A 57671-nucleotide genomic window follows, 5' to 3' on the forward strand; every position below is an offset into this window, starting at 1 on the left:
GGGGCCTCCCCCCCTGGGGGCCACGCGCGCCGCGGGGTGCGGCCCCCTGCCCCGGGGGGGGTTGTTGTTTTACAAACGGGTTTACAACCTGTTTCCACCCCCACGACCGTTTGCGTTCAGTGGGCCAGGATGTGGTCGGCGGCCGCGGTGGTGCCGCCGCTCGCGTGCGTGTGTTCGCGCATGGCCCGCATGCGCGCGCCGATGCCTTCGTCCGCGGCGACCGCGAGGACCGCGTCGCGGATCGACTCCGGGGTCACCTCGGCGCGCGGGAGCCGGACCCCGAGGCCCAGCTCGACCACCCGTTCCGTGTTGACCTCCTGCTCGCCGTGCATCGGCACCAGGACGAGCGGGGTCCCGCAGTAGAACGCCTCCATCACGCTGCCCATGCCCGCCGACGTCACGAACGCCGACGCGTGCCGGAGCACCGCCGGGTGCGGAACCCATTGCCGCGCCTCGACGTTCGGCGGCAGTTCGCCCAGCGAAGCCGGGTCCACGCCGCCGCCCAGGGTCATCACGACGTTCCAGGGCAGGGAAGCGAACGCGCGGGCGCACTGGCGGAAGAAGTCCGGCTGGTCGTTGAACGCCGACGTGCCCAGGGACACCAGCAATACGGGGTTCCCGTTGGACGGCGGTTCCCAGCCCGTCAGCGGTCGCTGCGGGCCGAAGCACGGGCCCGTGAACGTGTGCCGGTCGTCGAACGTCTCGCCCGCGTACTGGAAGCCGCGGGGGATGAGGACCAGCTTGTGGTCGCGGCCGTCGTCGAGGAACTCCTCCGCGGTACGGCCGGGAGCTTCGGCCGCGAGCAGGCTCTGAAGGTCGGCGACGAAGTCGTAGGAGTCCTCGGTGGACTCCGGAGCCGGGTAACGCGCGACGTGCGCGGGCAGCGAGTAGTGCTCGTTCGAAGCGAAGCACGCCGAGAGCTGGACCGTCGGGCACGGGACGTCGTGGGCGAGCACGCGTCCCGCGATCCACATGGTCGAGTCGAAGGCCAGCACGTCGGGTGGGTCGTCCGCCAGGAGCTTCCGCACGGGCGCCAGCGGTTCGAGGCAGCTGGACGCACCGGTCAGCGCCGCCGCGAGCCGATGGGAACCCGGGTCGTCGGCCGGCTCGTCGTACCCGAGCGGCCGGGCGCCGGTCGCCGCGATCCGGCCGGCGAACGCGCTGCCGGTCGCCACCGTGACCCGGTGGCCGCGGCGGACCAGCTCGCCGAGGACGTCCAAGACGGGCGTCACGTGTCCGTAGCCGGGCAGGGTGCAGAGCACGACGTGTCGGGTCACACCGGCCATGCTCGCACCGCGCATTCAGGGATTTCGCCAGACATCCCGCCGTTAGCCTCGGGCGCGGACACTCGTGGAGGTGGCGGATGGACTTCGGCTGGACCGCGGACCAGCGGCAGCGCTACGACCGGACGGTGGCCGACACCCGGGCGGCCTTCCCGGCCGCACCCGGGTACGCGTTCAGCCGCGAAAACTGGGCGCTGCTCGGCAAGTTCGGCGTGCTCGGCGCCAGCGTGCCCACCGGACACGGCGGAGGCGGCCTGACCGCCCTGGACACCGCGCGGGTGTTCGAAGCCGCCGGACGGGGGTGCCCCGACACCGGCTTGGTTTTCGGCGCGGCCGCGCACCTGTTCGCCTGCACCATGCCGATCGTCGACTTCGCACCGGAAACCGTCCGCGAGCGGCTCCTGCCCGGTCTCGCGGCCGGGGACCTCATCGCGGGCAACGCGATGACCGAGCCCGAAGCGGGGTCCGACGTCGGCGCGCTGCGGACCACGGCGACCCCCGTCGACGGTGGCTACCGGCTCAACGGCGTCAAGAGCTTCGTCAGCAACGGTCCCGTCGCCGACGTCCTGGTCACCTACGCGGTCACCGACCCGGCCGCCGGCCACTGGGGCATCACGGCGTTCGCGCTCGACGCTCGTTCGCAAGGGATCAGCCGAGGCGAACCGTTCGGCAAGCTCGGCATGGAAGGCTGCCTGGCCTGCGAAATCACCTTCACCGACTGTTTCGTGCCCGCCGACGCCGTCCTCGGCGAACCCGGCCAGGGCTCGGCGATCTTCCAGCACTCGATGGGCTGGGAACGCGCCTGCCTGTTCGCGCTGTACCTCGGCGTCCAGGACCGGCTGATCGAGCGCTGCCTCGAGCACGTGCGCGGCCGCCGCCAGTTCGGCAAGCGGCTCGCGGAGTTCCAGTCGGTGTCCAACCGGGTCGTGGAGATGAAGCTGCGGGCCGAAAGCGCCCGCCTGCTGCTGTACCGGGCGTGCTGGGCGCTGGACCACGGCGAAGACGCGACGCTGTTCGCGGCGCTGTCGAAGCTCGCGGTGTCGGAAGGGACGGTGGCGAGCGCGACCGACGCCGTGCAGCTGTTCGGCAGCCGCGGCTACCTGCGCGAACAGGGGATCGAGGCCGCGTTGCGGGACGCGATCGGCGGGACGATCTTCTCCGGCGCGTCCGACGTCCAACGGCAGCTCGTCGCGATGGAACTGGGGTTGTGATGCTGCACGAACTGGTCCTCGCCGCGGCCGAGCGGACGCCGGACGCGCGGGCGGTGCACTGCGGCGACACGACCGTCACGTACCGGGACCTCGACGAGCTGGCCGGCCGGCAGGCCGCCGGGCTGCACGCCGCCGGGGTCCGCCGCGGCGACCGCGTGCTGATCTGGGCGGAGAAGAGCGTCGAGGTGGTGGCGCTGATGCAGGCGGCACTGCGGCTGGGCGCGGTCTACGTGCCGGTCGCGCCGTCGAACCCCGTCTCGCGGGTGCGGCTCATCGCCGACGGCTGCACGCCGGCACTGGTCGTCACCGACACGACGGCCGACTGGGGCCCGAACCCACCACCGCTCAGCTCGTTCGAGGAACTGTCCACAAGCGACATACCCCCGCCGCTCGAGCACGTCGGGCCGGACGAGCCCGCCTACATCCTCTACACCTCCGGCTCGACGGGCGCGCCGAAGGGCGTCCTGATCAGCCACCGCAACGCACTCGCGTTCGTCGAGTGGGCCGCTGCCGAGACCGGCCTGCACGCGGGCGACCGGCTGGCCAACCACGCGCCGTTCAACTTCGACCTGTCGGTGTTCGACCTCTACGGCGCGTTCCTCGCCGGCGCGTCGGTGGACCTGGCGGGCTCGGATCTGTCGTACTCGCCCGCCGAGCTGACGGAGTTCCTGCACGGGCGCGGGATCAGCGTCTGGTATTCGGTGCCGTCCGCGCTGCTGCTGATGATGCGCCACGGCGGCCTGCTCGACCGGCCGGCCCCGGCGTCGCTGCGGGTCTGCGTCTTCGCCGGGGAGCCGTTCCCGATCGCGGGGGTGCAGACGCTGCGCCGCGCGTGGCCGGACGTCCGGCTGTTCAACTGGTACGGCCCGACCGAGACCAACGTCGTCACCAGCTACGAGGTGACCGACGCGGACCTCGCGCGCACCGGTGGCCTGCCGATCGGGCGGGCGTGCTCGGGTGCCACGCTGACGCTGTCTTCCGAGGGCGAGATCGTCGTCGAGGGCCCGACGGTGATGCTGGGCTACTGGGGCGCGGCGCCGCAGCTGGGCGGCTACCGCACGGGCGACCTGGGCCGGTACGACGCGGCGGGCGAGCTGGAGTACGCGGGCCGCCGCGACGCGATGGTCAAGCTCCGCGGCCACCGCATCGAGCTGGGCGAGATCGAGACGGCCCTGGCCCGCCACCCGGCGGTGGCCGAGGTGGCGGTGGTCGTCGCGGGAGCGGGCATCGACGCGCGCCTGCGCGCGGTGGTCGTCCCGCGTCCCGGCGAGCGCGTGACGCTGCTGGGGATGAAGGCCCACTGCGCGGCGCACCTGCCGAAGTACATGATCGTCGACGAGGTGAGCCTGGCCGACGAACTGCCCCGCACGGCCAACGGCAAAACCGACCGGGCCAAGCTGGCCGCGGCGCACTGACCGGGAAACGGTGAAGGGCGGTCCCGAAGCCGGGACCGCCCTTACCTTTGTGTTCAGGAGTTCCGCGCGAGGACGTAGTGGGTCGGCAGGTTCAGGTTCGAACCGTCGGCCAGCGTCTCCGTCGTGCGCAGCAGCAGCTCGCCGCCGTCCACGATGGTGAAGCCGGCCACCTCGTACACCGTCTCCAGCTCCGCCTCGCCCGCCGCCGGCTGGAGGCCGATGCCGAAGTAGATCGACACGCGCTCCAGCTTCGGCAGGTCGTTGGCGGGATCGGCGATGAGCTGCTGCATGTACGTGTAGCTCGCCGGCGTCAGCTCCTGGTTGAACACGCACCCGCGCGCCCCGGCCAGCACGGCCAGGTTGCGCGCGCACGCCACCCGCCGGTCGACCGGCAGCTGGTGGATCACGCCCGACAGGTAGATGTTCACGTCGCCGTACCGCGACCGGAACGCCGCCACCGCCGAGGAGTCCAGCACGTCCAGCAGCTCGTAGGAGACGTTGTCCGCACCGTTCTCCGTCCGCGCCCGGTTCAGGGCGGCTTCGGCGATGTCGACGCCGACGACCCGGTCGTACAGCCCGGCCAGGTACCGGGTCTGCGTCCCGTTGCCGCACCCCAGGTCGACGAGCGGCAGCGCGGGGTCGAAGTGCGCCTTGAACAGCTCGGCGTGCGCGGCCGCGCCGTCGGCGGGCTCGCAGTCCCAGAACGCCGCACCCGCGCGGTCCGGGAGGTCCGTCCAGTAGGCCTCCCAGACCCGCCCGTCCTTGTTCGCCATGGTGGACCTCAGTTCTTCTGCCACGGGATCTCCGGTGCGGGGTAGAACTTCACGCCCATGGCCGTCCAGCGCGGACCCTGGGCCGCCAGCCGGGACGCGAACGACGTCCAGTCGTGGCTCGCCTGCGGGGACCAGCCGATCTCGGCGATCGCCGGCAGCCGCGGGAAGGCGAGGTAACGGGCGTCGTCGAGGCTGCGCACAGTATCCGTCCACAAAGGAGCTTCGACGCCGTCGATGTTCGTGGTCAGCGCGCCGGGCACGACCGCCGTCGGGTCCCAGCCGTAGGCGGCCTGGACGCTGATGTCGCCCGCCCACTCGAGGCCGAGGTCGCCGGCCGGGACGCCGGGCGCGTACTTCATGTCCAGGTAGGTGTAGACGCACGGCGCCATGATCAGCTTCGCGCCCTTCTGACTGGCTTCGCCGACCTCGTTCTGGGTGCCGTCGTAGATCCAGAACTCGCCGGTCGCGCCCTGCGGCGGCGTCGCGGTGAGCATCTCCGCCCAGCCCAGCAGCTTCTTGCCGAGCTTGGCCACCGTCGGGGCGACCTTCTTCATGAACGCCGTGTACTGCGCGTCGGTGAGGTTCTGGATCTCGTCGCCGCCGACGTCGAGGTAGCCGCCGGGGGTCAGCGCCGCGACCTGGGTCAGCACGTCGTCGATGAACTTGTACGTGACGGGCTTGTCGACGCACAGGTCCGACTTCGGCGCGGGGGTGAGTCCGGTGTAGACCGGGCCCGCGACGCCGTCGCAGTTGAGCTCCGCGTAGGAGGCCAGCGCCGCGCCGAAGTGCGACGGCATCTCGATCTCCGGCACGATCGTGACGTGCCGGCTCTGCGCGTACGCGACGATGTCGCGGTACTGGGCCTGGGTGTAGAAGCCGCCCGCGCCACCGCCGGAGCCGGTGCTCGCGCCCTTCGCGGTCAGGTTCGGCCAGCCGGCGATCTGGATCCGCCAGCCCTGGTCGTCGGTCAGGTGGAAGTGCAGGTTGTTGACCTTGTACAGCGCGATGTCGTCGATGTACTTCTTGACGTCGGCCACCGGCAGGAAGTGCCGGGCGACGTCGAGCATGGCGCCGCGGTAGGCGTAGCGCGGGTAGTCGAGGATGTGGCCGCCGGGCACCGTGAGCGTCCCGCTGAGCGAGGCGGGCAGGAGCTGGCGCAGCGTCTGGACGCCGTTGAAGAGGCCGGCGGGCCGCGCGGCCCGGATGGTCACGCCGGACGCCGTGCTGTCGAGCTGGTAGCCCTCGGCGCCGACGCGGGGGTCCGCGCCGCCGAGCACGAGCGAAATCCCGGGCAGCGCCATCGGCAGCGCGGGCGTGGTGATGACGGGGAGCCGGAACCGGGTCGCCGGGCGCAGCAGGCCGGCGAGGTAGTCGCCGACCTGGCGGGCGTCGGCGCCGCCGGAGGTGAACACGACCGCGTCCGGGCCGAGCCGGTAGCGGACGGCCGGGTCCGGCGTCACCGACACCGGGGCCGGCACGACCTGCTGGAGGGTGGACACGGCCGGAACCGCCTGCGGTGCGGCGCCGGCGGGCACGACGGGGGCGAGCAGGCCGAGGAGGGAGAGGAACAGCACCCCACGCCTGGCACTTCGAGCGGTCATGAGCCGTCCATTGCGGATAGTGGTGAGTGGTCCCTTTCTCTTAACGGCCCGGTCGGGCGCGAGTCCACCCGATCGGCGGACGTCTGGGGAGACTGCTAAGCCCGGTTACTCCGCCCGCCGGAACAACTAAGGTTGTGAACCGACAACCTTCCGGCACCGGCTGTCAACCTTTGGCCGTTTTCCGCACCGGTTCCGATCCGTCAAGATCGAGTGGTACGCAATGCCACAGAAACGGGTGACCGACATGACCGACACGCCGACCTCCGTTCACTACCGCGCCTACCTGCTCGCCTACGACGTCGAGAAGGAAGACCTCTACGACCGCACGCGCACGGCGTTCCTGACCCGGGCCGGCGTGCTCACCGAGCTGGCACTGCGCGGGAACATCGCCGACGAAGACGGCGACGCCGTCCTGGTGAAGTCCGACCCGACCGGCGACCCGGTGCTCGACCGGCTGCTGGCCCAGATCGGCAACGAGAAGCGCAGCTGGAAGTCGTGGATCCGGCACGACTACAAGGAGACCCTCGAAGAGATCGAGGAGCAGCTGGTGGAGCAGAAGCTGCTCGTGCTCGAAGAGAAGAAGGTCCTCGGCGTGGTGCCGAAGACCCACGTGACCCTGACGGACCCCGCGATCGCGAAGGCCCTGCAGGAGCACGCGGTCGAGGTGCTGCACGGCTCGACGCCGGCGGCCGAGATCGGCGCGGACGACGCCGCGCTGGTGGCCCTGGCGGCGGCGGGCACGGTGCCGAGCGTGGTGACGCGCAAGGAGAGCAAGGGCGAGTACAAGGACCGCATCGAAGAGCTGACCGACCGCGTGGGCGAGGTGGCGCCGGGTCTAGAGAAGGCGCTGCGCGGCATCCGGTTGACGATGATCGCCGCCCAGGGCGGCCTCGGCTTCAGCGGCTGAGCCCGTACCGCACAACGGAAGGCCCGGTGACTCGGTCACCGGGCCTTCCGTCTTCTCACCCTGGGAGCGGGGAAGTCACGCGAACGCGGGCATCACCTTGTCCGCGAACAGGTTCAACGTGCGGCTCATCGTCTCGGCCGACTGGCCGCCGAAGTCCAGGTTCCACAGGATGACGTCCGGGCCGAGCACGTCCCGGACCTCCTCGATCCTCCCGCGCACGGTGTCCGGCGAGCCGACGACCGCCTTGGCCTCCAGCCCGTCGGTCTCCAGGTCGAAACTGGCCATCTGGCGCGCCATCGCCGTGTAACCCTCGTACGCGGGCGATTCCACGTTGTGCCAGGACAGAATCGCTTCCTTGAACGCGTTGAACGACTTGACCATGTACGGCACCGCCAGATCACGGGCCTCTTCGTCGCTGTCGGCGATCAGCAGCGGGATGCTCACCGCGAACTTCGGCTTGCGCCCCGATTCGCCGTGCTGCTCGAGGAAAGCGCTGCGGTACAGCTCGACGTACTCCCGCTTGCGGGCCATCTCGTTCAGCTGCGTCGAGCTGATCAGCAGGTTGAAGCCCTTGCGGCCGGTCCAGTCGAAGCTCGCCGGGGTCGCCAGCGCGGCCACCCACACCGGCGGGCCGGGCTGCTGCACCGGGGCCGGCAGCGAGTTCGCGTTCTCGTACTCGAAGAACGGCGTCTTCTCGGTGACGTCCTTTTCGGACCACAGCCGGACGACTGCCTCGATCGTCGCCAGGAAGCGTTCGCGGCTGGTGTCCATGTCGACGCCGAACGCCTCGAACTCGTACGGCAGGAACGCCCGCGCGAAGCCGACGTCCAGGCGGCCGCCGCTCATCACGTCGACCTGGGCCGCGTGCGCGGCGATCTGGATCGGGTGGTGGAACGACGCCTGGATGCCGCCGGTCATCAGGCGGATCGACCGGGTGCGCGCGGCCACGGCCGACAGGAACGCCAGCGGGCTCGGCGAATACCCCCCGTACGAGCGCAGGTAGTGCTCGGTCATCTTGACGTAGTCGAGGCCGAGCCGGTCGGCGAGGACGCTGACCTCCAGCACGTCCTGGAAGTACTGCGAGGCGGACGTGGTCCGCGGATCGCAGTCCGGCAACAGCGAGACGCCATACTCCACGTTCTGATCCCTCCGACGGATGGGCTGTCGAGCCGCCAGCGTCGAGCCACCCGCCTCACCCGCGATACCCGCCCTAGCAAGCCAACCCTGGGATAACCCTTAAGAACTCCCGGGCCCGGAGCTGAGGTTTTGCCTAGAGCCCGGGTGCTAGCCCGGCGGCACCCACCACCCGGTCAGTAGCGTCGCGGCAACCGCGTCGGATCGTGCGTAAGGGGAATTCGGTGACTCTGGGGTATCTCTTCGGTGCGAACATCTCCGATCCCGACCCGGAGCACGGCGCGCACCTCTACGAGGCCTACCCGGCGATGCGCCGGACGTACGAGGAGGTCCGCGACTGGACCGGCCTCGAACCGCGCGTGCTGCTGCGCGGCGAGTTCGAACCGCGCAACGACCACGACCGCTTCAGCCTGGCCGGCATCCGGCTGGCCGCGCTGGCGTTCGGCATCCACGACGTCCTCGCCGAGTCCGGCATCCACCCGGCCGTCGCCGGCGGCATCAGCCTCGGCGGCCTGATCGCGAGTTCCGTGGCGGGGTCGGTGGACCGGCGGACCCTGTTCGACCTGCTCGTGCGCGAGGCGAAGACGCCGCTGCCGGACCCGGCGCCCCCGGCCCAGGGCGCGGCCATCGCCTTCCTCCCGGTCACCGAAGACCCCACGTACTACTACGGCGACCGGCGTCCGGGCGTCTACCTCGGCGGCGACTTCGGCGTGCTCGCCGACGGCACCGCGCGGCTGCTCATGCTCAGCGGCACGGCCGAGGCCCTCGGGAAGCTCGTCGCGCAGAGCCCACCCGGGATGGTCAGCGTCATCGACGGCCAGCCGTTCGCCGTCCACTCGCCGCTGCGCCAGTACGCGACCGACTTCATGGCCCCGACGGTGGCGGCGATGACCGTGGCCGACCCGCGGATCCCGGTCTGCTCGTTCCTCGAAGAACGCGCTCTCACGACGGCCGACGAAGTCCGGGATCTGTTCCAGCGCAACAAGACCACGACGATGAGCCTGCCGCACGTCTGCGCCGGCCTGCGGGCCCAGGGTGTCCGGCTCGCTTTCGTGCTCGGCCCGACGCTGCCCGCCGGCGTCCTCGACTTCCCGTTCCCCGTCGTGCGCATCACCGAGCCGCACCACGTCACCGAAGCCATGACCGCGATCTACGACTACGCCGTCGACCTCGTCGCCCCCGCCTGAACCCGCACCAAGGAGAGACCGTGAGCACCCGCACGCACGAACGTGCCAGCCTGACCGACCACTGGTTGTCCCTCGACCTCGACGCGTGGACGCGGCACGTGGTGCGGCGGCACTTCAACCCGGAGCTCGGCAGCCCGTACTGGCTCAAGCGCGCCACCGAGCTGTCCTTCGACCCGATGGACATCACGCGGTACGACCAGCTCGCCGAGTTCGGCCCGTTCCCGCCCGGCGACCTGCGCGGCCTGGACCCCGCCGACCTGGTCCCGCGGATCGTGCCGCGGCCGCTGATCGGGCGCGTCTGGGAGTCCGGCGGCACCACCGGCGACCCGGTGCGGGTGTTCTACACCGAGGACATGATGACCCACCGCGTCGAGTGGCGGCGCTGGTCGTACCTCTTCGACGGCTACCGGGCCGGGCGCACCTGGCTGCAGGCGACGCCGAGCGGGCCGCACCAGATCGGCAACGGCGCGATCGAGCTGTCCGAGCAGCTCGCCGGGCTCGTCTACGGCATCGACATGGACCCGCGGTGGATCAAGCAGCTCATCCGCGCCGGCAAGATGAAGGAGCTGGGGGAGTACACCGAGCACGTGCTCGCGCAGATCGTCGACATCCTGCGCTCGCAGCACGTCCACTACCTCAACACCACGCCCGCGCTGCTGCAGAAGCTGATCGCGCGCCAGCCCGAGCTGGTCGCGGCACTCGACGGCGTGCGCTTGGGCGGTACACACATGAGCCCGCGGATGTACCATGACTTCGTCAAGGCCCTCGACGGCGGGCTCGTGCGTTCGGGCTACGGAAACACCTTCGGCAACGCGGTGAGCCTGCACCCCGAGGACGGCGGCGCCATCCTGCCGTACGCCCCGACCTACCCGCAGGTGACGATGTCCGTTGTGGACCCCGCGGATTTCCGCAAGAGCGTCGACAAAGGACAGTTGAAGCTGACCGTGCTGCACGAGGACCTGTTCCTGCCCAACCTGCTGGAGCGCGACGAGGCCACCCGCTACGACACGAAGGGCGAGTGGCCGGTCGACGGCGTCCACAACGTCCGCCCGTTGCAGGTCAGCCAGGCCGCGCCGGAAGGGCTCTACTGATGGCGCCGAAGGTGGTCGTCATCGGCGCCGGGGTCATCGGTGCCGCGGTGACCTACCACCTCGCCCGGCGCGGGGCGCGCGTGCACTGCGTCGACCGCGCGGACCGGCCCGCCGCGGGCACCACGGAAGTCGGCTTCGCCACCGCGACGGCCTACCGGCGCTTCCCGAAGGCGTACTTCGAGCTGAACCAGGCGGGTATCGCCGAGCACGCGGCCCTGGCCGGGGACTCCGCGCCCTGGTGGCACCGCACCGGCACGGTCGCGTGGACCGACGACGAGTCGTTCACCGGCTACGTCGCCCAGCTCGAGGAGTGGGGCTGCCCGGTCGAGCGGTACACCGCGGACGGCACGTCGGTGGTCTTCCCGGCGTCGGGACCGGTCGCCTACCTGCCCTCTGAAGGCTGGATCGACGCCGTCGCCTTCACCCGGCACCTGCTCGACCAGGCCGTTTCCCTCGGGGCCACGCTGGAACTGGACGCCGAGGTTACGTCGGTGTCCGGCGGTGCCGGGCTCGCGGACGGCCGGCGGATCGAAGCCGACGTCGTGGTCAACGCCACCGGCTCGGCCGCGGACGAGATCGGCGCGCTGGCCGGCGCCCGCCCGTTCCTCGGGCCGCCGCGACGCAGCCTGATCGCGCACCTGCTGGTCGACGGCGACCCGCTGCCGTACATCCTGCGCGCCCCCGAGGTCAGCATCCGCCCGGACGGGCCGGGGCGCGTGGTCCTGCGCTCGGACCGCGTCGACCGCGGGTTGCCCCCGCGTTCGGGGACGCCCGACCCGGAGTTCGTGAAGGACCTCCTGGACCGGGCGGCGAAGGTGGTGCCGTTGCTGGGGACCGCGACCGTCCGCAGGGCCGAGGTGGTCGACGCGCGGTGCGCGCGTGACGAGCTGCCGAGCGTCGGGCCGCTGTCAGCCGTGCCCGGATACTACGAGGCCGTCGCGAGCGCGGGTGTCACGCTGGCGCCGCTGTTCGGCAAGGCCCTCGCGGCCCGGATCGTCGACGGCGAGCCCGACGCCCTGGTGGACGTCTTCACGCCGGACCGGTTCGGCGCGGCGGCAAGCTAGGAACTTCCCCAAAAGTTCCGTCGCACAATGATCTCGCACCGGGAAACCGGTCGCGAAGGGGTGTAGCTCTCAACTGGCCAGAGCAGCGGTTTCCAACACCGACGGTTGCAGGTTCGAGTCCTGCCGCCCCTGCCGCGAACACCCGCGCCACCGGTCCCGGCCGGGCCCGCCGACCGTTGGGAGTGACCGAGGTGACCATCTGGACCGACCTGCTGGGCAGCCGGACCCATTACCTCGGCGAGAAGCACCGGACCCGCGTCGTCGAGGCCGGTGACGGCGAGGCCCTGGTCCTGCTGCACGGGGTCGGCGGGCACGCCGAGGCGTACGCGCGCAACGTGACCCGGCTCGGCGAGCACTACCGCGCGATGGCGATCGACCTGCTCTGGCACGGCTTCTCCGCCAAGCCGGAGTTCACCCACGACGCCGTCGGCAGCTACGTCGGCCAGGTGCTCGACCTGCTCGACTCCCAGGGCATCGAACGCGCGCACCTCGAAGGCGAGTCGCTCGGCGGCTGGGTCGCGCTGACGCTGGCGCTGGAGCACCCCGACCGCGTCGGGAAGCTGGTGCTCAACACCACGGCCGGCATCAAGTGGGACCCGGGCTCGGTGAACGAGCGGCCGGCCGAGGGGCGCGAGGCCCTGCGCGCCCGGTCGCTGGCCGCGATCGGGAACCCGACGCCGGAGACCATCCGCACCCGGCTGGAGTGGCTGATGGCCACCCCCGACCGCGTCACCGACGAGCTGGTCGAGGTCCGCCGCCGGATCTACGCCGAGCCGGCCACGAACGCCGCGCTGCGCACGGTGTTCGAGAACTCCTTCGGGTTCGGCTCCGGGCCGAACCGGCGGATCTCCGAAGACCGGCTCGCCACGGTGAGCGTGCCGACGCTCGTGCTGTGGTCGGACCACAACCCCGGCAGCGGGCCCGACGTGGGCCGCCGGATCGCGAAACTCATTCCCGGCGCGGCCTTCCACTGCGTCGCCGACGCCGCGCACTGGCCGCAGTGGGAGCAGCCGGACGACCACGACCGCGCCGTGCTCGGGTTCCTGGGCGGCGCGGAGTGACCAGCAGGAGGACGGACCCCATGCGCATCCGCAGTCTCGCCTACGCCGGACTGTCCACTCAGGACCTGCCGGCCTGGGAGACGTTCGCCGCGGACGTCCTCGGCCTGCCCGGCCGGTGGGTCGACGACGAGCGCCTGCTGCTGCGCATGGACGAACGGGCCTACCGCTTCGACGTCCGCCACGGCGGCACCGAGGGGCTGTCGTGGCTGGGCTGGGAGGTGGCGAGCGCCGCCGACCTGGCCGCTCTCGAACGCGAGCTGGTCGCGGCCGGCGTCGCGGTGACCCGGGCGACCGCGGCGCAGTGCGCCGACCGGCGCGTCGCGGGCATGCTGTGGCTCGAGGATCCGTCCGGTCTGCGGCACGAGCTGTTCTACGGGCAGGAAGCCGACTTCCGGCCGCTGCGCCTGACGCGCGCCCTCGCCGGCTACCGGACCGGCGAGCACGGCATGGGCCACGCCGTCGTCGGCGTCACGAACTACGCCGAGACGCTCGCGTTCCTGGTGGACACGCTCGGCTTCGGCGTCAGCGACACCTTCAAGGGGTTCATCGCGTTCCTGCACTGCAACCCGCGCCACCACTCGATCGCGCTGGTGGAGACCGACGAGCCCGGCCTGCGCCACATCATGCTGGAGACGACGACGCTCGACGACGTCGGCTCGACCATCGACGTCGCTTACGACCGCCGCATCGTCACGCGCACGCTGGGCCGGCACAGCAACGACCGGGCCGTGTCCTTCTACCTCGAAACGCCGTCCGGCTGGGAGATCGAATACGGCTGGGACGGCCTCGACGTGGACACCGACGGGTGGTCGACGCGGCAGCTGGCCGGACCGACCAGCCTGTGGGGCCACCACCACGTGACCGGCACCGAGATCAAGACGTCATGACCCCGGACGCCATCGACCCGGACATCACGAAGCTGTCCGGGTGGCAGCGGGAGTGGGTCAAGGCCGCCCGCGCCGAGGTCGACGAGGACGAGCTGGCCCTGCTGTGCCAGGCCGCCACCGACATCCCCAGCCCGACCGGCTGCGAGCGGGAGCTGGCCGAGTACTTCCGCGACGTGATGACCTCGTCCGGGCTCGACAGCCGGCTGCAGTCCATCGACGAGCGCCAGGCCAACCTCGTCACCCGCGTCGGCACCGGCCGCGCGGGCGCGCAGCTGCTCCTGCTTGCGCCGCTCGACACCGCGTTCGCGCCGGGGCGGGAGGACTCGCCGTGGCTCGGCGAGCGGCCCCGCGACGACTTCACGCTGCCCGCGCAGCGCTACGGCGACAAGGTCGTCGGGCTCGGCGCGGAGAACCCGAAGGCGTTCGCCAGCTGCGCGCTGGCCGCCGCGCTCGCCGTGCACCGCTGCGGCGTGCCGCTGGACGGGCAGCTGGTGGTCGCGCTGGTCGGCGGCAGCATGCCGGTGCTGGGCAGCGAGACGTCTTCACGGCGCAACTCGGGCATGAACGTCGGCACCCAGTTCCTGGTGGACCACGGCCAGTGCTCCGCGGACCTCGCGATCGTGCTCAAGCCGGGCTACTCGGTGGTGCACGAGGAGGTCGGGTTCGCGATCTTCCGCGTCGTCGTGCGCGGTTCGGTCGGCTACACCGGCAGCCGGCACAAAGGCCACTACACCAACGCGATCCTCGCCGCCGCCCGGATGATCGGACGGCTGGAGAGCTGGTTCGCCGAGTACACCGCGCGCAACTCCTCGGGACAGGTGGCGCCGCAGGGCGCGATCACCGCGATCCGGGCCGGCGACGGCACCAAGCCGGCGTTCAACCCGGCGACCTGCGAGTTCTGGGTCGACCTGCGGGTCAACCCGCGCACCACGGTCAACGACGTCGCCGGGCAGTTCGAGGCGGTCGTCGCCGAGCTGCGCGCGGCCGAGCCCGCCGTCGGCGTCGAGGTCGAGCTGGTGGCGGGCCAGGCGGGCTCGGCCACGCCTGCGGACAGCCCGGTCGTCACCCGGCTGATCCGGGCCTGGGAGGACGTCGAGGGCCGGCCGCACGTGCCGGGCAAGCCGGGCAGCGGCCTGTCCGACGGCGGGGTGCTGCGCCGCCACGGCATCCCGACCGCGCGGATCGGTCTGCCGCCCGCCGCCGTGCCGAGCCCTTTCGCGGGGTTCTCCATGGGGGTCGCGGACCTGCCCGCCATGCGCCGGCTGGTCGACCTGCTGATCGGGGTCGTGGTGGACGTGACCACCCGGCACCGTGCCGAACTGCGTGAGCTCCCTGCGACCAGTCGAGGAGAAGACCGATGACGGACACCGTCGGCGACGAGGCCCCACCCGCGCGGCAGGCGACCGTCGGCGGCCCCGGCCGCCGGGACTGGTCGACCTGGCCGCGCTACGAGAAGGCGGCGCTCGGTTTCCGCGAGTACTGGTACCCCGTGGCGTGGTCGCGCAAGATCGGCCGCAAGCCGCGCGCGGTGCGCGTGCTCGGCGAGAAGATCATGCTGATCCGCGACGGCGGCGCGGTCCGCGCGCTGCACGACCGGTGCCCGCACCGCGGGGTCCCGCTGAGCCACGAGATGTCGTCGCAGGAGTTCCCGGGCACGTGGAGCTGCTGCTACCACGGCTGGACGTTCGACCTGGAGACCGGCGTGCTGGTCGCGGCGATCACCGACGGCCCGGAGTCCCCGATCTGCGGCAAGGTCACCGTGCGGACGTACCCGGTCGAGGAGGCCCGCGGCCTGGTCTGGCTGTGGCTGGGCGACGGCCCGGCGCGTCCCTTCGAGGACGACGTCCCGGAGGAGCTGCTCGACCCGGACGCGATCGTCGTCGGCCGGATCACCGTGCGCGACGGCAACTGGCGATTCGGCGCGGAGAACGGCTTCGACGACGGTCACGCGAAATGGCTGCACCGCAACGCGTTGTGGACCAAGCGCGTGAAGATGCCGGTGTGGAGCGAGATGAAGGTGATCCGCGACGGCCCGTGGATCACCCGCCGCAAGGACAAGATGCACTACAGCGCGTCCTTCCCCGGCCTGGGCGACTTCCCGAAGAAGAAGTGGTACCGCCGCCGCGAGGGCAACAAGACGAAGGTGTCGCTGCGGCTGCCGGGCACTTTGCGCGTGAAGTACGCGGAGTGGTCGCACTTCGAGTGGTGGGTCGCGGCGACCGCGGAGGACCACACGTACGTCCAGCTCGCCGTGATGAACCAGGGCAAGTGGCGCAACCGGCGCTTTTGGCTCTACTACTGGACGTGGGCGCGCTGGGTGTTCCACGGCATGTTCAACGACGAGGACCGGCTCATGGTGGAGGTCACCGACGCCCCGCCGGAGCGGCTGTACCGCCCCGACGTCTCGCTGACCGAGTGGCGGCGGATGGTCGAGGAGGAGGCCCGGCGCGGCCCGGTCGAGGTCGTCAAGGAGCAGCAGGCGGAGCGGAGGCGGGCGAAGCATGACTGAGCCGTTCCGGCTGGTGGTCGGGATGTCCGGCTCCAGCGGCGCGATCTACGGCATCCGGCTGCTGGAGATCCTCAAGGGCATGCCGGAGGTCGAGACGCACCTGGTGGTGACGCCGGCGGCGCGGCAGACGATCGCGTTCGAGACGGACTGGACCCCGGAGTCCGTCACTTCCCTGGCGGACTGCGTCTACCGGCCCGGGGACATCGCGGCGCCGATCTCGAGCGGGTCGTTCCCGATCGACGCGATGATCGTGCTGCCCTGTTCGGTCCGGAGTCTCGGGGCGATCGCCTGGTCGCAGAACGACAGTCTGTTGGTGCGGGCGGCCGATGTGACTTTGAAGGAACGGCGGAAGCTCGTCGTCGCTTTGCGCGAGACGCCGTTGCACCTGGGTCACCTGCGCGCGATGACTCAGGTGACCGAGATGGGCGGGATCCTGGCGCCGCTGATGCCGGCGTTCTACGGCCGTCCGAAGTCGTTGGGGGACCTGGTGGACCACCAGGTCGGCCGGCTGTGCGACCTGCTGGGCATCAAGCCGCCGGACGAGCTGGTCGAACGCTGGCACGGTCCTGCCGCACACTAAAGCCTCGTGAGTGAGAAACAGTGTTAGAACACTGTTTCTCACTCACGAGGCTTTGTGGTGGTGGAAGATCGCCCGCACCGGCGTCGATGGCGGTGCGGGCGACCTTCAGTCCAGATAGGACGCCAGCGCGTCCCCGTCCTCCAGCAGCGCGCGGTGGTCCACCCGCGCCACCACCTCCGGCGGGACCCGGCACGACGGCGGGAACACCGCCGGCGGCACGGGTTTCGTGCAGTCGAAGATCAGCTTCGTCTCCATCGGGCCCTTTTCGTCCCGGTTGTGCCCGTAGGTCACCGGGTTGAGCTGGCCGCCGAGGAAGCCCGGCATGATCGTCAGGTCGCGGTCGGCCTGGAAGCGCGTCGCCAGGCACCAGAGCGTCTCGACCTCGTTGAACACGTCGACGTCGTCGTCCACCACGAACACGTGCTTGAGCAGCGGGTCGACCGCCAGCGCCGCGCAGGCCGCCAGCTTCGGCTCGCCCTCCACGCGCTTGCTCATCGACAGGTACAGGTGCGACCGCGCCATCCCGGACAGCGGCAGGTGCACGCCGGTCACCGTCGGCACCGCCTCCTTGACCCGGCGGTGGATGCTGCCCATCCGGGGGAGGCCGCCGAGCATGCTGTGCTCGGTGTGGGCGTTGAAGACGTCGACGAAGATCGGCTTGCGGCGCATGGTGATCGCGGTGATCTTCACGTACGGCTGCGGGCCGGTGCGGGTGTAGAACCGCGGGTACTCGCCGAACGGGCCTTCGACCGCTGTCGCGTCGGGGTCGGTGTCGATCACGCCCTCGATGACGATTTCCGCGTGCGCCGGCACTTCGAGGCCGACCGTCTTGCAAGGCACCATTTCCAGGGGTTCGCCGAGCAGGCCGCCGACGACGTCGAGCTCGCCGCCGATGCCCTCCAGTTTGGACACCGCGCCCATCAGCAGCGCCGGGTGGTGGCCGATGACGAGTGCCACCTCCATCGGCTTCTTCTGTTCACGCAGCTTGCGCAGCACGTAAGCCGTGTGGTGGGCCGGGTTCACCTGGATCCCGACCTGGTCGCGGCCCTGCGCCTGGTGGCGGAAGATGCCCGCGTTGATCTTGCCGCTGTCGGGGTCGCGGCAGATGGTCACCGCAGAGGTGATGTACTTGCCCGCGTCCAGCTCCTGGTGCTTGAGCAGGGGCAGCATTCCGACGTCGATGTCGTCGCCGGTCAGCACGACCTCCTGGACCGGCGCGGTGTCCACGGTGACGGGCTTGATCCCCGATCCTTCGCGCCGGGCGTACTCCGGGACCATGGAGTGGACGTCCGCGCCGATGCTGCGGGCGAGCCGCTCGTAGGTGCCGTGCAGGTTGATGAGCAGCGGGATCTCCGAGCCGCCGACGTTCTCGAACAGCACCGCGGGGAAGCCGGGGTAGGCCGGGTCGTCCTCCATGCGGTCGACGAGCGCGGTGACCTCGAACTCGGGGTCGACGTGCTTGCGCACGACCTTCACCTGGTCCGGGTCCAGCTCGGCCAGGAATGTCCGCAGATCCTTTGCCATCAAACGCCTTCCGTTCGCGAGGTGGCTCGTGGACCGAGTATCCGCCCCGGTCACGGCGACGACCGGGGCCCCACGGCAAGAACTAGGGGAATGCTTCGTCCTGGCTTCGGGGTGGCGCTCGGCGGGGCTCGCGCGGTGCTAAATGGTCTCGTCCACGAGCCGCGCGTCGTCGTACGTCAGGAGAACGACATGACCGTAACCGCAGCGCCGCCCCGCGAAGCCGCGGCGGCCGACCTGGCCCGGTCCTGGGCCGAGGACCCCCGGTGGCGCGGAGTCCGCCGGGACTACTCCGCCGAGGACGTCCTGCGGCTGCGCGGCAGCGTGACCGAAGAGCACACGCTCGCCCGGCTGGGCGCGCAGCGGCTGTGGAGCCTCCTGCACAGCGAAGACTACGTCCACGCGCTGGGCGCGTTGACCGGCAACCAGGCCGTGCAGCAGGTGCGCGCCGGCCTCAAGGCCATCTACCTCTCCGGCTGGCAGGTGGCCGCCGACGCGAACCTGTCCGGCCACACCTACCCGGACCAGAGCCTGTACCCGGCCAACTCCGTCCCGCAGGTCGTGCGCCGGATCAACAACGCGCTGCTGCGCGCCGACCAGATCAGCTGGGCCGAGGACGAGAAGGACGCGCCGCACTGGCTGGCGCCGATCGTCGCGGACGCCGAGGCCGGCTTCGGCGGCGTGCTCAACGCGTTCGAGCTGATGAAGGGCATGATCGCCGGCGGCGCCGCGGGCGTGCACTGGGAAGACCAGCTGGCCGCGGAGAAGAAGTGCGGCCACCTCGGCGGCAAGGTGCTCATCCCGACGTCCCAGCACGTCCGCACGCTGCAGGCCGCGCGCCTGGCGGCCGACGTCTGCGACGTCCCGAGCCTCGTCATCGCCCGCACGGACGCCCAGGCCGCGAACCTCATCACCAGCGACGTCGACGACCGGGACAAGCCGTTCCTGACCGGCGAGCGCACGCCCGAGGGCTACCACCGCGTCCGCGGCGGCATCGAGCCGTGCGTCGCGCGCGGCCTGGCCTACGCGCCCTACGCGGATCTACTGTGGATGGAAACGTCCAAACCGGACTTGGAGGTCGCGCGCCGGTTCGCCGAGGCGATCAAGGCCGAGTGCCCGGACCAGCTGCTGGCGTACAACTGCTCGCCGTCGTTCAACTGGAAGCAGCACCTCGACGACGCGACGATCGCGAAGTTCCAGCGCGAGCTGGGGCACATGGGCTACAAGTTCCAGTTCATCACGCTCGCCGGCTTCCACGCGCTGAACCACTCGATGTTCGCGCTGGCGCGCGACTACGCCGAAGAAGGCATGACGGCGTACGTCGAGCTGCAGGAGCGCGAGTTCGCGGCGGAGGCGGCGGGCTACACCGCGACGCGGCACCAGCGCGAAGTGGGGACCGGGTACTTCGACCTCGTGAGCACGGTCGTGAACCCGTCCAGCAACACCGTCGCGCTGATGGATTCCACGGAGAAGTCCCAGTTCTACTGAGCATTTCCCCAGTCGGCTCCGTGCTAAAACCAATCGACGCCACATCCAGCCACGCGATAAATGGAATTCAGGACGGTCGCTCATGCGCATGCCCGAGAACCTCGAAGACATGGTTTACGGAGTCTATGGGACCACTGAAATCGCCGTGAAGCCCTGCCCGTTCACGCAGGCCGAGATCGACGAGCTCGAGGCCACCAACGAAATGCTCATCTACGTGCCCCAGGAGATCTCCGAGGCGCAGATGATCGAGACCGGGAAGCTCAACACCAACTTCCGCTGGGAAGTCGAGCAGAACATGATCAAGAGCCCGATGACCGACGAGTCGCACTGGCTCGTCTGCTCGGCCTCGCCGATCCCGGAAATGCTCGGCCAGAGCACCCAGGCCATTTCCCGGGTCTACGACGAAGAGGGCCTGGACGGCATGGACTTCCGCCGTTACCTCGCCTTCGTGCTCACCTACCGCCACCTGACCAACGAGTACCCGGACTACCGGCAGTGGTGCCTGCTCGTGGGCGGGCACTACGACCGCAGCGGCATTTCGCTGGTCGGCTTCGACAAGTTCGGCAACTTCGGGCACCACGGCTGGATGAAGAACTTCAAGGCCAAGATGTCCGGCGGCCGTTACGTCGCCTTCGCCCCGCGCAAGCACATCAACCCCGAGACCGAGCTGCTCGAGCGCCCGCGCCGCGGCTCCCGCAACAAGGCCACGCACGACGCGGGCACCGACTGATCCTGCACGAACCCGTGCGTGGACCTGTGCCGTCACTGGAGGAAGAGCAATGGCAGACGACGAGCGCGTCGACATCACGCGAAAGCTCGTTGAGTTCGTCGAGAAGCACCTGCTGGACGGGAAGGACGTGGGCGAGCTGACCACGACCACGCCGTTGCTGGACTGGGGTCTGCTGAACTCGATCGAAACCACCCGGCTGGTCGCCTACATCCGTGAGGAGTTCTCCGTGCGCGTCCCGCCGACGGAGATGGTGGCCCGCCACTTCAAGGACATCGAAAGCATCGCCGACCTGGTGACGTCGCTGCGCGCCCCGGTCGCCTGACCCCTTCCCGACCCAGAAACGGAGAACCCGTGTCCTACGACTACGACGTCGGCATCATCGGCGGCGGCCCGGCCGGTTCCACGGCGGCTTCCTACCTGGCGAAGGCCGGCCTTTCGGTGGCCGTCTTCGAGGGGGAGACCTTCCCCCGCGAGCACGTCGGCGAGTCCCTCGTGCCCGCGGTCATCCCGGTGATGCACGACATCGGCGTCATCGGCAAGGTCGAGGCGGCCGGCTTCCCCCGCAAGTACGGGGCCGCGTGGACCTCCTCCGACACCCGCCCGACCAGTACGCTGGACTTCGACGCCGGCTCGCACGGCCTCGGCGTCGCGGAGATCGCCTACGAAGAGCGCGACCAGGACGGCGTCGACCGCGTCTACGCCTGGCACGTCGACCGCGGCCAGTTCGACTCGCTGCTGCTCAAGCACGCCGAGGAGCTCGGCGCGAAGGTCTACCAGGGGGTCCGGGTCAACCGGGTCGACTTCACCGACCGCGACCGCCCGGTGCTGCAGGCCAAGATCGGCGAGCAGCCGGTGGAGGTCGCCGTCCGCTGCGTGCTCGACGCGTCCGGCCGGCAGACCCTGCTGGGCCAGCAGCTCAAGGTCAAGGTGCCGGACAAGGTCTTCAACCAGTACGCCGTGCACACGTGGTTCGAGGGTCTCGACCGCGCGTCGCTGGCGCGCCGGCCCGAGGACGCGGACTACATCCACGTGCACTTCCTGCCGCAGGAGAACACCTGGGTCTGGCAGATCCCGATCACCGAGACCATCACCTCGATCGGCGTCGTCACCCAGAAGGAGAAGTTCAAGGAGCACAAGGACGACCTCGAGGGTTTCTTCTGGAACTCCGTCGGCACCCGGCCGGAGATGCTGGACGCGCTGAAGAACGCCGAGCGCGTGCGGAAGTTCAAGACCGAGGGCGACTACAGCTACGGCATGAAGCAGATCGCCGGCGACTCGCTGGTGCTCATCGGCGACGCCGCCCGCTTCGTCGACCCGATCTTCTCCAGCGGCGTCAGCGTCGCGATGAACAGCGCGCGCCTGGCGGCGAAGGACGTCATCGCCGCGCACCAGGCCGGCGACTTCCGCCGCGAGCGGTTCGACAACTACGTCAACACGCTCCGCAAGGGCGTCAACATCTGGTACGACTTCATCTCGATGTACTACCGGCTGAACGTGCTGTTCACCGCGTTCATCGACGACGACCGCTACCGCAAGGACGTCATCCAGATGCTCCAGGGCGACGTCTACGACGCCGAGGAGCCGGCGGCCCTGACGGCGATGAAGGAGTACGTCGCCGCCGTCGAGGCCGACCCGACGCACCTGTGGCACGGGCACCTCGGCAGCCTGAAGGCGTCTTCTTCGGCACTGGCGCTGTTCTAGCCCAGACTCCCGGTCGTGAGTGGGAAACAGTGTTCTGACACTGTTTCCCGCTCACGACCTTTTCCGGCAGCGTGATCGGAGAGGCCAGTCATGTCATCGCTCGACGAGCGCACCACCGGCACCGCCGAGCCGGCGGCCCCGGCGAGCCGCCGCCGGACCTGGGTCTCCTACCTCGCGATGGTGGTCGTCCCGGTCGTCGTCGCGTTCTTCCTGCTCCGCTCGAGCCCCGACGGCGGCGCGACGGCGACCGGGCACCCCGGCGGCGCGCCCGACCCGGTGGCCAAGCTGCTGTTCGCCCTGCCGGTGATCTTCCTGGCCTGCCGGCTGCTTTCGGCCCTCGCGCGCCGGCTGGCGCAGCCGACGGTGATCGGCGAGATCTTCGCCGGCATCCTGCTCGGGCCGTCGTTCCTCGGCTGGGTGTGGCCCGCGGCCTACCACTGGATCTTCCCCGACTACCTGGCCTCGACGATCAACACGTTCGCCCAGATCGGCCTGGTCATCTTCATGTTCCTGGTCGGCTACGAGCTCGACGTCGCGCTCGTCCGCCGTCGCAGCAAGGCCGCGGTGCTGGTGAGCCACGTCAGCGTCGCGATCCCGTTCCTGTCCGGGGTGCTGCTCGCGTTCGCCCTGCACCCCACGCTCGGCGCCGGCGTCGACCGGCTGCCGTTCTCGCTGTTCCTCGCGATTTCGATGAGCATCACGGCGTTCCCCGTCCTGGCGCGGATCATCACCGACCGCGGGATGACGAAGCTGCCGATCGCCGCGCTGGCGCTGAGCTGCGCCGCCGTCGACGACATCACGGCGTGGTGCCTGCTGGCCCTCGTCGTCGCCATCGCGAGCGCCGGTTCCCTGGCCGCGACCGGCCTGACCATCGGGCTCACGATCGCGTTCTTCGCGTTCATGCTGTTCGTCGTGCGCCCGCTGCTGCGCCGGCTGTTCGCCCCGACCGAGCACGGCCAGAAGGCACTGCCGACCACGGCGGTCGTGTCCGTGCTGCTGGCCGGGCTGCTGCTGTCCGCCCTGGCCACCAACGCCATCGGCATCCACCCGATCTTCGGCGCGTTCCTCTTCGGCGCCGTCACGCCCCGCGGGTCGCTGCCGATCCGCCAGGCCACCGAGCAGATGCACGCGCTGACGGTGACCCTGCTGCTGCCGCTGTTCTTCGTCTACACGGGACTGCGCACGAAGTTCGACCTGATCGGCGCGGATCCGGCGCTGTGGCTGTGGTGCGCGCTGATCGTCGTCGTGGCGATGCTGGGCAAGTGGGGCGGGAGCCTGGCCGCCGCGCGGCTGTCCGGGATCGGCCGGCGGGACGCGTGGTCGCTGGGCGCGCTGATGAACTGCCGGGGGCTGACCGAGCTGGCGGTGCTCAACATCGGGCTCGACCTCAAGGTGATCAGCCCGACGATGTTCGCCATGCTGGTCGTCATGACCCTGGTGACCACGGTCGCCACCTCGCCCGCGCTTTCGCTGATCGAGCGGTACAAGCGGCGCTAGGAGCCGGTCATGCCCGACATCACCTTCCTGCCCTACCCCGCCTACGGTCACATGACGCCGGCGCTGCCGGTGGTCGCCGAGCTCGTCCGGCGCGGCCACCGGGTCACCTGCTTCACCTCCGGCGAGTTCGCGGACCGGGTCGCCGCGACCGGCGCCCGCGCCGCGGACTACGGCTGCGACCTGTCCACCGCGCAGCCGGACATCACGAACGCCGACGAGGCCGCCCGGGCCCCGCTGGACCTGCTCGAGCAGAGCATGGCCGTCCTGCCCGCGGTGGAACGATCGTCCACCCCGGACTTGCTCGTCTACGACACGACGTTGTGGGCGCCGGGCCGGTTGCTGGCCCGGAAGGCGCAGGTGCCCGCCGTGCAGCTCTCGGCCACGGTCGCGTCGAACGAGCACTTCTCGCTGACCAAGGAGAACCAGACCTTCGGCGAGGCGGTCGACCCCGCGCACCCGGCCATCGCCCGGTTCGTCACGCGGCTCGGCGGCTACCTGGCCGAGCACGGCCTCGGAACGTTGACGCTGGAGGAGTTCTTCACCGGCGGTGACGAGTTCACGCTGGTTTTCCTGCCGCGAGCGTTCCAGCCGGCCGGACCGACGTTCGACGAGCGGTTCGCGTTCGTCGGGCCCTCGGTCGGCGCGTCCGCCGGTTCGTGGGCGCCGCCCGCCGACGGGCGGCCGGTCGTGCTGGTCACCTTGGGCACCACGGTCAACGACCGCCCGGAGTTCTTCCGCACGTGCGCCGAGGCGTTCGCGGGCCTGCCGTGGCAGGTGGTGCTCACCCTCGGGAAGCGGGTCGACCCCGGCGTACTGGGGCCGCTTCCGTCCAATGTGGAGGCCCACCGCTGGGTCTCGCACCCCGACGTCCTGCCGCACTGCTCGGTGTTCCTGTGCCAGGGCGGGATGGGCAGCGTGATGGAGGCGCTGTACTTCGGCGTCCCGGTGATCGCCGTACCGCACCACCCGGAGCAGCACATCAACGCCCGGCAGATCCGGCGGCTCGGCCTCGGCGCCTCCCTGGACAAGGAGACGGTGACCGCCGCGGGCATCCGGGACGCCGTGCTCGCCGTCGACCGCGACGACGCCGTGCGCCGGCGCGTCGACCTGATGCGGCGCGAGGTGCGCGCCGCGGGCGGGGCGGTCCGCGCCGCCGCCGAAATCGAGGCGCGGGTCGCGCCCCTGGCCGGAGGGAGCCGGAAGTGACCGAGCCGTTTTCGCTGCCCGTCAAGCGCAGCTGCCCGTTCGACCCGCCCGACGAATACCGGACGCGGCCGGGGATCAGCCGCCTCGCGTTCGAAGCCAGTCCGGGGCCGGCCACGGGCTGGCTGGTGACCAAGCTGTCCGACGTCCGCGCGGTGCTCTCGGACGCCCGGTTCAGCCACCGCAACGACCTTGTCGCGCTCGCCGTGCCGCCGCCCTTCCCGATGGACACGTACGAGCCGGAACCGGCCGCGCCCGGCGCGTTCCCGAAGATGGACGGCGCGGACCACGCGCGCTACCGGAAGCTGATCGCGAAGTACTTCACCGTCCGGCGGACCCGCGAACTGGTCCCGGCCGCCGAACGGATCGCCGGCGAGCTGCTCGACGCGATGGCCGCGCGCGGAACGGAAGCCGAGCTGGTCACCGCCTACGCCGAGCCGCTGGCGACCCGGCTGATGTGCGAGCTGGTCGGTGTCCCGGAGGCCGATCGCGAAGAGCTGTTGCGGCACCTGAACGTCGTGGCCCGCATGCGGTACTCCCTGGAAGAGCTGATCGCGGCGATCACGGTCGTCGGCGGCACGCTGGAACGCCTGGTCGACGCGGCCTTCGACGACCCCGGCGAAAACATGCTCGGCGAGCTGGCGAGCACCGGCGAACTCGACCGGCCCGAGCTGGTCAACCTCGCGTGGGCGCTCGTCGGCGGCGGCTTCGACACCACGACGAACATGCTGGCCCTGGGCACGTTCGCGCTGTTCGAGCACCGGTCCCAGCTGACGCGGGTGCAAGCCGAGCCGGGACTGTGGCCCAACGCCGTCGAGGAGCTGCTGCGCTACCTGACCGTGTCGCACCTGGGCGCGAGCCGGGCGGCGCTGGCGGACGTCGAGCTGGGGGAGCACGTGATCCGCGAGGGCGAGACTGTGGTCGTTGCGCTCCCCGCGGCCAACCGCGACCCCGCGCGCTTCCCGGACCCCGGCCGGCTCGACGTCGGCCGTGTGACCCAGGGCCACGTCGCGTTCGGCCACGGCGTGCACCAGTGCGTCGGCCAGCACCTGGCCCGGTTCACGATGCAGGTGGGCTTCCGGGCGCTGTTCGAGCGCTTCCCCGCCCTCCGGCTCGCGGTACCGGCGGACCAGGTCCCGCTGCGCGACGACATGCTCCACTACGGCGTCCACGCCCTGCCCGTCACGTGGGCGCGCTGAAGTCCTTTAGGCACCGCACTAGACCTCACCTGTCCGTCGTGGACAGCGTTGCCGCGCCTGTGTTGCCGTGGACGTCGAGCAGCCGTCACAGGAAGGAAGCCGCCCGCCGATGGAGCGTGAGATGACGGGTTTTGCGAGCACTCCGGGCGAGCCGGTCGCCGTGGTCGGGCTGTCCTGCCGCCTCCCGGGCGCGGACGGCCCCGAGGCGTTCTGGCGGTTGCTGACCGACGGCCGCAGCGCGATCACGGAGGTACCTGCCAACCGCTGGGACGCCGGGGAAACCGGGGTCCGGCACGGTGGGTTCCTCGACGCGGTCGACCGTTTCGACGCCGCGTTCTTCGGCATCTCGCCCCGCGAGGCCGCCGCGATGGACCCGCAGCAGCGGCTGGTGCTGGAACTGGCGTGGGAAGCCTTGGAACACGCGGGAATCGTGCCCGCGAGCCTCGGCGGGAGCGCCGCGGGCGTGTTCGTCGGCGCGATGTGGGACGACTACGCCGCGCTCGTGCACGCGAGCGATCCCGAGGCGATCAGCCACCACACCATCACCGGGGTCCACCGCAGCCTGCTCGGCAACCGCGTCTCCCACTTCCTCGGCGCGCACGGCCCGAGCTTCACCGTCGACTCCGGACAGTCTTCGTCGCTCGTCGCCGTCCACCTGGCGGTGCAGAGCCTGCGCCGCGGCGAGTGCCCGGTCGCCCTCGCCGGCGGGGTCAACCTGATCTTCGCACCGGACAACGCCGTCACGACGGCTCGCTTCGGTGGCCTGTCCCCGGACGGGCAGTGCTTCACGTTCGACGCCCGGGCCAACGGGTTCGTCCGCGGGGAGGGCGGCGGGCTCGTCGTCCTCAAGACGTTGTCGCGGGCCCAGGCCGATGGCGACGAGATCCTTTGCGTCCTCCGCGGGACCGCGGTGAACAACGACGGCGCCGGTGACGGCCTGACCGTCCCGGACGCCGACGCCCAGGCCGCCGCGGTCCGCGCTGCCCAGGCCGACGCCGGGATCGAGCCGTCCGCGGTGGGGTACGTCGAGCTGCACGGGACCGGCACGAAGGTCGGCGACCCGATCGAAGCGGCCGCCCTCGGCGCGGTCTTCGCCGCCGGGCGCGCCGAGCCGCTGCCGGTCGGGTCGGTCAAGACGAACATCGGCCACCTGGAGGGCGCGGCGGGGATCGCCGGGCTGCTCAAGGCCGTCCTCGCGGTGCGGCACGCGACGCTGCCCGCGAGCCTCAACTTCACGACGCCGAACCCGGCGATCCCCCTGGACGACCTGAAGTTGCGGGTGGTGGCCGAGCCGACGGGCTGGGCCGGGCGCCGGGTCGCCGGGGTCAGCTCGTTCGGCATGGGCGGGACCAACGCGCACGTCGTGCTCGAAGCGGCCGACCCCGTCGCACCCCGCACAGCGACTTCTTCGGCGGCGCCGTGGCTGCTCTCGGCCCGCACCGCCGCGGCTCTGCGGGCCCAGGCGGCCCGCCTGCTGTCGCATGTGGACGACCACCCGGAACTGTCCCCTGTGGACATCGGCTGGACGCTGGCGACCCGCCGCACGGCGTTCGCGCACCGCACGGTCGTCGACAGCCGGGACGGGCTGCGCGCGGTCGCGGACGGACTCGGCGTCACCCAAGGCGTCGTGGCGACGAGCGACGACCGCGTGGTCTTCGTCTTCCCCGGCCAGGGCGGGCAGTGGGCCGGGATGGCCGCCGAGCTGCTCGACGCGTCACCGGTCTTCGCCGCGCGGCTGGCCGAGTGCGCCGCGGCGCTCGCACCGCACCTCGACTGGGACGTCGTCGACGTCCTCCGGCAGGGGACGCCGTCGCTCGACCGCACCGACGTGCTGCAACCGGTGTTCTGGTCGGTCGCGGTGTCGCTGGCCGCCGAGTGGCGGGCACGCGGAGTCGAACCCGCGGCCGTGCTCGGGCACAGCCAGGGCGAGCTGGCCGCCGCCGTCGTCGCGGACGCGCTGTCGCTGGAAGACGCGGCGCGGATCGTCGCGCTGCGGGCCAAGCTGCTGGCCGAACGCATGGCCGGCAACGGCGGCATGCTGTCGGTCGACCTGCCAGCCACGGAGGTGACGGACCTCCTCGCCGCCTACCCCGGCCGGCTGTCGATCGGCGCGGTCAACGGCCCCGCGACCACGGCGGTCTCCGGCGACCTCGACGCCCTCGACGAGCTACAGGCCGAGCTGACCGCCCGCGAGGTGCGCTCGCGCCGGATCGCGATCGCCTACGCCTCCCACTCCGCCCAGGCCGAGCCGCTCGAGGACGAGCTGCTGCGGCTGATCGCCGGGATCCGGCCGCGGCCGTCGGCCGTCCCGTTCTACTCGTCGACCGCGGGCGGCCGCCTCGACACCGAACGGCTCGACGCGGACCACTGGTTCGCGAACCTGCGGCAGCCGGTGCTGTTCGACCCGGCCGTGCGCGCCGCACTCGACGCCGGCATCGGCGTGTTCGCCGAGGTCAGCCCGCATCCGGTGCTGGTCTCCGGCATCGTGGCGACGGCGGCCGACCACGACCGCCCGGCCGCCGCGGTCGGCACGCTCCGCCGCGGCGAGGGCGGCCCGGCCCGGTTCGCGAAGTCGGTCGCCGAGCTGTGGACCCGCGGCGGCGCCGTCGACTGGACGTTCCCCGGCGGTCACCGCGTCGACCTCCCGACGTACGCCTTCCAGCGCGAGCGCTTCTGGCTCGACAGCACCGAAACTGTCAGTACCCCCCGATACACTGGAGACCGGGGGGCGGAGGCCCGCCCGCACCCTTCCCAAGACCTCCTCGAGCTCGTCCGCGCCCACACCGCGCTGGTCCTCGGCCACCCCGGCCCGGCCGCGATCGACCCCGCGGCGTCGTTCAAGGACCTCGGCTTCGACTCGATCATCGGCGTCGAGCTGTGCGAGCGCCTGTCCGCCGCGACGGGCCTGAAGATCCCCGCCACCTCGGTGTTCGACCACCCGACCCCGGCCCGGCTCGCCGCGATGCTGCGCGCCGAACCGGCCGAGACCACCGCCGCCGAACCGACCCGCGCCGACGAGCCGATCGCCATCGTCGCGATGAGCTGCCGCTACCCGGGTGGCGTGCGCTCGGCCGACGACCTGTGGAACCTCGTCGCCGACGGCCGCGACGTCATCGGCGGCCTCCCCACCGACCGCGGCTGGGACCTCGACGCGCTCTACGACGCCGACCCGGCCAAGGCGGGCACGTCCTACGCCCGTCACGGCGGCTTCCTCACCGACGTCGCCGACTTCGACGCGGACTTCTTCGGAATCTCCCCGCGCGAAGCCTTGGCCATGGACCCGCAGCAACGGCTGCTGCTCGAGACCGCCTGGGAGGCGTTCGAGCACGCGGGCATCGACCCGCTGTCCCTGAAGGGCAGCCGCACCGGCGTCTACATCGGCGCCACGAACTCCGAGTACGGCCCGCGCCTGTCCGAAGGCGGCGAAGGCGGGCACCTGCTCACCGGCACCACCGGCAGCGTCGCGTCGGGCCGGCTGGCCTACGTCCTCGGGCTGGAGGGCCCGGCGCTGACCGTCGACACCGCGTGCTCGTCGTCCCTGGTCGCGCTGCACCTCGCGGTGCGCGCGCTGCTGGCCGGGGAGTGCACCCTCGCGCTCGCCGGCGGTGCGGCCGTGATGGCCAGTCCCGGCATGCTCGTCGAGTTCAGCCACCAGCGCGGCCTGTCGGCCGACGGCCGCTGCCGGGCGTTCTCGGCCGACGCCGACGGCACGGGCTGGGCCGAGGGCGCCGGTGTCGTGGTCGTCGAACGGCTGTCCGACGCCCGCCGCCACGGCCACCCGGTGCTCGCCGTCGTGCGCGGCACGGCGGTCAACTCCGACGGCGCGTCCAACGGCCTGACCGCCCCCAACGGCCCGTCCCAGCAACGCGTGATCCGCGCCGCGCTCGCCGACGCCGGGCTGGCACCGTCCGAAGTGGACGTCGTCGAGGCGCACGGCACCGGCACGCCGCTGGGCGACCCGATCGAAGCCCAGGCGCTCATCGCCACCTACGGGCAGGATCGCGACCGGCCGCTGCTGCTCGGCTCGCTGAAGTCGAACCTCGGGCACACGCAAGCCGCCGCGGGCATCGGCGGCGTGATCAAGGTGGTGCAGGCGCTGCGCCACGGCGTCGTCCCGCGGACGCTGCACGCCGACGAACCGAGCCCCCGGATCGACTGGTCCGCCGGTGCGGTGACGCTCGCCTCCACCCAGCAGCCGTGGCCGGAAACCGGCGCGCCCCGCCGGGCGGGGGTGTCGTCGTTCGGCATCAGCGGGACCAACGCGCACGTCATCGTCGAGCAGGTTCCCGAACCCGCCCCGGCTCCCGCCGCCGAGGACTCCCTGGGTGTGTGGGTGCTGTCCGGCCGTTCCGAAAGCGCGATGGCCGACCGGGCGTCGGCGTTGACCGGGACCGAGCACGGCGTCGCCGAGGTCGGCTGGTCCCTCGCGGTGACGCGGACCGCCTTCGAGCACCGCGCCGCGGTGGTCGGCGACCGCGCCGAACTGCGGACCGGCCTGCGCGAGATCGCCGCCGGGACCCCGGGCGCGGCCGTGGTCACCGGGGTGACCGGTCCCGTCGGACGCACGGTCTTCGTGTTCCCGGGCCAGGGCGCGCAGTGGGCCGGCATGGCCGCCGGCCTGCTCGACGAGGCGCCGGTCTTCGCCGCGCGGTTCGCCGAGTGCGAGGCGGCCTTGAAGTCCTTTATGGACTGTCCGCTGCGCGACGGGGAACTCGACCGGGTCGACATGGTGCAGCCGCTGTCGTGGGCGGTGATGGTCTCGCTGGCCGCGCTCTGGCAGTCCTACGGCGTCACGCCGGACGCGGTCGTCGGCCACTCCCAGGGCGAGATCGCCGCGGCCGTCGTCGCGGGTGGGCTGTCGCTTGAGGACGGTGCCCGCGTGGTCGCCCTGCGCAGCAAGGCGATCGCGGCGGGCTTGGCCGGCCAGGGTGGCATGGCGTCGATCGCGGCGGACGCCGAACGGGTGGAAGCCCTGCTCGACGACCGGATTTCGCTCGCGGCGTTCAACAGCCCGTCGTCGACGGTCGTGGCCGGTGATCCCGCCGCCCTGCAGGAGCTGGTCGCCCGCTGCGAAAGCGAGGGCCTCCGGGCCCGGTTGATCCCCGTGGACTACGCGTCGCACTCAGCGCACGTGGAGGCGATCGAAGCCGAACTGCGCGAGGTGCTGGCCCCGATCCGGCCGCGAACCGGGGACATCCCGTTCTACTCGACCGTCACCGCCGAGCCCATCGACACCGCGACGCTCGACGCCGGGTACTGGTACCGCAACCTGCGGCAGCCGGTGCTGTTCCACGAGACCGCCGACGCGCTCGCCGAGCACGGGCACCGGTTCTTCGTCGAGGTCAGCCCGCACCCGGTACTCGGCGGCGCGCTCCAGGACACCGTCGACGCGGCTGTCGTCGGAACGCTGCGGCGAAACGATGGCGGTCTCCGCCGGTTCCTGCTGTCGGCCGCCCAGCTGTGGGCGCACGGCCACGACGTCGACTGGTCGGCCCTCTACCCGCACCGGCGCACGGTCAGCCTGCCCACGTACCCCTTCCAGCGGCAGCGTTTCTGGCTCGAGCCGACGACCAAGACGGCTGACAGTGAATTCTGGACGGCGCTGGAGGAGGACACGCTCGGCGTCGCGCAGGACACCCCGTGGCGCGAGGCCCGGCGGGCGCTGACCCGCTGGCGGCGGCAGGCCGATGTGGATAGTTGGCGCCATCGCATTGCATGGCGCGCCTTGCCGGAGCCGCCGGCCGCACCGCCGGCCGGAACCTGGCTCGTGGTGACGCCCGGCGCTCTCGGCGGCTTGGGCGCGGACATCGTCGAGGTACCCGGCACCGGCGACCGCGCAGCTTTCACCGAGCGGCTGGCCGACCTGGTCGCCGGCGGTCCGACCAGCGCCATCGAGGTGCCCACGACCGTCGATCGCGCCACCCTCGCCGAACGGCTGACCGGCCTCACCGCAACCGGCGTCCTCGCCCTGCCCGCCCCGGACGAGGACCCGATCAGCGCGGTCACCCGCATCACCACCCTGGTCCAGGCCCTCGGCGACGCCGGCATCGACGCACCCTTATGGTGCCTGACCAGCGGCGCGGTTGCCCCGCTCGACACCGACCCGCCACCGAATCCGGCGCAGGCCGCGGTCTGGGGCTTCGGCCGCGTGGCCGCGTTGGAGCACTCCGGCCGGTGGGGCGGCCTCGTCGACCTGCCCGAAGCGTGGGACACGGAAACCCTCGAGCGGCTGGCCACCGTGCTGTCCGGCGACGAAGACCAGGTGGCGATCCGGCCGTCCGGCGTGTTCGTCCGCCGCCTGGTGCCGGCCGCCCTGCGCACGGCGCCGGAAAGGACCTGGGAAACGCGGGGCACGGCGCTGGTCACCGGCGGCACCGGTGCGCTGGGCCGGCACCTCGCCCGGTGGCTCGTCGCGCACGGGGCCGAGCACGTCGTCCTGGTCGGCCGCCGCGGCGCCGATGTCCCCGAACTGCGGGCCGAACTGGGCACCCGGATCACCGTCGTGGCCTGCGACGTCGCCGACGCGCACGCCGTCCGTGAACTCGTCGACGGCATCGAAGACCTCCGCACGGTCGTCCACGCGGCGGGCGTCGGCACGCTCGCCGCGATCGCCGACACCGACCCCGACGCGATCGCCGGCGTCCTGCGGGCCAAGGTGCTCGGCGCGCAGCACCTCGACGCGTTGCTCGGCGACCGCGAGCTGGACGCGTTCGTGCTGTTCTCCTCGATCTCCGGAGTCTGGGGCGTCGCCGACCACGCCGCCTACGCCGCGTCGAACGCCTACCTCGACGCCCTCGCTCTGCGCCGCCGGGCGCTCGGCCGGACCGCGCTGTCGGTCGCGTGGGGCCCGTGGGCCGGCGGCGGCATGATCGCCGAAAGCCTGCACGACGTCCTCGCCCGCCGCGGCGTCCCCGTCATCGAGCCCGAACCCGCCCTCGCGGGCCTCGGCCAGGCACTCGACCACGACGAGACGTTCATCGCCTTGGCCGAGATCGACTGGCCGGTGTTCGCTGAGGTCTTCACCGCCGTCCGGCCCAGCCCGCTGCTCGCCGAGCGGCCCGAAGGGCACGACGAGCCCGCCGAAGCGGCCGGCTGGCTAACCGCGAAATCCGGGCCGGAGCGCGAAAAGCTGGTGTCCACTGTGGTCCGCCAGCAGGTCGCGGCCGCGCTCGGGCACGCGAGTCCGGAAGCCGTCGACGTCCGGCGCGCGTTCAAGGACCTCGGCTTCGACTCGCTCACCGCCGTCGAGCTGCGCAACCGGCTCAACGCGGCGACCGGCCTGAAGCTGCCCAGCACGTTGGTGTTCGACCACCCCACGGTCGCGAAGCTGACCGAATTCCTGCTGGCCGAAACCACACCGCAGTCCACAGTGGACGAGATCGCGGCCGCCGAGGACGACCCGATCGCCATCGTCGCGATGGGCTGCCGCTTCCCCGGCGGCGTCACCTCACCCGAAGAGCTGTGGACACTGCTGACCGACGGCGTCGACGCGATCTCCGGCCTGCCCGCCGACCGCGGCTGGGACCTCGGCGCGCTCTACGATGCCGACGCGAGCCGGCCGGGCACCACCTACGCCCGCCACGGCGGGTTCCTCGACGGCGCCACCCGCTTCGACCCGGCGTTCTTCGGGATTTCCCCCCGCGAAGCGCTGGCCATGGACCCGCAGCAGCGGCTGCTCCTGGAGGTCTGCTGGGAGGTGTTCGAGCGCGCCGGCATCGACCCGGCGACCTTGCCCGGCACCCCGGCCGGCGTGTTCGTCGGCCTGACCGACCAGGCCTACGGCTCGGGCGGTGGCTCCGAAGGCGAGGACTACCTGGTCACCGGCGCGGTGTCCAGCGTCGCCTCCGGCCGGATCGCCTACGTCCTCGGCCTGGAAGGCCCGGCCGTCACGGTCGACACGGCGTGTTCGTCGTCGCTGGTCGCCCTGCACCTCGCGGCGCAGTCGCTGCGCGCGGGGGAGTGCTCGATGGCGCTGACCGGCGCGTCGATGGTGATGTCGACGCCGAGCCAGTTCCTCGGCTTCAGCCGCCAGCGCGGGCTCGCGCCCGACGGCCGCTGCAAGCCGTTCGCCGCCGCCGCGGACGGGTTCGCCCTCGCCGAGGGCGTCGGCGTCCTGCTGGTGGAACGCCTGTCCGACGCGCGCCGCCACGGGCACCCGGTGCTCGCGCTGCTGCGCGGCTCGGCGATCAACTCCGACGGCGCGTCGAACGGCCTGACCGCCCCGAACGGCGGTTCTCAGCAGCGCGTCATCCGCGCCGCCTTGGCCAACGCCGGCCTGCGGCCGTCCGAAGTGGACGTCGTCGAAGCGCACGGAACCGGGACCCCGCTGGGCGACCCGATCGAGGCGCAGGCGCTGATCGCCGCTTACGGCCCGGACCGCGAACGGCCGTTGCTCGTCGGGTCGCTGAAAGCGAACCTCGGGCACACCCAGACCGCGTCCGGCGTCGCCGGGGTGATCAAGGTGGTCGAGGCGATGCGCCACGGCGTGCTCCCGCGCACACTGCACCTCGACGAGCCGACCGCGGAAGTGGACTGGTCGGCCGGGGTCGTCGAGCTGACGGCCGAGGACCGGGCGTGGCCGGAAACCGGGGCGCCACGCCGCGCGGGTGTGTCGGCGTTCGGCATCAGCGGCACCAACGCGCACGTGATCCTCGAACAGGTCCCCGAAGAGTCCCCTGTGGACGCATTGCCGGACACCGTGGGGACGTGGGTCCTGTCCGGCCGTTCGGAAGCCGCGGTGCGCGCGCAGGCGGCGGCGCTGGCGGAGACGGGACACGGTGTGGCGGAGGTCGGCTGGTCGCTCGTCAGCACCCGGTCGGCGTTCGAGTACCGGGCCGCGGTCGTCGGCGACCGGGACGAACTACGGGCCGGGCTGCGCGAGCTGGCCGCCGGGGCTCCGGTGACCACCACGGCTTCGGGCGAGACGGTGTTCGTCTTCCCCGGCCAGGGCGCGCAGTGGGCGGGGATGGCGGTCGGCCTGCTCGCCGAGTCGCCCGTCTTCGCCGAGCGGATCGCGGAGTGCGCGGCAGCGCTGGCCCCATACGTGGACTGGTCGCTGACCGACGTCCTGGGCGACGCCGAGGCCCTGGAACGGGTGGACGTCGTGCAACCGGCGTCGTGGGCCGTCATGGTGTCGCTCGCGGCGCTCTGGCAGTCCCACGGCGTCACACCCGACGCGGTCGTCGGGCACTCCCAAGGGGAGATCGCCGCCGCCGTGGTCGCAGGTGGACTGTCCCTTGAGGACGGTGCCCGGGTCGTCGCCCTGCGCAGCAAGGCGATCGCGGCCGGTCTCGCCGGACGCGGCGGGATGGCGTGGATCGCCGCCCCGGAAGCCGAGATCACCCCGCTGCTGGAGCCGTACGACGGCCGGATCTCCCTCGCCGCGGTCAACGGACCCGGCTCGGTCGTCGTCTCCGGCGAAGCCGAAGCCCTCGAAACGCTTCTTGCCGAGGCCGGTGAGCTGCGGGTCCGCCGGATCCCGGTCGACTACGCCTCGCACTCGGCCGCGGTCGAGGCGATCGAGACGGAGCTGCTCGAAGTTCTCGCGCCGATCCGGCCGCGGCCGTCGACGATCACGTACCTCTCCGGCGTCACCGGCAACCCGGTCGACACGAGCACGCTGGACGCCGGGTACTGGTACCGCAACCTGCGTCAGCCCGTCCGGTTCCACGACGCCACGAAGACGCTCATCGAGGCCGGACACCGGTTCTTCGTCGAGGTCAGCCCGCACCCGGTGCTCGGCGCCGGCATCGAGGAAACCCTCGACGCGGCACCGGACTCGGCCGCCGTCGTCGGCACCCTGCGCCGCAACGCGGGCGACCTCCGGCGGTTCCTGACCTCCCTGGCCCAGCTGTGGGCGCACGGTCACGACGTCGACTGGTCGGTCCGGTATCCGGTCAAACGCACGGTCCCGTTGCCGACCTACCCCTTCCAACGGCAGCGGTTCTGGCTCGAACCGCGGTCCGCGACACCGGTCGTCCGGTCCGCTGTGGACGACCTGCGCTACGACGTCCGGTGGAGCCCGTTGACCACTCCTCGCCCCGCCACGCTCGACGCGGGCTGGCTGGCCGTGGTCCCCGCCGGACTGGACGTCCAAGACCTGCTCGGACCGGACGTCCGCGTGCTCGAAGTGTCCACTGAGGACCGATCCGCACTGGCGCTGGTGCTGGCCGCCGAAGCACCACCCTCCGGCGTGGTTTCCCTGCTGGCCCTGAACGACGAGCCGCACGCCGACCACCCTGTGCTCCCCGAGGGGCTCGCCGCCAACGTCCTGCTCACCCAGGCACTGGCCGACGCCGGGATCGCCGCCCCGCTGTGGTTCGCCACCCGCGGCGCGGTCTCGGTCGACGCCGCCGAGCCCCTGACCAGCCCGGCTCAAGCAATGGCGTGGGGTCTCGGCGGGATCCTCGGGCTCGACCAGCCCGACCGCTGGGGTGGCCTCGTCGACCTGCCCCCGGTACCGGACGCCACGACCGCCGGCCGGCTCGCGGCCGTCCTCACCGGCCACGACGGCGAAGACCAGGTCGCGCTGCGGCCGTCCGGGGTGTTCGCCCGCCGGCTGGTCCGCGCGGCGGCGTCCCCGCCCGTCCGCTGGCGGCCGCACGGCACCGCGCTGGTCACCGGCGGTACCGGCGCGCTCGGCGGGCAGGTGGCCCGCTGGCTCGCCGCGAACGGTGCCGAGCACCTGGTGCTCGTGAGCCGCAAGGGCGAAGGTGCGCCCGGCGCCGCGGAGCTCGCGGGCGAACTGTCCGCACTCGGGGCGAAGGTCACCGTCGCCGCCTGCGACGTCTCGGACCGCGACGCGCTGCGCGAACTGCTGACGGAGCTGCCGCCGGTGAACGCCGTGGTCCACACCGCGGGCGCGGTGGACGTCGAACGGCCGATCACGGCCCTGACCCTGGCCGACTTCGCCGAGCTGGCCGAGGCCAAGGTCCGGGGCGCGCGAAACCTCGACGAACTGTGCGGCGACCTGGACGCGTTCGTCCTGTTCTCCTCCGGCGCGGGTGTCTGGGGCAACGCGGGCCAAGCGGGATACGCCGCCGCGAACGCCTTCCTCGACGCGCTGGCCCACCAGCGACGCGACCGTGGGGCACCGGCGACGTCGATCGCCTGGGGCGCCTGGGCGGGCGGCGGCATGGTGGACGAGAACGTCGGCGCCCAGCTCGAACGGCGGGGCGTTCCGATGATGCGCCCCGAGCTGGCCGTCACCGCGATCCAGCCGTCGGTCGACACCGGCGGTCCGACGAGCGTCGTCGCCGACATCGACTGGGCGAAGTTCGCCCCGCTCTACACCGCGGCGCGGCCGCGTCCGCTGCTGCGCGAACTGCCCGAAGCGCAGCAGGAGTCCCCTGTGGACAGTGGTGGCGAGCTGGCGAAGCGGCTGCAGGCGGCATCGGAGAACGAACGCGAGCGGGTCGTGCTCGACCTGGTCCGCGGCGAGGTCGCGACGGTGCTCGGCTTCCGGGGCCGCGACGCCGTCCGCCCGGCGCAGACGTTGAAGGAGCTCGGCTTCGACTCCCTGACCGCGCTCGACCTGCGCAACCGGCTCGGCGCGGCCACCGGGCTGAAGCTGCCCGCCACGCTCGTCTTCGACCACCCGACGCCTGACGCCGTCGCGAAGCACGTGCTCGAAGGGCTGTTCGCCGCGGACTCCGCGGCCGACGAGCTGGACCGGATCGAGGCCGAGCTCGCCGCCCTGCCCGCCGAGCTGGTCACCGCCCGGCTGCGGAAGCTGCTGTGGAAGCTCGACGACACCGGCGAGCCGGACGACCTCGAACTCGACACGGCGACCGACGACGAGATGTTCGCGGCGATCGACCGAGAACTCGGAATCTCTTGACGTGACCGGAAACCAGGAGCCGACGCAGATGCGCAACGAGGACAAGCTCCGTGACTACCTCAAGCGGGTCACGGCCGATCTGAAGCTGGCCAACCGGCGCCTGCACGACGTCACCGAGCGCCGCGCCGAGCCGATCGCCGTGGTGTCGATGAGCTGCCGCTTCCCGGGCGGCGTCGCCACGCCCGAACAGCTCTGGGACCTCTTGGCCGACGGCCGGGACGCCGTTTCGCCGTGGCCCGCCGACCGCGGGTGGGACCCGGACCTCTACGACCCCGACCCCGAACGCGTCGGCCGCAGCTACGTCCGCGACGGCTGCTTCCTGACCGACGCCGCGCAGTTCGACCCCGCGTTCTTCGGCATCTCGCCGCGCGAAGCCACCGCGATGGACCCGCAGCAGCGGCTCCTGCTGGAGACCACCTGGGAGGCCTTCGAGCGGGCGAAGCTCGACGCGGCGGCCCTGCGCGGCAGCAAGACCGGCGTGTTCGTCGGCGCCAGCAACCAGGGCTACGCGGGCGGGATGGTCACCGCGCCCGAGGGCCTCGAAGGGCTGCTGCTCACCGGCGGCTCGGCCGCCGTGCTGTCCGGCCGGCTCGCCTACACCTTCGGGCTCGAGGGCCCGGCCGTCACCGTCGACACGATGTGCTCGTCGTCGCTGGTCGCGCTGCACCTGGCGGTCACCGCGCTGCGCAACGACGAGTGCTCGATGGCCCTGGCCTGCGGCGCGACCGTGATGGCCAACCCGCGCAACTTCATCGAGTTCAGCCGCCAGCGCGGCCTGTCCGCCGACGGCCGGTGCCGCGCGTTCTCGGCCGACGCCGACGGCACGGGCTGGGGTGAGGGCGTCGGCGTCGTGCTGCTGGAACGGCTCTCCGACGCGCGCCGCCACGGCCACCCGGTGCTCGCGGTCATCCGCGGCACGGCGATCAACCAGGACGGCGCGTCGAACGGCCTGACCGCCCCCAACGGGCTTTCCCAGCAGCGGGTGATCGAGGCGGCGCTGGCCAACGCGCGGCTCGCGCCCGAGCAGGTCGACGTCGTCGAGGCCCACGGCACCGGCACCAAGCTGGGCGACCCGATCGAGGCGCAGGCCCTGCAGGCGACCTACGGCCGCGACCGCTCGCGGCCACTGCTGCTCGGGACCGTGAAGTCGAACATCGGCCACACCCAGGCGGCGTCCGGGCTCGCCGGGGTGATCAAGATGGTCCTGGCCCTGCGCGAAGGCGTCCTGCCGAAGACGTTGTTCGTCGGCGAGCCGACCCCGCACGTCGACTGGACCGCGGGCGCGGTCTCCCTGCTGACCGAACAGCAGGAGTGGCCCGAGACGGGTGCGCCGCGCCGGGCCGGGGTGTCGTCCTTCGGCGGCAGCGGGACGAACGCGCACGTCGTGCTGGAGGGTGTCACCGACGAACCTCCTGACGGCGAAGAATCCACTGTGGACACCGTGGTGTGGGTGCTGTCCGGTCGCTCCGAAGCCGCGTTGCGGGCTCGCGCGGCGGAACTGGCTCAGCTGCCGGACGCGAACATCGCCGACGTCGGCTGGTCGCTGGCCCACACGCGCTCGGCGTTCGAGCACCGCGCCGCGGTGGTCGGCCGGGACCTGCCCGCGCTGGTCGCGGGCGTCCGCGAGATCGCCGAATCCGGTACGGGCGCGGCGGTCGGCGGCGAGGCCCAGGCCGTGGGCGGCACCGTGCTGGTCTTCCCCGGCCAGGGCGCCCAATGGGCCGGGATGGCCGTCGACCTGCTCGGGGAATCCCCGGTGTTCGCCGCCCGGATGGCCGAGTGCGAGGCCGCGCTGGCGTCTTTCGTGGACTGGAAGCTGACCGACGTCCTCGCCGACGCGGCGGCCCTGGAGCGGGTCGACGTCGTCCAGCCGGTTTCGTGGGCGGTCATGGTGTCGCTCGCCGCATTGTGGGCAGCGCACGGTGTCACGCCGGACGCCGTCGTCGGGCACTCCCAGGGCGAGATCGCGGCCGCCGTCGTCGCGGGGGCGTTGTCGCTGTCCGACGGCGCCAAGGTCGTCGCGCTGCGCAGCAAGCTGATCGCGGGCCGGCTCGCGGGCCTCGGCGCGATGGCGTCGATCGCGGCACCGGAAGCGCAGGTCACGACGCTGCTCACGGACGGCGTGTCCATCGCGGCGGTCAACGGACCCGCGTCGGTCGTGATTTCCGGCGAGGTCGCCGCCGTCGAAGCGGTCCTCGCCCGCGCCGAGTCCGAGAGCCTGCGCGTACGCCGGATCCCGGTCGACTACGCCTCGCACTCCGCCGTGGTCGAGGTCCTCGAGGCCGAACTCCTGGAAGCCCTGGCCGGGATCGAACCCCGTGCCGCGCAAGTCACGTTCGTCTCCAGCGTCACCGGTGAGACCGCCGAGACGCTTGACGCCGCATATTGGTACCGGAACCTGCGGCAGCGCGTGCGGTTCCAGGACGCGACCCGGACGCTCATCGCCGAAGGTCACCGGTTCTTCGTCGAGTGCAGCCCGCACCCCGTTCTCGGCGGAGGCATCCAGGAAACCCTCGACGAAACGCTCGACCCCGGAGCGGCGGCCGTCGTCGGCACCCTGCGTCGCGGCGAAGGCGGCCTGACCCGGTTCTTGACGTCGGTGGCGCACCTCTGGACGCAGGGCCACGACGTCGATTGGACGGCCGTCTACCCGCAAGCGCGCCCGGTCGCTTTGCCGACATATCCCTTCCAGCGGCAGCGGTACTGGCTCGAGACCCCGGTCGAAACCACCTCGGCGGACGACGGGTTCTGGACCGCCGTCGAGGACGGCGTCCTCACCGAAGAGCTGGGCGTCACCGACGAAACGCCCTGGCAAGAGGTGCTGCCCGCTCTGGCGGACTGGCGGCACCGCCGCACCGAGCTGTCCACTGTGGACCAGTGGCGGTACCGGATCACCTGGCACCCGGTCCCCGAACCGGCGCCGGTGCTGTCCGGCACCTGGCTGGTCGTGCACGCCCCCGACGTCTGCCTCGACGCCCTGGAGAAGGCCGGCGCGCAAGTCCGCACTCTGCGGGTCGAGGAGACCGACGACCGCGCGTCGCTGGCCGAGCGGCTGCGGGGCGAGTCCGAGGTCGCGGGCGTGCTGTCGCTCCTCGCCGTCGACGAGCGCGAGCACGCGACGCACCCGGTGCTGCCCAGAGGCCTCGCCGCGAACCTCCTGCTTTCCCAAGCCCTCGGCGACGCCGGGGTCACCGCGCCGCTCTGGCTCGCGACGCAGGGGACAGCCGTCGTCGTGCCCGGCGACGAGCTGCCGCGCCCGGGTCAGGCCACGACCTGGGGGCTCGGCCGGGTGCTCGCCCTCGAACACCCCGACCGCTGGGGTGGGCTGGTCGACCTCCCGGAGACCCTCGACGAGCAGGCCGCGACCCGGCTCTGCGCCGTCCTCGCCGGGATCGGCGACGAGGACCAGCTGGCCGTCCGCGACTCCGGCGTGTACCAGCGTCGCCTGCGCCGTGCGCCGGTCGAGGGCAGTGCCCCCGAGTGGCGGACGAGCGGCACCGCGCTGATCACCGGTGGCACCGGCGGGCTGGGTGCGCACGTCGCCCGCTGGCTCGCCGGCCGCGGGGCCGAGCACCTCGTGCTCACGAGCCGCCGCGGACCGGACGCCCCCGGCGCCGCCGAACTGCGGGAAGAACTCGAAGCGCTGGGTGTCGAGGTGACCATCGCCGCCTGCGACGTCGCCGACCGCGAGGCTTTGTCTTCGCTGGTCAGCGGCCTGTCAGAGGTCCGCGCGGTCGTCCACACCGCCGGCGTCGGCCTGCTGGCGCCGCTCGCCGAGACGACGTTGCCCGAGTTCGAAGAGGGCGCCCGCGCGAAGCTCGCCGGAGCCCGCCACCTCGACGAGCTCTTCGCCGACGCCGACCTCGACGCGTTCGTGCTCTACTCCTCGGTCGCCGGGGTGTGGGGCAGTGGCGACCACGGCGCTTATGCCGCCGCGAACGCGTTCGTCGACGCGCTCGCCGAGAACCGCCGCGCCCGCGGGCTCGCCGGGACCTCGGTCGCCTGGGGCATCTGGGCCGGTGACGGCATGGTCTCCGACGTCGTCGCCGACCAGCTCAAGTGGCGCGGGATCCCGTTCATGGCCCCGGCACCGGCGCTGCTCGGGCTCGGCCAGGTCCTCGACCACGGCGAGCCGTTCCTCGCCGTGGCCGACATCGACTGGGAACGGTTCGTCCCGGTCTTCACCGCCGCCCGGCCGCGTCCGTTGCTGTCCGAAGTGCCCGAGGTCGCGGCCGTTCTGGCCGCCGCCTCGGAGGTCACCGAGGAGCAGACCGGCGCGGCGGGTGCGTTGCGCGCCAAGCTGTCCGCACTGTCCGAAGTAGACCAGGATCGCGAGCTGCTGGCGCTGGTCCGCAAGCACGCGGCCGCCGTGCTCGGCTACGCCGGGCCGGACGACGTCGACGCGGCCCGCGCGTTCCGCGAGCTGGGCTTCGACTCGCTGACCGCCATCGAACTGCGCAACCGGCTCACCGCCGCCACCGGCCTCAAGCTGTCGGCGACCCTGGTCTTCGACTACCCGAACGCGACCACCCTCGCCCGGCACGTCCGCACCGAGGTCCTCGGCGCCCCCGCGCCCGAAGTGGCCGCCTCGGCGGTCGCGACCGACGAGCCCTTGGCCATCGTCGGCATGAGCTGCCGGTTCGCCGGCGGTGTCGGCAGCCCGCGGCAGCTGTGGGAGCTGATGCTGGCCGAGGCCGACGCCATCAGCGAGTTCCCCGGCGACCGCGGCTGGCACCCCGGTTCGCTCTACGACCCGGACCCCGACCGCGCCGGCCACAGCTACACCCGCGCGGGCGGGTTCCTCTACGACGCCGCCGAGTTCGACCCGGGCTTCTTCGGCATCAGCCCGCGTGAAGCCCTCGCGATGGACCCGCAGCAGCGCGTCGTCATGGAAGCCGCCTGGGAGGCCTTCGAGGACGCCGGGCTGGACCAAGCCGCCGTCCGCGGCAGCCGCACCGGCGTGTTCGTCGGCGCCAGCGGCCACGACTACGGGCCGCGGCTGAGCGAAGTTCCCGAAGGCGTCGAAGGGCACCTGGTGACCGGTGGCACCGGCAGCGTCACCTCGGGCCGGGTCGCGTACACCTTCGGGCTCGAAGGCCCCGCGGTCACGATCGACACCGGCTGCTCGTCGTCGCTGGTCGCCCTGCACTTGGCGGGCCAGGCACTGCGGTCGGGGGAGTGCGACCTCGCGCTGGCCGGCGGGGTCGCGGTCATGTCGACGCCGGCGCCGTTCGTCGCGTTCAGCCGCCAGCGCGCGCTGGCCGCCGACGGCCGCAGCAAGCCGTTCTCCGCCGACGCCGACGGCATGGGCCTGGCCGAGGGCGTCGGCATGCTGCTCGTCGAGCGGCTGTCCGACGCCCGTCGCAAGGGGCACCGGGTCCTCGCCGTCGTCCGCGGCACCGCGACCAACCAGGACGGCGCGTCCAACGGCCTCACCGCGCCGAACGGCCCGTCCCAGCAACGGGTGATCCTCTCCGCGCTGGCCGCGGCCGGGCTCGAACCGTCCGATGTGGACGCCGTCGAAGCACACGGCACAGGTACCACCCTCGGCGACCCGATCGAGGCCCAGGCGCTGCAGGCGACCTACGGACGTGACCGCGAAACGCCGCTGTGGCTCGGCTCGGTCAAGTCGAACATCGGGCACAGCCAGGCCGCCGCGGGCGCGGCCGGAGTCATCAAGATGGTCCTGGCGATGCGCCACGGCGTCCTGCCGCGGTCCCTGCACTCGGAACGCCCGTCGCCGCACGTTGACTGGTCTTCCGGCGCGCTCGAACTGCTCACGTCGGCGACGCCGTGGCCGGACAAGCCGGGACCCCGCCGCGTCGGTGTCTCCTCGTTCGGCGTCGGCGGCACCAACGCGCACGTCGTCCTCGAACACGACCCCGCTCCAGAGCCGGTCTTTGAGCGTGAGCCGGTCTCGGGGCCCGTGCCGTGGCTCGTTTCGGCGCGTTCGGCAGCCGGTTTGCCCGCCCAGGCGGAGAAACTGGCGGGTTTCGACGAGGATGCGGACATCGCCGATGTCGGCTGGTCCCTGGCCTCGACGCGGACCGCGTTCGAGCACCGGGCCGTCGTGCTCGGCGAGGACCGTGCGGAATTGCTGGCCGGGCTGCGTGCCCTCACCGCCGGGACGCCGAGCGCGTCGGTCATCACCGGCGTGGCCGCCCCGGCCGGGCGGACGGTGTTCGTGTTCCCCGGTCAGGGTGCGCAGTGGGCCGGAATGGCCGTCGAGCTGCTGGACTCGTCGCCGGTGTTCGCCGAGCGGTTCGCCGAATGCGCGACGGCGCTGGAGTCCTTTGTCGACTGGTCGCCTTTCACCGTCTTGCGCGAATCGACGCTGGACCGGGTCGACGTGGTGCAGCCGCTGTCGTGGGCGGTGATGGTTTCGCTGGCCGCGTTGTGGCAGTCGCACGGCGTCACCCCGGACGCCGTGGTGGGGCACTCCCAGGGCGAGATCGCCGCGGCGGTCGTCGCGGGTGGACTGTCCCTTGTCGACGGTGCCCGGGTGGTCGCGTTGCGCAGCAAGGCGATCGCCGCCGGTCTGGCGGGCCAGGGCGGGATGGCTTCGGTCGCTCTCCACGCCGAGCGCGTCGAGAAGCTGCTCGCGGAATGGAGCGGCCGGATTTCGATCGCGGCGTTCAACAGCCCGTCGTCGACCGTCGTGTGCGGCGAGCCCGCCGCGCTGGACGAACTGCTCGCCCAGTGCCAGGCCGACGGCGTCCGGTCCCGGTTGATCCCGGTGGACTACGCCTCGCACTCGGCGCACGTGGAAGCGATCGAGAGCGAACTGCGGGACGTGCTCGCCGCGGTCGAACCACGCACCGGCGAAGTCCCGTTCTATTCGACGGTGTCGGCCGAGTCGATCGACACCGCGACGCTGGACGCCGGCTACTGGTACCGCAACCTGCGGCAGCCGGTGCTGTTCGCGCAGACCATCGAGGCACTCGACCAGGCGGTGTTCGTCGAGGTCAGCCCGCATCCGGTCGTCTCGTCGGCGATCGCCGAGATCGTGCCCGGCGCGATCGTCGTCGGCACGCTGCGCCGGGGCGAGGGCGGCTTGACGCGGTTCCGCACGTCGCTGGCCGAGCTGCACGTCCGCGGCGTCGACGTCGACTGGGCACCGGTGTTCCCCGGCGCCCGCCAGGTCCCGCTGCCGACCTACGCCTTCCAGCACCAGCGCTACTGGCTGGACGCTCGCGGTCACCGGCGGACGTCGTCCACTGTGGACGATTGGCGCTACCGCGTCGAGTGGATCCCGCTCGCCGTCGCGTCAGGAACGGTCGTCGCCAACTGGCTGGTGGTCGCTCCGGCCGCGTACGACGCCCAGGACCTCGCCGACGGGCTCGGCGCGCGCGTCCTGCAGCTGCCGTCCGATGTGGATCGTGCCCGGTGTGCCGAGCTGCTTCGCGAGGCGGGGCCGTGCGAGGGCGTGCTGTCACTCCTGGCCGTCGACGGCCTCGAACCGAACCTGACGCTGCTGCACGCCCTCGGCGACGCCGAGATCGACGCGCCGCTCTGGTGCGCCACGAACGGCGCGGTCAGCACGGGCGCGGCGGACCCGATCCGCGCCACCGAGCAGGCGCTGACCTGGGGTTTCGGCCGGATCGCGGCCATGGAGTACCCGCAGCGCTTCGGCGGTCTCGTCGACCTCGCGGCCGACCTCGACGCCCGTGCCGTCGCCCGGCTCGCCGCCGTGCTCGGGTCGCCCCAGGAGGATCAGGTCGCCCTCCGCGCGTCCGGGGTCTTCGGCCGCCGGCTCGTCCGCGCGGAACCGGCTCGCAGCGAACAGCCGTGGCGCGTGTCCGGCACAGTGCTGCTCACCGGCGGTACCGGGGGGATCGGCGACCACCTGGCCCGCTGGCTCGCCCGGGCCGGTGCCGACCGCCTGGTCCTCACGAGCCGGCGCGACCGGGACGTCCCCGAGCTGACCGCCGAACTCGCCGACCTCGGCACCGAGCTGACCGTCGTGGCCTGCGACGTCGCCGACCGCGCCCAGCTGGCCGAGCTGCTGGCCGGGCTGCCGGACCTGACCGCCGTGGTGCACGCCGCCGCCGTCCTCGACGACGGCGTCATCGACAGCCTCACCCCCGACCGGATCGCGCAGGTCCTGCGGCCCAAGGCCGAGGCCGCGCGGCACCTGCACGAGCTGACCGCGGACCGCGAACTGGCGGCGTTCGTCCTGTTCTCCTCGCTGGCGGGCACGCTCGGCGGACCGGGCCAGGCGAGCTACGCGGCGGCCAACACCTACCTCGACGCGCTCGCCCGCGAGCGGCGCGCGGCCGGCCTGCCCGCGACGTCGGTGGCGTGGGGCGCGTGGCGCGGTGGCCGAGGCGAAGGCCTGGCCGAGCAGGGGTTGCCCGCGATGGACCCCGAACCGGCGCTCCACGCGCTGGGGCAGGCCCTGGCCGACGACGAGACCGTGCTGGCCGTCGCCGACATCCGCTGGGACCGCTACCGCAAGACCCTCGCCCAGGGCCGGCCGAGCGCCGCGCTGCTGGGTATTTCCGAAGCCGAAGCGCCGGAGGCCGTCGAAACCGGCTGGGCCCAGCGCCTGACCGGGCTCGATGCCGCCGACCAGCACCGGCTGGTGCTGGAGCTGATCCGGGCCCAGGCCGCGGTGGCGCTCGGCTACCCGTCGCCCGAGTCGATCGAGCCCGACCGCGCCTTCCGCGACCTCGGCTTCGACTCGCTCACCGCCGTCGACCTGCGCAACCGGCTCGGCGAGGCCACCGGCCTGCGGCTGCCGGTCACGCTGGTCTTCGACCACCCGACCGCCGTCGCGCTCGCCGAGCACGTCCGGCGCGAACTGGCCGGGGACACGGCGATCGAGCCCGCGGCTGCGGTGGTCGTGAGCACCGACGAGCCGATCGCGATCGTCGCGATGTCCTGCCGCTACCCGGGCGGCGTCGCCGACCCGGACGCCCTCTGGCGGCTCGTCGCCGACGGGGTCGACGCCGTCGGCGAGTTCCCCACCGACCGCGGCTGGGACCTCGACCGGCACTACGACCCGGACCCGGACAAGCCGGGCACGTTCTACACCCGCGGCGGCGGCTTCCTGCACGACGCGGCGGAGTTCGACCCGGCGTTCTTCGGGATCGCGCCCCGCGAGGCGCCCGCGATCGACCCGCAGCAACGGCTGCTGCTCGAGACGTCGTGGGAGGCCGTCGAGCGCGCCGGCATCGACCCCGCGGTGTTGCGCGGCAGCCGGACCGGCGTGTTCGTCGGTTCGAACTACCACGACTACGGCGGCCGGCTGCGGCACGCGCCCGGCGAGTTCGAGGGCCACCTCGCGACCGGCAGCGCGGGCAGCGTCGCGTCCGGCCGGATCGCCTACACCTTCGGCTTCGAAGGCCCGGCAGTCACGGTCGACACGGCGTGCTCGTCGTCGCTGGTGGCGCTGCACTGGGCGGTCCAGGCGCTGCGGTCCGGCGAGTGCGACCTCGCGCTGGCCGGCGGCGTCACGGTGATCTCCGCGCTCGACACGTTCGTCGAGTTCAGCAGGCAGCGCGCGCTGTCGCCGGACGGCCGGTGCCGCGCGTTCTCCGCGGACGCCGACGGCGCGGGCTGGGCCGAGGGCGTCGGCATGGTGCTGGTGGAACGGCTGTCCGACGCCCGGCGGCGCGGGCACCCGGTGCTCGCCGTGGTGCGCGGGTCCGCGGTCAACCAGGACGGCGCGTCCAACGGCATGACCGCACCGAGCGGCCCCGCGCAGCAACGCGTCATCCGCGCCGCGCTGGCCGACGCCGCACTGACACCGTCCGAAGTGGACGCCGTCGAAGCGCACGGCACGGGCACCACCCTGGGCGACCCGATCGAGGCGCAGGCACTCATCGCGACCTACGGCCAGGATCGCGACCGTCCACTGTGGCTCGGGTCGGTGAAGTCCAACATCGGGCACACGCAGGCCGCGTCCGGCATCGCCGGCGTCATCAAGATGGTGCAGGCGCTGCGGCACGGCGTCCTGCCGCGCACGCTCCACGCCGAGACGCCGTCGCCGCACATCGACTGGTCCGCCGGCCGGGTCCAGCTGCTTTCGGAGCCGGTCGAGTGGGCGGCGAACGGCCACCCGCGCCGGGCAGCGGTGTCGTCGTTCGGGGTCAGCGGCACCAACGTGCACACGATCCTCGAAGAGGCTCCCTCGCCGGTTGATCCGGTGGAAGTCGTTACCGCGCGCAAGTTCACCGCCTGGTCGGTGTCGGCCCGATCCGAAGCGGCGCTGCGCGACCAGGCCCGGCGGCTGCTGGCGTTCACGGAGTCCGAAGTGGACTCCGCCGCGGTTGCCCGGTCCCTGGCCGCCCGCGCGAAGTTCGGCCACCGCGCGGTGGTTGTCGGCGAAACCCTCGGCGAGCTGCGTGACGGATTGGCCGCGGATCGGCTCAGTGTGCGCACCGCGCGTGCCGGTCGGACGGCGTTCCTGTTCACCGGCCAGGGCTCGCAACGGCTCGGCATGGGCCGCGAGCTGTACGACCGGTTCCCGATCTTCGCCGACGCCTTCGACGCGGTGTGCGCGCACTTCAACATCCCGCTGCGGGACGTCGTGTTCGGCGACGACGCCGCCCGGCTCGACCGCACCGGCTTCACCCAGCCCGCGCTGTTCGCCCTCGAAGTGGCGTTGTTCCGGCTCCTGGAGTCCTGGAGCGTCCGCGCGGACTTCCTCGCCGGACACTCGATCGGCGAGCTGGCCGCCGCCCACGTTGCCGGAGTGCTTTCCCTGGCCGACGCGGCGAAACTGGTCGCCGCGCGCGGCCGGCTGATGGAAGCCCTGCCTTCGGACGGCGCCATGGTGGCGATCGCCGCCACCGAGGACGAGGTCGTCCCCCTGCTCGGCGACCGGGTTTCGCTGGCCGCGGTCAACGGACCCGAAGCCGTTGTCGTCTCGGGTGAGACCGAGGCCGTGCTGGGCGTGCGGGAGCACTTCGCCGCTTTGGGCCGCAAGACCAAGCGCCTCGACGTCTCGCACGCGTTCCACTCACCGCTCATGGAGCCGATGCTCGCCGAGTTCGCCGCGGTCGCCGGCGGTCTGACCTACCACCAGCCGCGGATCCCGATCGTGGCGGCCGGTGACGTCGCGACGCCGGAATACTGGGTGCGGCACGCGCGGGAGGCCGTCCGGTTCGCCGACGGCGTCCGTACTTTGGTAGCCGATGGTGTCACCCGGTTCGTCGAGCTGGGCCCGGACGCGGTGCTCGCCGCGCTCGTGCCGGACTGCGCCGGCTCGGCCGAGGTGAGCGTGGGATCCCTGCTGCGCAAGGGACACGACGAGGAGCGGTCGCTGCTGACCGCGCTCGCCGGGCTGCACACCGCCGGCACCGACGTCGACTGGGCCGCCGTGCTCGGCGAGGGGAGGCGCGTCGAACTGCCGACGTACGCGTTCCAGCGCGAGCGGTATTGGCTGGCCGCCCCGGCCGCACCCGGCGACGTCACCGGCGCCGGCCTCAGCGAACCGGGACACCCGCTGCTGGGGGCGTCGGTCGCGTTGGCCGGTTCGGACGGTGTGCTGTTCACGAGCCTGCTGTCGGCGGCCGGCCATCCGCTGCTCGCGCAGCACGTCGTGCTCGGCAGCGTGCTGCTGCCCGGGACGGCGTTCATGGAACTGGCCGTGCACGCGGCGGACAAGGTCGGCTGCGAACGCGTCGAGGAGCTGACCCTCGCGGCGCCGCTGGTGCTGCCGGAGACCGGCGGTGTCCGGCTGCAGGTCGCCGTCGGCGGCCCGGACCGGTTCGGCGGCCGCTCGATCGACATCTACTCCCGCGCCGGCGACGCCATGGAGGACGAACCGTGGACCACGCACGCGAGCGGCACGCTCGCCGCGGCGCCTGCCCCGGCCGCCGGTGACCTGACCGGGACGTGGCCGCCGCCGGGCGCCGAGCCGATCGACCTCGGCGGGCTCTACGACCGCATCGCCGAAAACGGGTTCGACTACGGGCCCGCCTTCCAGGGGCTGCGCCGGGCGTGGCGCGCCGGCGAGGAGATCTTCGCCGAAGTCGGCCTGCCCGAGCCGGAGGTCTCCGAAGCCGGCCGCTTCGGCCTGCACCCCGCGCTGCTGGACGCCGCCCTGCACACCGTCGCACTGCGCGACGAAAGCCGCGCGGTCCTGCCGTTCGCCTGGGCCGGAGTGACCCTGCACGCCGGCGGCGCGTCGGCGCTGCGGGTGCGCGTCACCGGGCAGGGCGACGACACGGTCGCCCTGGCGGTGGCCGACCAGGACGGGCTGCCGGTGGCCACCGTCGGCTCGCTGACGCTGCGGCCGGTGTCGGCCGAGCAGCTCGACGTCGCGCGGTCGGCGTACCACGAGTCGCTGTTCCGGGTGGGCTGGGTGATGGCCCCGATCACGCCGGTCAGCCATTCTCCCGCCGAACGCTGGGCCGTCGTCGGGTCGGACGTCGGGGTCCGCGTCACCAAGGCGCTGGGGACCGCGGGCGTCCCGGTCGAGTCCTATCCGGACTTCGACGCGCTCGAAGCGGCCGTGGTGGCGGGTGATCCGGTGCCCGAGGTGGTCGTGGTGACCAGCGGGCCGCACGACGACGAGGACGTCACCCGCGCGGTCCGGACCGCCACCCACGGCGCGCTGGAGCAGGTGCAGGAGTGGCTGGCGAGCGACCTGTTCGCCGGTTCGCGGCTGGTGTTCGTGACGAAGGGCGCGATCGCGACCCGCGTCGGCGAAGGCATCACGGACCTCGTGACGGCGGCGGTCGTCGGCCTGGTCCGCTCGGCGCAGTCGGAGAACCCCGGCCGGTTCGTGCTGGTCGACCTCGACGACCGCGAGGTGTCGTATGCGGCCTTGCCGTCCGCCGTGGCTTGCGGCGAGCCGCACGTCGCGGTCCGGATCGGCGCGATCCAGGTGCCGCGCCTCGCCCGCGTCCCGGCGGCGAGCCCGGCGCCGGTCGCGGCATGGGACCCGGAGGGCACGGTGCTGATCACCGGGGCGACCGGGACGCTCGGCACTTTGGTTGCCCGGCACCTGGTGACCGCGCGCGGCGCGCGGCGGCTGGTGCTGACGAGCCGGCGTGGACCGGCGGCGGAAGGCGCTGCCGAGCTGGTTGCGGAGCTGACGGCGTGGGGCGCGGAGGTCACGATGGCCGCGTGCGACGTCGCCGACCGGGATTCGCTGGCGGCGCTGCTGGCGGCGATCCCCGCCGACCACCCGCTGACGGCGGTGGTGCACACGGCGGGCGTCCTCGACGACGGCGTCGTATCGGCGTTGACGACCCGGCAGCTGGACACGGCGCTGCGGCCCAAGGTCGACGCGGCGTGGCACCTGCACGAGCTGACGGCGGGGATGAACCTGGCCGGGTTCGTGGTGTTCTCGTCGCTGGCGGGCACGTTCGGCGGCACGGGCCAGGCGAACTACGCGGCGGCGAACGCGTTCCTCGACGCGCTGGCGCACGTCCGCCGGGCGCAGGGGTTGCCGGCGTTGTCACTGGCGTGGGGGCTGTGGGCCGAGCGCAGCGGCATGACGGGCAAGCTCGGCGAGGCGGACCTGTCCCGCCTGGCCCGCGGCGGCGTCGAGCCGATGCCGTCGGACGAGGGCCTGGACTTGTTCGACGTGGCGTGCGCGCTCGACGAGGCCGTGCTGCTGCCGGTCCGCCTGGTGGTGGAGGCGATGCGCGACCGGGTGGGCGAGGATGCGATCCCGGTGATCTTGCGCAGCCTGATCCGCACCCCGGTCCGCCGAGCGGTCCGCGCTGCCGCGGCCGACCCGGTGGACAGCTTGACCCACCGGCTGGCGGGAATGTCCGAAGCCGAGCGCGACGGAGCATTGCTGGACCTGGTCCGCACCCAAGCGGCCACGGTCCTGGGATACGCCGGCCCGGACGCGATCGAGCCGGACCGAGGGTTCCTGGAGCTGGGCTTCGATTCGTTGAGCGCGGTGGAGCTGAGGAACTTGCTGGGAGCGGCAACGGGGTTGCGCCTCCCGGCGACGCTGCTGTTCGACTACCCATCGACGACGGTGCTGGTGGAGTACTTGAGGGACGAGCTGGTCCCGGACGTCCCGGCGGCGATCCTGCCGGCGCTGGCAGAGCTGGACCGGGTGGAGTTCGCGTTGCCGGAGCTGCTGTCGGATTCGCAGGCTAGGGCGACGTTGGGTTCGCGGTTGCAGGAGTTGTTGGCTCGAGTGAACGGCGCATCGGCGGGGGTGACGGCGGTGGAGGAGAAACTGGAGTCGGCAACGGACGACGAGATGTTCGCCCTGATCGACGAACTGGACCTCGACTAACCCGGCGGCGGCCGGCAATCGGCGGCAGAAGGGTCTGTCCGACGCCTGTCGGCAGCGCCCCACAGGCCAGGTCGAGGTGTGCCCGGCCAGCCGAGTTCCGCTGAACTATTGAGTTCGTTCCGGCTGCGCGAACTGCGCTCGGTCGGTCGCGTCGGTCCCGCTGCCAGAGCACCGTTCGTCGGGGCCGCTCGCCTGGCCGAGTTTCGCGCCGGCTGGTCGAGTTCGTTCGGGCTGCGCTCGGTCAGTCAGGTTTTCCTGCTGACCGAGCCATGCAGATCGAGTCCACTCGCCCGGGCAAGTCCCGCCGCCGGCCAACCCCCGCCCACCGAGCGAACCCCACCGGTCCCTGACTGGGTCCGGGCAAAGTCGGGGGGCGGGCTGGATATTTCAGCTGGCGCAGGTCGGCGGCCTCGCCGGCGGTTGTCTTGAAAGAGCCATTCAAGGCGCGGGGTCTTGAATGACTCCAAGACGTTCGACATCCGGCAGTCGGCGGCAGAACGGCCTGTCCGAGGCATGCCGAACGGCGCCCCACCAGCCGGAAGAGAGCCCCCACCCGGCCAGGCCGCCTGACTGGTCAAGGTGCGCCCCGCCAGCAGCCCGCCCCACAGACCGAACCCCACCCGTCCCTGGGGGCCTGACCCCGATCCAGCCTATCGCCCACCCCCGACGAACCGCCCGGAAAAGCCAACCCACAAGCCCGGTTGTCCACAACCACCCACCCCTGGGGACAACCCACCCCCCAACCGCCGACTTTAGGGATTTGCGGGTCCCGCATGCGGTTCACTCGAGGCGACCACGCCGTGAACCCGGAGGTACCTGGTGACACTGTCTGCCGACAAGGGCAAGGACAAGGACAAGGTCGTCGAAGCGCTCCGGGCGTCCTTGCGGGACAACAAGCGCCTGCGCGAACACAACGACCGGCTCACCGAAGCCGCCCGCGAACCCATCGCCGTCGTCGCCATGGGGTGCCGCTTCCCGGGCGGCGTCACCGACCCCGACGACCTCTGGGACCTCCTGAAGAACGGCACCGACGCCATCGGCGGCTTCCCCGCCGACCGGAACTGGACCGCCGCCGAACTCGCCGGCAGCAACACCGCCGAGGGCGGCTTCCTCGACAACGCCGCCGGCTTCGACCCCGGCTTCTTCGGCATCTCCCCGCGCGAAGCGCTCGCCATGGACCCCCAACAGCGCCTCCTGCTCGAAGTCGCCTGGGAGACCTTCGAACGCGCCGGACTGGACCGAGACGCCCTGAAAGCCAGCAGTACCGGCGTCTTCATCGGCTGCAGCAACCAAGCCTACGGCTCCACCGACCTCGACACGCTCCCCGACGAAGTCCGCGGCCACCTCCTCACCGGCAGCGCCGTCTCGGTCGCCTCCGGACGGCTCGCCTACACCTTCGGCCTCGAAGGCCCCACCGTCACCGTCGACACCGCCTGCTCGTCGTCGCTCGTCGCGCTGCACCTCGCCGTGCAGGCCCTGCGCGCGGGGGAGTGCTCGATGGCGCTCGCCGGCGGCGTCACCGTCATGGCCACGCCCGCCGTCTTCGTCGAATTCACCAGCCAGGGCGGGGTTTCCGCCTCCGGCCGGTGCCGATCCTTCGCCGACACCGCCGACGGCACCGGCTGGGGCGAAGGTGCCGGCCTGCTGCTCGTCGAACGCCTTTCCGACGCACGCAAGAACGGCCACCCGGTACTCGCCGTCCTGCGCGGGTCCGCCGTGAACTCCGACGGCGCCTCCAACGGCCTCACCGCCCCCAACGGCCTTTCCCAGCAACGCGTCATCCGCGCCGCACTCGCCAACGCGGGCCTCGAACCGTCCGAAGTGGACGCTGTCGAAGCCCACGGCACCGGCACCACCCTCGGCGACCCGATCGAGGCGCAAGCCCTGCTCGCCACCTACGGACGCGACCGCGAACACCCCCTCCGGCTCGGCTCGATCAAGTCCAACATCGGGCACACCCAGGCCGCCGCCGGAGTCGCCGGTGTGATGAAAATGGTCCTCGCGCTGCGCCACGGCGAACTGCCGCGCACCCTGCACGTCACCGAGCCGTCCACACAGGTCGACTGGACGCGCGGCTCGGTCGAGCTGCTCACCGAGCACACCCCCTGGCCCGAAACCGGCGGCCCCCGACGCGCCGGCGTCTCGTCGTTCGGCGTCGGCGGCACCAACGCCCACGTCGTCCTGGAAGCAGCCGAGCCCACGACCGAAGAAACCCCAACACCACACGGCCCGACAGCCTGGGTGCTGTCCGCGCGCACCGCCGAAGCCCTACGCGCACAGGCCGACCTGCTGCGCAAAACCGTCATAGACGAGCCACGCGACGTCGGCCTGACACTCGCTGCCCGCACCGCCTGGGAACACCGCGCCGCCGTGGTCGGTGACACCGTCGAGGACCTGGTCCACGGCCTGGACGCGCTCGCGGACGCGACACCGTCGGCCGAGGTGGTCCGGGCCGTCGCCGCACCGCCGGGCAAGACCGCCTTCGTCTTCCCCGGCCAAGGTGCCCAGTGGGCCGGGATGGCCGTCGACCTCCTCGCGGCATCCCCGGTGTTCGCCGCACGCCTAACCGAGTGCGAGACAGCCCTGAAGTCCTATGTGGACTGGAGCCTGACCGACGTTCTGGGCGACACCGAGGCCTTGGAACGAGTCGACGTCGTGCAACCGGCCTCGTGGGCCGTGATGGTCTCCCTCGCGGCGCTCTGGCAGTCGGCGGGCGTGCGCCCCGGCGCGGTTGTCGGGCATTCCCAGGGCGAGATCGCCGCCGCCGTCGTCGCGGGTGCACTGTCCCTTGAGGACGGTGCTCGCGTAGTCGCCCTGCGAAGCAAGCTCATCGCCGAGAAACTCGCAGGCAAGGGCGGGATGGCCTCCGTCGCGTTGCCCGAGACCGAGGTCACCGCGAGGCTGGACGAGCGGATCAGCATCGCGGCGGTCAACAGTCCGGGTTCGGTCGTGCTGTCCGGCGAGCCGGCCGCACTCGACGAACTCGTCGAAACCTGCGTGGCCGAAGGCATCCGAGCCCGCCGCATCCCGGTCGACTACGCCTCACACTCCGCGCACGTCGAGGCCATCGAGGACGACCTCCTCGCCGCGCTCGCCCCCATCACCCCGCGCGAAGGAGAGATCCCGATCCACTCCTCGGTGCTCGGCGACTGGACCGGTCCCTTGGACGCCGGGTACTGGTACCGCAACCTGCGCCGAACGGTCTTGTTCGACACGGCCGTACGCGGCCTCGCCGAAGCCGGGTACACGACGTTCGTCGAGGTCAGCGCCCATCCCGTGCTCGCCGCGGCCGTCCAGGAAACCTTGGACGAGCCAGTCGTCGTCGGATCACTGCGCCGAGGTGACGGCGGCTTGTCGCGCTTCCTGACGTCACTGGCCGAGCTGTGGACGCGCGGCGCCGTCGTCGACTGGGCCCCGTTTTTCCCCGGCGCGCGCCCGGTCGACCTGCCCACGTACCCGTTCCAGCGCGAACGCTACTGGCTGACCCCGGCCGAAAAAGCGGCCGCGGCCGACAGTGACTTTTGGTCCGCTGTGGACAGTGGCGACGCCGAAGCGCTCGCCGGCTCCCTCGACCTCGAAGCGACGGCGCTCACCGAAGTCCTGCCCGCCCTCGCCCAGTACCGCAAGCGCCGCCACGAACAGTCCGTTGTGGACGACTGGCGCTACCGGATCGCCTGGCGGCCTTCGACTCCACCGGAAGCGAACCTCTCCGGCCGTTGGCTCGTCATCGCCCCGGCCGGCCATCCGGTCGCCGACCTCATCGACGGCCTGGCCGCGCACGGCGCCGAGCCGATCCTGCTGACCGTCGAGCCCGGCGCCCCGCTCCCGGAGCTGCCCACCGAGGGCGTCACCGGCGTCCTGTCCTTGCTCGCCTTCGCCGATGACGGCCTCTACCGGACCGTCGAGCTGGTCCGGACGGTGGCCGCGCCGCTGTGGCTGCTGACCCGCGGCGCCGTCTCCACCGGCCGCTCCGACCGGCTGGCTGACCCGGCGCAGGCGCAGGTCTGGGGCCTCGGCCGGGTCGTGGCCCTGGAGCACCCGGACCGCTGGGGCGGTCTCGTCGACCTGCCCGAAACGCTCGACGACCGCGCGCTCGGCCGCCTGGCCCGGGTACTCGCCGGAGCGAACGAAGACCAGGTCGCGATTCGCGCGGCCGGGGTGCTGGTCCGCCGCTTGGTCCCCGCGCCGCTCGGCACGCCGCGAGGGGAGTGGCGGACCAGCGGGACCGCGCTGGTCACCGGTGGCACCGGCGCGCTCGGCGCGCACGTCGCCCGCTGGCTGGCCGAAGCCGGCGCCGATCACCTGGTCCTGACCAGCCGCCGGGGTCCCGACGCGGCCGGTGCCGCCGAGCTGTGCGAAGAGCTGACCGCGCTCGGTGTCGAGGTGACCGTCGCCGCGTGCGACGTCGCCGACCGCCATGCCTTGGCCGCGCTGCTGGCCGACGTCGAACCCCGCGTCGTCGTGCACGCCGCCGGGGTCGGCCGCTCGGCCGCACTGGCCGATCTGGACCGTGCCGAGGTCGCCGAGACGCTGCGCGCGAAGGTCGACGGCGCGAAGAACCTCGACGAACTCCTCGGCGACGTCGACGCGTTCGTGCTGTTCTCCTCCAACGCCGGCGTCTGGGGCGGCGGCGGCCAGGCCGCGTACGCCGCCGCCAACGCCCACCTCGACGCCCTCGCACAGCACCGCCGCGACCGCGGCCTGCCCGCGACGTCGGTGGCGTGGGGCGCGTGGGCCGGGCCCGGCATGACCGGCGACGGCTCCGGCGAGCAGCTGCGCCGCCGGGGTATCCGCGCGATGGACCCCGCGCTCGCCCTCACCGCGCTGCGGCAGGCCCTGGCGGCCGACGAGACCTTCCTGTCCGTCGCGGACATGGACTGGACGCGGTTCGCGCCCGCCTTCACCGCCGCCCGCCCCCGCCCGCTGCTCGACGAGCTGCCCGAGGTCCGCCGGATCCTCGAGGAAACCACGGCCCCGGACGCACCGGCCAAGCAGTACCTTTCCGGGCTGAGCGAGTCCGCGCGGGCCGACGCGCTGCTCGACCTCGTCCGCGCCGAAACCGCCGCCGTGCTGGGCTACCCTGGACCCGGCTCGGTCGAGCCCGACCGGGCCTTCCGCGACCTGGGCGTCGATTCCCTGATCGCCCTCGAAGTGCGCAACCGGCTCGTCGCGGCGACCGGGCTCAAGCTGCCCGCCGTCGTGCTGTTCGACCACCCGGACCCGCGGCGGCTCGCCGCGCGGCTGGGGCACGAGCTGATCGACGCCGACCCCGTGGCGGCCGAGCAGCTCGTGTCCCGGGCGGACACCGAGGACCCGATCGCCATCGTGTCCATGGCCTGCCGCCTGCCCGGGGACGTGCGGTCGCCGGAGGACCTGTGGACCCTGGTCGCGGCCGGCGCCGAGGGCCTGTCGCCGTTCCCGGTGAACCGTGGCTGGGACCTCGACGGCGTGGGCGGGTTCGTCCACGACGCCGACGAGTTCGACGCCGCCTTCTTCGGCATCTCACCCCGGGAAGCCCTGGCCATGGACCCCCAGCAGCGGCTGCTGCTGGAAAGTGCCTGGGAGGTCTTCGAAC

At 72.3% G+C, this 57671-nt stretch carries 26 protein-coding genes and 1 tRNA gene (1 of these 27 only partly in view); 22 read left to right on the plus strand and 5 right to left on the minus strand.

What is annotated here, in order from left to right:
* Window positions 1–116: 116 nt before the first annotated feature.
* Window positions 117–1277: a macrolide family glycosyltransferase gene (locus tag ACIRSS_RS40570; protein WP_400904782.1), complete on the minus strand. Its 1161-nt coding sequence runs from the start codon at window positions 1275–1277 to the stop codon at window positions 117–119.
* An 86-nt stretch (window positions 1278–1363) separates the two neighbouring features.
* Here ACIRSS_RS40570 and ACIRSS_RS40575 point away from each other — a divergent pair, with 86 nt between their 5' ends.
* Both ACIRSS_RS40575 and ACIRSS_RS40580 read left to right on the plus strand, forming a co-directional pair.
* A complete protein-coding gene (locus tag ACIRSS_RS40575; protein ID WP_400904784.1) occupies window positions 1364–2494 on the plus strand; it encodes an acyl-CoA dehydrogenase family protein in 1131 nt (376 codons plus the stop codon).
* Window positions 2494–3909 (plus strand): AMP-binding protein, encoded by a 1416-nt coding sequence (locus tag ACIRSS_RS40580; protein WP_400904787.1) that lies wholly within the window; start codon window positions 2494–2496, stop codon window positions 3907–3909. The genes ACIRSS_RS40575 and ACIRSS_RS40580 overlap by 1 nt, the downstream gene beginning before the upstream one ends.
* A 53-nt stretch (window positions 3910–3962) precedes the next feature.
* Here ACIRSS_RS40580 and ACIRSS_RS40585 read toward each other — a convergent pair whose 3' ends face one another.
* Together ACIRSS_RS40585 and ACIRSS_RS40590 are read right to left on the minus strand one after the other, a co-directional pair.
* Window positions 3963–4706 (minus strand): class I SAM-dependent methyltransferase, encoded by a 744-nt coding sequence (locus ACIRSS_RS40585; RefSeq protein WP_400904790.1) that lies wholly within the window; start codon window positions 4704–4706, stop codon window positions 3963–3965.
* Window positions 4691–6283, minus strand: coding sequence for a beta-N-acetylhexosaminidase (locus tag ACIRSS_RS40590; RefSeq protein WP_400904793.1), 1593 nt, complete (start codon window positions 6281–6283; stop codon window positions 4691–4693). The genes ACIRSS_RS40585 and ACIRSS_RS40590 overlap by 16 nt, the downstream gene beginning before the upstream one ends.
* A 244-nt stretch (window positions 6284–6527) precedes the next feature.
* Between ACIRSS_RS40590 and ACIRSS_RS40595 the strand changes: the two genes are divergently transcribed.
* Window positions 6528–7190: a GPP34 family phosphoprotein gene (locus ACIRSS_RS40595; protein WP_400904795.1), complete on the plus strand. Its 663-nt coding sequence runs from the start codon at window positions 6528–6530 to the stop codon at window positions 7188–7190.
* A gap of 75 nt (window positions 7191–7265) precedes the next feature.
* On the opposite strand, the gene ACIRSS_RS40600 is transcribed toward ACIRSS_RS40595, so the two are convergent.
* Window positions 7266–8327, minus strand: coding sequence for an LLM class flavin-dependent oxidoreductase (locus ACIRSS_RS40600; protein ID WP_400904797.1), 1062 nt, complete (start codon window positions 8325–8327; stop codon window positions 7266–7268).
* A gap of 221 nt (window positions 8328–8548) precedes the next feature.
* Here ACIRSS_RS40600 and ACIRSS_RS40605 point away from each other — a divergent pair, with 221 nt between their 5' ends.
* The 9 genes from ACIRSS_RS40605 to ACIRSS_RS40645 all read left to right on the plus strand — a co-directional run bounded on the left by ACIRSS_RS40605 (window position 8549) and on the right by ACIRSS_RS40645 (window position 16703).
* Window positions 8549–9511 (plus strand): hypothetical protein, encoded by a 963-nt coding sequence (locus ACIRSS_RS40605; protein WP_400904800.1) that lies wholly within the window; start codon window positions 8549–8551, stop codon window positions 9509–9511.
* 20 nt (window positions 9512–9531) lie between these two features.
* A complete protein-coding gene (locus tag ACIRSS_RS40610; RefSeq protein ID WP_400904802.1) occupies window positions 9532–10602 on the plus strand; it encodes a hypothetical protein in 1071 nt (356 codons plus the stop codon).
* Window positions 10602–11666 carry an NAD(P)/FAD-dependent oxidoreductase gene (locus ACIRSS_RS40615; RefSeq protein WP_400904804.1) on the plus strand — a complete coding sequence of 355 codons (1065 nt, stop codon included), beginning with the start codon at window positions 10602–10604 and terminating at the stop codon, window positions 11664–11666. The genes ACIRSS_RS40610 and ACIRSS_RS40615 overlap by 1 nt, the downstream gene beginning before the upstream one ends.
* 56 nt (window positions 11667–11722) lie before the next feature.
* Window positions 11723–11798: transfer RNA gene (locus ACIRSS_RS40620), tRNA-Trp, on the plus strand.
* A gap of 59 nt (window positions 11799–11857) precedes the next feature.
* Window positions 11858–12727: an alpha/beta fold hydrolase gene (locus tag ACIRSS_RS40625; RefSeq protein ID WP_400904806.1), complete on the plus strand. Its 870-nt coding sequence runs from the start codon at window positions 11858–11860 to the stop codon at window positions 12725–12727.
* Between the two features lie 20 nt (window positions 12728–12747).
* Window positions 12748–13614, plus strand: a complete 867-nt coding sequence (locus ACIRSS_RS40630) for a VOC family protein (RefSeq protein WP_400904809.1) — start codon at window positions 12748–12750, stop codon at window positions 13612–13614.
* Window positions 13611–14975, plus strand: coding sequence for a M20 family metallopeptidase (locus ACIRSS_RS40635; protein WP_400904812.1), 1365 nt, complete (start codon window positions 13611–13613; stop codon window positions 14973–14975). Before ACIRSS_RS40630 ends, ACIRSS_RS40635 begins: the two co-directional genes overlap by 4 nt.
* Window positions 14972–16123, plus strand: coding sequence for a Rieske 2Fe-2S domain-containing protein (locus ACIRSS_RS40640; RefSeq protein ID WP_400904814.1), 1152 nt, complete (start codon window positions 14972–14974; stop codon window positions 16121–16123). The genes ACIRSS_RS40635 and ACIRSS_RS40640 overlap by 4 nt, the downstream gene beginning before the upstream one ends.
* Entirely contained in the window at window positions 16116–16703 is a 588-nt protein-coding gene (locus tag ACIRSS_RS40645) for a UbiX family flavin prenyltransferase (protein ID WP_400904817.1), read from the plus strand. Before ACIRSS_RS40640 ends, ACIRSS_RS40645 begins: the two co-directional genes overlap by 8 nt.
* A gap of 105 nt (window positions 16704–16808) precedes the next feature.
* Here ACIRSS_RS40645 and ACIRSS_RS40650 read toward each other — a convergent pair whose 3' ends face one another.
* Window positions 16809–18227: a UbiD family decarboxylase gene (locus tag ACIRSS_RS40650; protein WP_400904820.1), complete on the minus strand. Its 1419-nt coding sequence runs from the start codon at window positions 18225–18227 to the stop codon at window positions 16809–16811.
* Window positions 18228–18416: 189 nt separating this feature from the next.
* On the opposite strand from ACIRSS_RS40650, the gene aceA reads away from it, so the two are divergent.
* The 10 genes from aceA to ACIRSS_RS40700 all read left to right on the plus strand — a co-directional run.
* Window positions 18417–19712 (plus strand): isocitrate lyase, encoded by a 1296-nt coding sequence (gene aceA / locus ACIRSS_RS40655; protein ID WP_400904823.1) that lies wholly within the window; start codon window positions 18417–18419, stop codon window positions 19710–19712.
* Between the two features lie 109 nt (window positions 19713–19821).
* Window positions 19822–20442 (plus strand): hypothetical protein, encoded by a 621-nt coding sequence (locus tag ACIRSS_RS40660; protein WP_400904826.1) that lies wholly within the window; start codon window positions 19822–19824, stop codon window positions 20440–20442.
* A 49-nt stretch (window positions 20443–20491) separates the two neighbouring features.
* The gene (locus ACIRSS_RS40665; RefSeq protein WP_285480534.1) at window positions 20492–20764 is read left to right on the plus strand and encodes an acyl carrier protein; all 273 of its coding nucleotides are present in this window, start codon (window positions 20492–20494) and stop codon (window positions 20762–20764) included.
* A 29-nt stretch (window positions 20765–20793) separates the two neighbouring features.
* Complete coding sequence (locus ACIRSS_RS40670; RefSeq protein WP_400904828.1) at window positions 20794–22143, plus strand: NAD(P)/FAD-dependent oxidoreductase; 1350 nt, start codon at window positions 20794–20796, stop codon at window positions 22141–22143.
* Window positions 22144–22233: 90 nt separating this feature from the next.
* Window positions 22234–23640 carry a cation:proton antiporter gene (locus tag ACIRSS_RS40675; protein WP_400904836.1) on the plus strand — a complete coding sequence of 469 codons (1407 nt, stop codon included), beginning with the start codon at window positions 22234–22236 and terminating at the stop codon, window positions 23638–23640.
* A 9-nt stretch (window positions 23641–23649) separates the two neighbouring features.
* Window positions 23650–24846, plus strand: a complete 1197-nt coding sequence (locus ACIRSS_RS40680; RefSeq protein WP_400904841.1) for a macrolide family glycosyltransferase — start codon at window positions 23650–23652, stop codon at window positions 24844–24846.
* On the plus strand, window positions 24843–26042 hold the full coding sequence (locus ACIRSS_RS40685) for a cytochrome P450 (RefSeq protein ID WP_400904844.1): 1200 nt from the start codon (window positions 24843–24845) through the stop codon (window positions 26040–26042). Before ACIRSS_RS40680 ends, ACIRSS_RS40685 begins: the two co-directional genes overlap by 4 nt.
* A gap of 121 nt (window positions 26043–26163) precedes the next feature.
* A complete protein-coding gene (locus ACIRSS_RS40690) occupies window positions 26164–37881 on the plus strand; it encodes a type I polyketide synthase (protein ID WP_400904846.1) in 11718 nt (3905 codons plus the stop codon).
* 1 nt (window position 37882) lies between these two features.
* A complete protein-coding gene (locus ACIRSS_RS40695; protein ID WP_400904849.1) occupies window positions 37883–52096 on the plus strand; it encodes a type I polyketide synthase in 14214 nt (4737 codons plus the stop codon).
* An 819-nt stretch (window positions 52097–52915) separates the two neighbouring features.
* On the plus strand, window positions 52916–57671 hold the 5' end (the start) of the coding sequence (locus ACIRSS_RS40700; protein ID WP_400904852.1) for a type I polyketide synthase. 8522 nt of this gene lie beyond the right edge of the window; only the first 4756 of its 13278 coding nucleotides appear in the window; its start codon is at window positions 52916–52918; the stop codon falls past the right edge of the window.

The sequence above is a fragment of the Amycolatopsis sp. NPDC101161 genome (assembly GCF_044768185.1).
In the GTDB taxonomy this organism is placed as follows: Bacteria; Actinomycetota; Actinomycetes; order Mycobacteriales; family Pseudonocardiaceae; genus Amycolatopsis.

Coding starts and splice junctions, on each gene's coding strand:
- ACIRSS_RS40635 (WP_400904812.1), top strand. CDS start 13,611: ATGACCCCGGACGCCATCGACCCGGACATCACGAAGCTGTCCGGGTGG.
- ACIRSS_RS40590 (WP_400904793.1), bottom strand. CDS start 6,283: ATGACCGCTCGAAGTGCCAGGCGTGGGGTGCTGTTCCTCTCCCTCCTC.
- ACIRSS_RS40580 (WP_400904787.1), top strand. CDS start 2,494: ATGCTGCACGAACTGGTCCTCGCCGCGGCCGAGCGGACGCCGGACGCG.
- ACIRSS_RS40650 (WP_400904820.1), bottom strand. CDS start 18,227: ATGGCAAAGGATCTGCGGACATTCCTGGCCGAGCTGGACCCGGACCAG.
- aceA (WP_400904823.1), top strand. CDS start 18,417: ATGACCGTAACCGCAGCGCCGCCCCGCGAAGCCGCGGCGGCCGACCTG.
- ACIRSS_RS40690 (WP_400904846.1), top strand. CDS start 26,164: ATGACGGGTTTTGCGAGCACTCCGGGCGAGCCGGTCGCCGTGGTCGGG.
- ACIRSS_RS40680 (WP_400904841.1), top strand. CDS start 23,650: ATGCCCGACATCACCTTCCTGCCCTACCCCGCCTACGGTCACATGACG.
- ACIRSS_RS40630 (WP_400904809.1), top strand. CDS start 12,748: ATGCGCATCCGCAGTCTCGCCTACGCCGGACTGTCCACTCAGGACCTG.
- ACIRSS_RS40575 (WP_400904784.1), top strand. CDS start 1,364: ATGGACTTCGGCTGGACCGCGGACCAGCGGCAGCGCTACGACCGGACG.
- ACIRSS_RS40595 (WP_400904795.1), top strand. CDS start 6,528: ATGACCGACACGCCGACCTCCGTTCACTACCGCGCCTACCTGCTCGCC.
- ACIRSS_RS40645 (WP_400904817.1), top strand. CDS start 16,116: ATGACTGAGCCGTTCCGGCTGGTGGTCGGGATGTCCGGCTCCAGCGGC.
- ACIRSS_RS40675 (WP_400904836.1), top strand. CDS start 22,234: ATGTCATCGCTCGACGAGCGCACCACCGGCACCGCCGAGCCGGCGGCC.
- ACIRSS_RS40640 (WP_400904814.1), top strand. CDS start 14,972: ATGACGGACACCGTCGGCGACGAGGCCCCACCCGCGCGGCAGGCGACC.
- ACIRSS_RS40615 (WP_400904804.1), top strand. CDS start 10,602: ATGGCGCCGAAGGTGGTCGTCATCGGCGCCGGGGTCATCGGTGCCGCG.
- ACIRSS_RS40665 (WP_285480534.1), top strand. CDS start 20,492: ATGGCAGACGACGAGCGCGTCGACATCACGCGAAAGCTCGTTGAGTTC.
- ACIRSS_RS40660 (WP_400904826.1), top strand. CDS start 19,822: ATGGTTTACGGAGTCTATGGGACCACTGAAATCGCCGTGAAGCCCTGC.